Annotated in this window: 51 protein-coding genes (1 of these 51 running past the window's edge); 27 read left to right on the top strand and 24 right to left on the bottom strand. The window is 65.3% G+C overall.

The window, feature by feature from the left end:
• Window positions 1-204 precede the first annotated feature (204 nt).
• The 7 genes from IFR23_RS02855 (at window position 205) to cobA (ending at window position 10,043) form a co-directional block, all read left to right on the top strand.
• On the top strand, window positions 205-783 hold the full coding sequence (locus tag IFR23_RS02855; protein WP_192974653.1) for an ANTAR domain-containing response regulator: 579 nt from the start codon (window positions 205-207) through the stop codon (window positions 781-783).
• Window positions 783-1,997: a CmpA/NrtA family ABC transporter substrate-binding protein gene (locus IFR23_RS02860; protein WP_192974654.1), complete on the top strand. Its 1,215-nt coding sequence runs from the start codon at window positions 783-785 to the stop codon at window positions 1,995-1,997. The genes IFR23_RS02855 and IFR23_RS02860 overlap by 1 nt, the downstream gene beginning before the upstream one ends.
• Before the next feature lie 297 nt (window positions 1,998-2,294).
• Window positions 2,295-3,677, top strand: a complete 1,383-nt coding sequence (locus IFR23_RS02865; protein WP_192974655.1) for an MFS transporter — start codon at window positions 2,295-2,297, stop codon at window positions 3,675-3,677.
• 38 nt (window positions 3,678-3,715) lie between these two features.
• Complete coding sequence (gene nirB / locus IFR23_RS02870; RefSeq protein ID WP_192974656.1) at window positions 3,716-6,217, top strand: nitrite reductase large subunit NirB; 2,502 nt, start codon at window positions 3,716-3,718, stop codon at window positions 6,215-6,217.
• A complete protein-coding gene (gene nirD / locus IFR23_RS02875) occupies window positions 6,214-6,552 on the top strand; it encodes a nitrite reductase small subunit NirD (RefSeq protein ID WP_192974657.1) in 339 nt (112 codons plus the stop codon). The genes nirB and nirD overlap by 4 nt, the downstream gene beginning before the upstream one ends.
• A 115-nt stretch (window positions 6,553-6,667) precedes the next feature.
• Window positions 6,668-9,262, top strand: coding sequence for a nitrate reductase (locus IFR23_RS02880; protein ID WP_192974658.1), 2,595 nt, complete (start codon window positions 6,668-6,670; stop codon window positions 9,260-9,262).
• Window positions 9,252-10,043 carry a uroporphyrinogen-III C-methyltransferase gene (gene cobA, locus IFR23_RS02885; protein WP_192974659.1) on the top strand — a complete coding sequence of 264 codons (792 nt, stop codon included), beginning with the start codon at window positions 9,252-9,254 and terminating at the stop codon, window positions 10,041-10,043. Before IFR23_RS02880 ends, cobA begins: the two co-directional genes overlap by 11 nt.
• 113 nt (window positions 10,044-10,156) lie before the next feature.
• Here cobA and IFR23_RS02890 read toward each other — a convergent pair whose 3' ends face one another.
• From IFR23_RS02890 to IFR23_RS02905, 4 genes are all read right to left on the bottom strand, one after another.
• Window positions 10,157-11,803: an FAD-dependent oxidoreductase gene (locus IFR23_RS02890; RefSeq protein WP_192974660.1), complete on the bottom strand. Its 1,647-nt coding sequence runs from the start codon at window positions 11,801-11,803 to the stop codon at window positions 10,157-10,159.
• 11 nt (window positions 11,804-11,814) lie between these two features.
• Window positions 11,815-14,796, bottom strand: coding sequence for a TonB-dependent receptor (locus IFR23_RS02895; protein WP_192974661.1), 2,982 nt, complete (start codon window positions 14,794-14,796; stop codon window positions 11,815-11,817).
• 75 nt (window positions 14,797-14,871) lie between these two features.
• The gene (locus IFR23_RS02900) at window positions 14,872-15,816 is read right to left on the bottom strand and encodes a FecR domain-containing protein (protein ID WP_192974662.1); all 945 of its coding nucleotides are present in this window, start codon (window positions 15,814-15,816) and stop codon (window positions 14,872-14,874) included.
• A complete protein-coding gene (locus IFR23_RS02905) occupies window positions 15,800-16,354 on the bottom strand; it encodes an RNA polymerase sigma factor (RefSeq protein WP_342344859.1) in 555 nt (184 codons plus the stop codon). Before IFR23_RS02905 ends, IFR23_RS02900 begins: the two co-directional genes overlap by 17 nt.
• Window positions 16,355-16,911: 557 nt before the next feature.
• Here IFR23_RS02905 and IFR23_RS02910 point away from each other — a divergent pair.
• The 4 genes from IFR23_RS02910 to IFR23_RS02925 all read left to right on the top strand — a co-directional run bounded on the left by IFR23_RS02910 (window position 16,912) and on the right by IFR23_RS02925 (window position 19,182).
• Window positions 16,912-18,126, top strand: coding sequence for an MFS transporter (locus IFR23_RS02910; protein ID WP_192974663.1), 1,215 nt, complete (start codon window positions 16,912-16,914; stop codon window positions 18,124-18,126).
• Between the two features lie 225 nt (window positions 18,127-18,351).
• Entirely contained in the window at window positions 18,352-18,597 is a 246-nt protein-coding gene (locus IFR23_RS02915; protein ID WP_192974664.1) for a hypothetical protein, read from the top strand.
• A 118-nt stretch (window positions 18,598-18,715) separates the two neighbouring features.
• Window positions 18,716-18,892, top strand: a complete 177-nt coding sequence (locus tag IFR23_RS02920) for a hypothetical protein (protein WP_181321175.1) — start codon at window positions 18,716-18,718, stop codon at window positions 18,890-18,892.
• A 68-nt stretch (window positions 18,893-18,960) separates the two neighbouring features.
• Window positions 18,961-19,182 carry a hypothetical protein gene (locus tag IFR23_RS02925; RefSeq protein ID WP_192974665.1) on the top strand — a complete coding sequence of 74 codons (222 nt, stop codon included), beginning with the start codon at window positions 18,961-18,963 and terminating at the stop codon, window positions 19,180-19,182.
• A gap of 169 nt (window positions 19,183-19,351) precedes the next feature.
• Here the strand turns inward: IFR23_RS02925 and IFR23_RS02930 are convergent, their stop codons facing one another.
• The 3 genes from IFR23_RS02930 to IFR23_RS02940 form a co-directional block, all read right to left on the bottom strand.
• A complete protein-coding gene (locus IFR23_RS02930; RefSeq protein WP_192974666.1) occupies window positions 19,352-19,603 on the bottom strand; it encodes a hypothetical protein in 252 nt (83 codons plus the stop codon).
• An 879-nt stretch (window positions 19,604-20,482) separates the two neighbouring features.
• The gene (locus IFR23_RS02935) at window positions 20,483-20,836 is read right to left on the bottom strand and encodes a TonB-dependent receptor plug domain-containing protein (RefSeq protein WP_192974667.1); all 354 of its coding nucleotides are present in this window, start codon (window positions 20,834-20,836) and stop codon (window positions 20,483-20,485) included.
• Window positions 20,837-20,957: 121 nt separating this feature from the next.
• Window positions 20,958-23,009 (bottom strand): M13 family metallopeptidase, encoded by a 2,052-nt coding sequence (locus tag IFR23_RS02940; protein WP_192974668.1) that lies wholly within the window; start codon window positions 23,007-23,009, stop codon window positions 20,958-20,960.
• Window positions 23,010-23,400: 391 nt separating this feature from the next.
• Between IFR23_RS02940 and IFR23_RS02945 the strand changes: the two genes are divergently transcribed.
• Complete coding sequence (locus tag IFR23_RS02945) at window positions 23,401-25,923, top strand: TonB-dependent receptor domain-containing protein (protein WP_244655432.1); 2,523 nt, start codon at window positions 23,401-23,403, stop codon at window positions 25,921-25,923.
• A 71-nt stretch (window positions 25,924-25,994) separates the two neighbouring features.
• The gene (locus IFR23_RS02950) at window positions 25,995-26,408 is read left to right on the top strand and encodes an HIRAN domain-containing protein (protein ID WP_192974669.1); all 414 of its coding nucleotides are present in this window, start codon (window positions 25,995-25,997) and stop codon (window positions 26,406-26,408) included.
• Window positions 26,409-26,414: 6 nt separating this feature from the next.
• Here IFR23_RS02950 and IFR23_RS02955 read toward each other — a convergent pair whose 3' ends face one another.
• The gene (locus tag IFR23_RS02955; RefSeq protein WP_192974670.1) at window positions 26,415-27,173 is read right to left on the bottom strand and encodes a competence/damage-inducible protein A; all 759 of its coding nucleotides are present in this window, start codon (window positions 27,171-27,173) and stop codon (window positions 26,415-26,417) included.
• 51 nt (window positions 27,174-27,224) lie between these two features.
• Here IFR23_RS02955 and map point away from each other — a divergent pair, with 51 nt between their 5' ends.
• The 6 genes from map to bfr all read left to right on the top strand — a co-directional run bounded on the left by map (window position 27,225) and on the right by bfr (window position 33,994).
• On the top strand, window positions 27,225-28,052 hold the full coding sequence (gene map / locus IFR23_RS02960; RefSeq protein WP_192974671.1) for a type I methionyl aminopeptidase: 828 nt from the start codon (window positions 27,225-27,227) through the stop codon (window positions 28,050-28,052).
• Between the two features lie 235 nt (window positions 28,053-28,287).
• Window positions 28,288-28,563 (top strand): BrnA antitoxin family protein, encoded by a 276-nt coding sequence (locus IFR23_RS02965; protein ID WP_192974672.1) that lies wholly within the window; start codon window positions 28,288-28,290, stop codon window positions 28,561-28,563.
• A gap of 82 nt (window positions 28,564-28,645) precedes the next feature.
• Window positions 28,646-30,874: a phosphoribosylformylglycinamidine synthase subunit PurL gene (gene purL / locus IFR23_RS02970; RefSeq protein ID WP_192974673.1), complete on the top strand. Its 2,229-nt coding sequence runs from the start codon at window positions 28,646-28,648 to the stop codon at window positions 30,872-30,874.
• A gap of 998 nt (window positions 30,875-31,872) precedes the next feature.
• On the top strand, window positions 31,873-33,129 hold the full coding sequence (locus tag IFR23_RS02975; protein WP_192974674.1) for a DUF418 domain-containing protein: 1,257 nt from the start codon (window positions 31,873-31,875) through the stop codon (window positions 33,127-33,129).
• 75 nt (window positions 33,130-33,204) lie between these two features.
• A complete protein-coding gene (locus IFR23_RS20120; protein WP_082441433.1) occupies window positions 33,205-33,375 on the top strand; it encodes a (2Fe-2S)-binding protein in 171 nt (56 codons plus the stop codon).
• A 103-nt stretch (window positions 33,376-33,478) separates the two neighbouring features.
• Entirely contained in the window at window positions 33,479-33,994 is a 516-nt protein-coding gene (bfr, locus tag IFR23_RS02980; protein ID WP_093399561.1) for a bacterioferritin, read from the top strand.
• A gap of 85 nt (window positions 33,995-34,079) precedes the next feature.
• Here bfr and IFR23_RS02985 read toward each other — a convergent pair whose 3' ends face one another.
• The 10 genes from IFR23_RS02985 to secG all read right to left on the bottom strand — a co-directional run bounded on the left by IFR23_RS02985 (window position 34,080) and on the right by secG (window position 44,850).
• Window positions 34,080-34,520 carry an Hpt domain-containing protein gene (locus IFR23_RS02985; RefSeq protein WP_107962948.1) on the bottom strand — a complete coding sequence of 147 codons (441 nt, stop codon included), beginning with the start codon at window positions 34,518-34,520 and terminating at the stop codon, window positions 34,080-34,082.
• Between the two features lie 82 nt (window positions 34,521-34,602).
• On the bottom strand, window positions 34,603-34,866 hold the full coding sequence (locus tag IFR23_RS02990) for a sulfurtransferase TusA family protein (protein WP_244655433.1): 264 nt from the start codon (window positions 34,864-34,866) through the stop codon (window positions 34,603-34,605).
• Entirely contained in the window at window positions 34,829-36,220 is a 1,392-nt protein-coding gene (der, locus tag IFR23_RS02995) for a ribosome biogenesis GTPase Der (RefSeq protein WP_107962946.1), read from the bottom strand. The genes IFR23_RS02990 and der overlap by 38 nt, the downstream gene beginning before the upstream one ends.
• 194 nt (window positions 36,221-36,414) lie before the next feature.
• Window positions 36,415-37,737 carry an outer membrane protein assembly factor BamB family protein gene (locus IFR23_RS03000; protein WP_192974675.1) on the bottom strand — a complete coding sequence of 441 codons (1,323 nt, stop codon included), beginning with the start codon at window positions 37,735-37,737 and terminating at the stop codon, window positions 36,415-36,417.
• The gene (locus IFR23_RS03005; RefSeq protein WP_192974676.1) at window positions 37,734-38,474 is read right to left on the bottom strand and encodes a tetratricopeptide repeat protein; all 741 of its coding nucleotides are present in this window, start codon (window positions 38,472-38,474) and stop codon (window positions 37,734-37,736) included. The genes IFR23_RS03000 and IFR23_RS03005 overlap by 4 nt, the downstream gene beginning before the upstream one ends.
• A gap of 72 nt (window positions 38,475-38,546) precedes the next feature.
• A complete protein-coding gene (panB, locus tag IFR23_RS03010; RefSeq protein WP_192974677.1) occupies window positions 38,547-39,407 on the bottom strand; it encodes a 3-methyl-2-oxobutanoate hydroxymethyltransferase in 861 nt (286 codons plus the stop codon).
• Between the two features lie 48 nt (window positions 39,408-39,455).
• Entirely contained in the window at window positions 39,456-39,809 is a 354-nt protein-coding gene (locus tag IFR23_RS03015; protein ID WP_244655434.1) for a hypothetical protein, read from the bottom strand.
• A gap of 283 nt (window positions 39,810-40,092) precedes the next feature.
• Window positions 40,093-42,567 carry a TonB-dependent receptor gene (locus IFR23_RS03020; RefSeq protein WP_192974678.1) on the bottom strand — a complete coding sequence of 825 codons (2,475 nt, stop codon included), beginning with the start codon at window positions 42,565-42,567 and terminating at the stop codon, window positions 40,093-40,095.
• A 167-nt stretch (window positions 42,568-42,734) separates the two neighbouring features.
• Entirely contained in the window at window positions 42,735-44,369 is a 1,635-nt protein-coding gene (locus tag IFR23_RS03025; RefSeq protein WP_056062632.1) for a CTP synthase, read from the bottom strand.
• An 85-nt stretch (window positions 44,370-44,454) separates the two neighbouring features.
• The gene (gene secG / locus IFR23_RS03030) at window positions 44,455-44,850 is read right to left on the bottom strand and encodes a preprotein translocase subunit SecG (protein ID WP_056050855.1); all 396 of its coding nucleotides are present in this window, start codon (window positions 44,848-44,850) and stop codon (window positions 44,455-44,457) included.
• 246 nt (window positions 44,851-45,096) lie between these two features.
• Between secG and IFR23_RS03035 the strand changes: the two genes are divergently transcribed.
• The 8 genes from IFR23_RS03035 (at window position 45,097) to eda (ending at window position 52,616) form a co-directional block, all read left to right on the top strand.
• A complete protein-coding gene (locus IFR23_RS03035) occupies window positions 45,097-45,429 on the top strand; it encodes a MarR family transcriptional regulator (protein ID WP_192974996.1) in 333 nt (110 codons plus the stop codon).
• Complete coding sequence (locus tag IFR23_RS03040; RefSeq protein WP_197978273.1) at window positions 45,404-45,775, top strand: SH3 domain-containing protein; 372 nt, start codon at window positions 45,404-45,406, stop codon at window positions 45,773-45,775. The genes IFR23_RS03035 and IFR23_RS03040 overlap by 26 nt, the downstream gene beginning before the upstream one ends.
• Window positions 45,772-46,695 carry an N-acetyl-gamma-glutamyl-phosphate reductase gene (gene argC, locus IFR23_RS03045; RefSeq protein ID WP_192974679.1) on the top strand — a complete coding sequence of 308 codons (924 nt, stop codon included), beginning with the start codon at window positions 45,772-45,774 and terminating at the stop codon, window positions 46,693-46,695. Before IFR23_RS03040 ends, argC begins: the two co-directional genes overlap by 4 nt.
• Before the next feature lie 45 nt (window positions 46,696-46,740).
• Window positions 46,741-48,204: a glucose-6-phosphate dehydrogenase gene (gene zwf / locus IFR23_RS03050; RefSeq protein WP_192238864.1), complete on the top strand. Its 1,464-nt coding sequence runs from the start codon at window positions 46,741-46,743 to the stop codon at window positions 48,202-48,204.
• A gap of 171 nt (window positions 48,205-48,375) precedes the next feature.
• Entirely contained in the window at window positions 48,376-49,080 is a 705-nt protein-coding gene (pgl, locus tag IFR23_RS03055; RefSeq protein ID WP_056062623.1) for a 6-phosphogluconolactonase, read from the top strand.
• Window positions 49,081-49,082: 2 nt separating this feature from the next.
• Window positions 49,083-50,897 carry a phosphogluconate dehydratase gene (gene edd, locus IFR23_RS03060; RefSeq protein WP_192974998.1) on the top strand — a complete coding sequence of 605 codons (1,815 nt, stop codon included), beginning with the start codon at window positions 49,083-49,085 and terminating at the stop codon, window positions 50,895-50,897.
• 145 nt (window positions 50,898-51,042) lie between these two features.
• Window positions 51,043-52,011: a glucokinase gene (gene glk / locus IFR23_RS03065; RefSeq protein WP_192974680.1), complete on the top strand. Its 969-nt coding sequence runs from the start codon at window positions 51,043-51,045 to the stop codon at window positions 52,009-52,011.
• Window positions 52,008-52,616 carry a bifunctional 4-hydroxy-2-oxoglutarate aldolase/2-dehydro-3-deoxy-phosphogluconate aldolase gene (gene eda, locus IFR23_RS03070; protein WP_060526944.1) on the top strand — a complete coding sequence of 203 codons (609 nt, stop codon included), beginning with the start codon at window positions 52,008-52,010 and terminating at the stop codon, window positions 52,614-52,616. Before glk ends, eda begins: the two co-directional genes overlap by 4 nt.
• Window positions 52,617-52,779: 163 nt before the next feature.
• On the opposite strand, the gene mltG is transcribed toward eda, so the two are convergent.
• The 6 genes from mltG to fabD all read right to left on the bottom strand — a co-directional run.
• Window positions 52,780-53,748, bottom strand: coding sequence for an endolytic transglycosylase MltG (gene mltG, locus IFR23_RS03075; RefSeq protein WP_192974681.1), 969 nt, complete (start codon window positions 53,746-53,748; stop codon window positions 52,780-52,782).
• A gap of 109 nt (window positions 53,749-53,857) precedes the next feature.
• Entirely contained in the window at window positions 53,858-55,120 is a 1,263-nt protein-coding gene (fabF, locus tag IFR23_RS03080; protein ID WP_192974682.1) for a beta-ketoacyl-ACP synthase II, read from the bottom strand.
• 120 nt (window positions 55,121-55,240) lie between these two features.
• A complete protein-coding gene (locus IFR23_RS03085) occupies window positions 55,241-55,477 on the bottom strand; it encodes an acyl carrier protein (RefSeq protein WP_031393971.1) in 237 nt (78 codons plus the stop codon).
• A gap of 77 nt (window positions 55,478-55,554) precedes the next feature.
• Window positions 55,555-56,292 carry a 3-oxoacyl-[acyl-carrier-protein] reductase gene (fabG, locus tag IFR23_RS03090; RefSeq protein WP_192974683.1) on the bottom strand — a complete coding sequence of 246 codons (738 nt, stop codon included), beginning with the start codon at window positions 56,290-56,292 and terminating at the stop codon, window positions 55,555-55,557.
• 11 nt (window positions 56,293-56,303) lie between these two features.
• Window positions 56,304-56,723 (bottom strand): GxxExxY protein, encoded by a 420-nt coding sequence (locus IFR23_RS03095; protein WP_192974684.1) that lies wholly within the window; start codon window positions 56,721-56,723, stop codon window positions 56,304-56,306.
• A 27-nt stretch (window positions 56,724-56,750) separates the two neighbouring features.
• Window positions 56,751-57,671 carry the 3' portion of an ACP S-malonyltransferase gene (fabD, locus tag IFR23_RS03100; RefSeq protein WP_192974685.1) on the bottom strand. It continues 39 nt past the right edge of the window, so only the last 921 of its 960 coding nucleotides appear in the window; the start codon falls outside the window, past its right edge — the gene reads right to left on this strand; it ends in the stop codon at window positions 56,751-56,753.

Raw genomic sequence — 57,671 nt, forward strand, 5'->3', positions numbered from 1 at the left:
GCTGACGCTGCTTCATCCCCACACTCCTCCTCCTCAAAGAATGAAGTGTTGCGACCACCCGTTGAACCCACCGGCGAAGTCAGACACCGAGCTCCCGTGCACGGCCTGCCTCGAGGCGAGCGTCGCACCAGCTCTATTCGCCTTCTGCGCAACCTTGACCGATGTGGCCTCGCCATCAGGATCGGTGCAGCATAAGACCGCCCGATGCGGATCGCGATCATCGACACGAGCACGACCCGGGCGGCGATCATCTCGGACGGCCTGCGCGAGGCGGGGCTCGACGATATCGTCGTGATCGACGGCACGTTGGGTATGGTCGCCGCGCTCGAGAAGGCGGCGCCCGAAGTGGTGTTGATCAACCTCGAAAACCCCAGCCGCGACGTGCTTGAGGAGTTCTTCGCGGTGTCGCGCGCGCTTGCCCGGCCGATCGCGATGTTCGTCGACCAGAGCGATGCGGAATCCACCGCTGCCGCGGTCGATGCGGGCGTCTCGGCGTATATCGTCGACGGGCTGGCCAAGCAGCGGATCAAGCCGGTCATAGACCTCGCGATCCGCCGGTTCCAGGCGTTCGCACGATTGCAGGCCGAGTTGCATGAGGCGCGCAGTGCCTTGGCCGATCGCAATACGGTCGATCGTGCCAAGGCGATCCTGATGAAACGCCGCAGTATCGACGAGCCGACCGCGTACGGCCTGCTTCGCGCGCAGGCGATGCGATCCAACCGCAGGATCGCCGAGATCGCCGACGCGATCATCACCAGCGATGCGCTCATGGGAGAATTGTGATGGCGCTCGACCGGGTCCGCATCGGTTTCCTCCCACTGGTCGATGCCGCGCTGCCGATCCTCGCGCGCGAACGCGGGTTCGCCGAGGCCGAGGGACTGGAGATCGAACTCGTCCGCGACATGACCTGGGCGACGGTGCGCGATCGGCTGCTGTACGGGCATACCGACGCTGCGCACATGGTGGCGCCGCTGGCGATCGCGACGGCATTGGGGCGTGGGCGGCCAGCGGTGCCGATGGCGGTGCCGTTCGTGCTGGGGTTGAACGGCAACGCGATCACGTTGTCGCTGCCGCTCGCCGCGCAAGTGATGGACGGCGATGCGCTCGGCGATCCGGTGGTGCTGGGTGCGCGACTGAAGGCGGTCGCGACCGAGCGTGCTGCGGCGGGGCGGCGGCTGCGGTTCGGCGTAGTGCATCGCTATTCGAGCCATAACTACATGCTGCGCTACTGGCTCGCCGCGGTCGGCATCCGCCCGGATACCGACGTCGAGATCGTCACGACCAGCCCGACCTTCGCCGCCGATGCGCTTGGGGCGGGCGAAGTCGATGGCATCTGCGTCGGCGAGCCGTGGAATGGCGTTGCGGTCGATCGCGGCGTCGGGCGGATCGCGCTGGTAACGGCGCAGGTCTGGCAGCGTGGCGTCGAAAAGGTGCTGGCGATGCGCGCAGCGACGCTGGCTGAGCGTGGCGACGTCGTCCACCGGCTGATCCGTGCACTGCACGCTGCGGCCGCGCAGTTCGTCGATCCGGACACGCTTGAGGAGAATGCGGCGATCCTGTCTCGCCCGGAGTATCTCGATGCGCCGGTCGATGCGGTGGCGCGGGCGATCGGCGACCGGGTGCGGCTGGTGAAGGACGCGGTGCCGATCCACGTGCCCGACTTCATGTTCCAGTACCGCGAGGCGGCGAACTTCCCGTGGCGCAGCCAGGCGGCGTGGCTGTATTCGCAGATGGTACGCTGGGACGGCACGCCGTTCTCGGCCGAGGAGGCGGACGTCGCGCAAGGGGTGTTCCGTCCTGACGTGTATCGCACGGCGCTGGCGGGCTCGGGCGCGCCGTTGCCGAATGCGAGTTCGAAGCTGGAGGGGGCGATCGGCGCGGACAGCATCGGCGCGGGATCGACGCAGGGGCGGTTGATCCTGGGGCGCGATGCGTTCTTCGACCGGCGCGCGTTCGATCCGGATGATATCGAGGGGTATCTGGCCGGCTTGCCGTGAACTCTCCTTCTCCCCTCCCTTCCAGGGAGGGGTGTTTTAGCGGTCAATCACCCCGCCAAACCCGAATCTGCTGCACCCGCGAAATGACGCTTGCGCGATACGGCCACTTCGGTCATCTTCGCATCGTCCGGCAAGGGAGTCGGACACGAAATCATCGCGAGACCGGTTCCAACGACGGGACCTGACCGCGTAGGACGATCCACCGATCGTCCATAGGCAACGAAGCCGCTCCGACGCGTCCGCAAGGTCGCCGTCGGGGCGGCTTTTTCTTTGTCCGCCGCAGATGGAGGGCCGACCATGTTGTTCGCATCACCGGGTATCGACACCGCCGCTTCGAAGGCCACCAGGATCGACCTGTTCAGCGCCGCCACGCCGCAGATGCGCGCGTTCCACGTCACGTGGCTGGCGTTCTTCGTGTGCTTCTTCGCGTGGTTCGCCGCGGCGCCGTTGATGCCGCTGATCAAGGCCGAGTTCGGCTTGAGCAAGGATCAGATCGCCAACATCAACATCGCCGCGGTCGCGGTGACGATCCTGGTGCGGCTGGTCGTCGGGCCGCTCTGCGACCGGTTCGGCCCGCGCCGCACCTATACGTGGCTGCTGCTGATCGGTGCGATCCCGGTGTTCGGGCTGGCGTTCGCGCAGACGTACGAGACGTTCCTGTTCTTCCGCCTCGCGATCGGCGCGATCGGCGCGTCGTTCGTCATCACGCAATATCATACGAGCGTGATGTTCGCGCCCAACGTGGTCGGCACCGCCAACGCGACCGTCGGTGGCTGGGGCAATGCCGGCGGCGGCGCGGCGCAGAGCCTGATGCCGCTGGTCGTAGCGGCGCTCGTCGGGCTCGGCGTCGAGCACGCGTTCGGCTGGCGTACGGCGATGTTCGTGCCGGGGGTGGCGATGCTCGCGATGGCGTTGGTCTATGCGCGCTACACGCAGGACACGCCGCAGGGCGACATCGTCGACCTCCGCGCAGCGGGCATCGAACTCGACGGCGGCAAGGCTACGGGGATGGCGATCTTCCGCCGCGCCGCCGCCAATTACCGCACCTGGATGCTCGCCGCGACCTACGGCGCGTGTTTCGGGGTCGAGATCTTCATTCATAATATTGCCGCAAGTTATTACGTCGACCGGTTCGGGCTTTCGCTGACCAATGCGGGGCTGGCAGCAGGGATCTTCGGCGGGCTTGCGCTCTTTGCCCGTGCGCTCGGGGGAATCGCGAGCGACCGGATCGCGCTCAGCAAAGGCCTCGATGGCCGCGCGCTGCTGTTGTTCGCGCTGATGCTCGGCGAAGGCGTCGGGCTGGTGCTGTTCGGTCATGCCGGCAGCGTCACGCTCGCGATCCTGGCGATGACGATGTTCGGGCTGTTCACGCACATGGCGTGCGGCGCGACCTATGCGCTGGTGCCGTTCATCGACCGCAAGGCGCTGGGCGGTGTCGCCGGGCTGATCGGCGCAGGCGGCAACATCGGCGCGGTCGCGGCGGGGTTCCTCAACAAGGCGTCGGCCACCCCGCAGCAATGCCTTATCGTGCTCGGCTACGTGGTCGCGGGCACCGCGGTCTGCGCGCTCGCCGTCCGCTTCTCCGCCACGCACAAATCGGACGAGCGCGCGCTGCTCGACGCGGCACTCGACGCACGCCGCACCAGCGACCGCTCGGTCAACGGCGCGCTCCCCGCATGACCCTCCCTTCCCCGGCTCCAACCCGACTGGACGATCTGATGGAACACCAACCCCCCTTCCCCGAACCCCCTTTTTCCAAGCGGCGCGAGCACCTCGTCGTGATCGGCAACGGCATGGCCGGCTGCCGCGCGGTCGAGGAACTGATCGCGCGCGATCCGACCCGGTACCGCGTGACGATCTTCGGTGCCGAGCCGCACGTGAACTACAACCGCATCATGCTGTCGCCGGTGCTGGCGGGCGAGAAGACGTTCGAGCAGATCGTCATCAACGACCACGCCTGGTACGCGACAAACACCATAGAGCTGGTGACGAGCGACCCGGTGCAGGCGATCGACCGCGCCGCAAAGACCGTCACCGCACGATCGGGGCTGACGGTGTCGTACGACCGGCTGCTGATCGCGACCGGCTCCGATCCGTTCATTATCCCCGTCCCCGGCAAGGACCTGCCGGGCGTCATCTCGTTCCGCGACATGGCGGACGTCGATCACATGCTGGAGGCTGCGGGCAAGGGCGGCGCGGCGGTCGTCATCGGCGGCGGGCTGCTCGGGCTGGAGGCGGCACACGGCCTCACGTTGCGCGGGATGAAGGTCACGGTGATCCACCTGATGCCGACGTTGATGGAGCGGCAACTCGACGAGGCCGCCGGCTGGCTGCTCAAGTCGGCGCTGGAATCGCGCGGCCAGGTCATCCTCACCGAAGCGAACACCGCCGAGATCGTCGGCGATACCCACGTCGAGGCCGTGCTGCTGAAAGACGGCACGCTGATCCCCGCCAGCCTCGTCGTCATGGCGGTCGGCATCCGCCCCTCCGTCGCCCTCGCACGCGACGCCGGGCTGGAGATCGGCCGCGGGATCAAGGTCGACGACCACATGGTCACCAGCGACCCGTCGATCCTCGCGGTCGGCGAATGCGTCGAGCATGACGGCAACGTCTACGGCCTCGTCGCGCCGCTGTGGGGCATGTGCCGCGCGCTCGCCGACGGGCTGACCGACAGTCACAGCGGCTATCGCGGATCGGTGACCTCGACCAAGTTGAAGGTCGCCGGGCTCGACGTGTTCTCGGCGGGCGATTTCTCGGGCGGCGCCGGCGCGGAGGACATCGTCCTGCGCGATGCGTCGCGCGGCATCTACAAGCGCGTCGTGGTCAAGGACGACCGGATCGTCGGCGCGGTGCTGTACGGCGACACGACCGACGGCGGCTGGTATTTCGATCTGCTCAAGCGGGCGGAAGACATCGCGCCGATCCGCGACATGCTGATCTTCGGCCAGTCCTTCGCCTCGGGAGGAGGCACTGCGGACCCTAAGGCGGCCGTTGCGGCGCTCTCCGACGATGCGGAGATCTGCGGCTGCAACGGCGTCACCAAGGGCAAGGTCGTGGCGTGCATCGGCGCCGGCAACGCGACGCTCGACGCGGTCCGCGCGACCTGCAAGGCGTCGGCATCGTGCGGATCGTGCACCGGGCTGGTCGAGACGCTGCTCGCGGTCACCTTGGGCGACGAGTATTCGGGCGAACGTTCGGTCAAGACGATGTGCAAATGCACCAGCTTCGGCCACGACGACGTCCGCCGCGAGATCGTCGCGCAGGGCATGCGCTCGATTCCCGAAGTCATGCAGAAAATGAGCTGGTCGACTCCCGACGGGTGTTCGTCGTGCCGGCCCGCGCTCAATTACTATCTGCTCTGCGCATTGCCGGGCGACTACAAGGACGACCAGCAGAGCCGCTACGTCAACGAGCGCGTGCACGCCAACATCCAGAAGGACGGCACCTATTCGGTCGTGCCGCGGATGTGGGGCGGGCTCACCAACCCGCGCGAGCTGCGCGCGATCGCCGATGTCGTCGAGAAATACGATGCGCCGATGGTCAAGGTGACGGGCGGCCAGCGGCTCGACATCTTCGGGATCAAGAAGGAGGATCTGCCCGCGGTCTGGGCCGATCTGAACGCCGCGGGGATGGTCAGCGGGCATGCGTACGGCAAGTCGCTGCGGACCGTGAAGACCTGCGTCGGGTCGGACTGGTGCCGGTTCGGGACGCAGGATTCGACCGGGCTCGGCGTCAAGGTCGAGCGGATGACGTGGGGCTCGTGGATGCCGCACAAGTTCAAGATCGCGGTCAGCGGCTGCCCGCGCAACTGCGCCGAAGCAACGATCAAGGATTTCGGCGTGGTCTGCGTCGACAGCGGCTACGAGCTTTCGGTCGGTGGCAATGGCGGGATCAAGGTCCGCGCGACCGATTTTCTGTGCAAGGTCGCGACCGAGGAAGAGGCGATGCAGTACTGCGCCGCGTTCATCCAGTTGTACCGCGAGGAGGCGCGCTATCTGGAGCGGACCGCGCCGTGGATCGAGCGGATCGGCGTGGAATACATTCGCGAACGGATCGCCGACGATCCGGAGGGCCGCGATGCGCTGGCGGCACGGTTCCTGTTCTCGCAGCAGTTCACGCAGGACGATCCGTGGGCGGCACGCGCGGCGGGCGAGCATCGCGAACAGCATGCGCCGATGGCGCGCTTCACGCCTCTGGACGCATCGAGGGAAATGGCATGATCGGCGAATGGCTCGATATCGGCTGGGTCGACGAGATCCCGGTCCGCGGCAGCCGTACGGTGCAGGTCACCGGCGGCGACGACATCGCGGTCTTCCGCACCAGCGACGGCAAGGTGTTCGCGCTCGCCGATCGCTGTCCGCACAAGGGTGGGCGACTGTCACAGGGCATCGTGCACGGCGGCGCGGTGGCGTGCCCGCTGCACAACTGGCGGATCGCGCTCGATACAGGCGAGGCGCTGGGCGAGGACAAGGGGTGTACGCCGGTTATTCCGGTGAAGGTGTCGGGTGGGCGGGTGCTGCTATGCCGCACCTCGACCATGAAAGCCGCCGCGTGATCGCGCCACTGCTCCCTCTCCACCGCGGGGAGAGGGCGGGGGTGAGGGGTTCGGGCGCTTGCTGCGCTTCCCAACTGCCCCTCACCCAACCCTCTCCCCAAAGGGGAGAGGGCTAATGGCGCCCGTTCGCACGACGTGCGCGTATTGCGGTGTCGGCTGCGGTATTCTCGCGACGCCGACTGGCGAACGCAGCGTCACGATCAAGGGCGACCCCGACCACCCCGCCAATTCCGGCAAACTCTGCTCGAAGGGCACGCATCTCGGCGAGACGATCGGGCTCGAAGGCCGCCTGCTCACCCCGATAATCGGCCAGCGGCGCGCCTCCTGGGACAAGGCGCTCGACCTCGTCGCGAAACGCTTCCGCGACACGATCGCACAGCACGGCCCCAACAGCGTCGCCTTCTATGTCTCCGGACAACTGCTCACCGAGGACTATTACGTCGCCAACAAGCTGATGAAGGGCTTCATCGGCTCGGCCAACATCGACACCAATTCGCGGCTGTGCATGGCGAGCGCAGTCGCCGGGCACATGCGCGCGTTCGGCGAGGATATCGTCCCCGCGAGCTACGACGATCTCGACGCCGCCGACCTGATCGTGCTGGTCGGATCGAACACCGCCTGGTGCCATCCGATCGTCTATCAACGCATCCGCGCGCGCTGCGACGCCGGCGCCAAGCTCGTCGTGATCGACCCGCGCCGGACCGAAACCGCGGACGAGTCCGACCTGCATCTCGCGATCCGACCCGGCACCGACGTCGCGCTGATGAACGGCTTGCTCGCATGGTGCCGCGACGCGGGCGTAGTCGACTACGACTATCTCGCCGCACATGTAGCAACGCCCGATGCGTTCTGGGATCAGTTCGGCGAGGGCAGCGACCTGTGGTCGGTGGCGCGCATCTGCGACGTTCCGCCGCAGGACCTCCGGCGCTTCTTCGAACTGTTCGCCGCGACGCCGAAGACCGTCACTATGTTCAGCCAGGGCGTGAACCAGTCGCTGTCGGGCACCGATCAGGTCAACGCGATCACCAACCTCCACCTCGCAACCGGCCGCATCGGCAAGCCGGGTGCGGCACCGTTCTCGATCACCGGCCAGCCCAATGCGATGGGCGGTCGCGAGGTTGGCGGGCTCGCGTCGAGCCTCGCCGCGCACATGGATTTCGCGCCCGAGAACGTCGCGCGTGTCGGCCGGTTCTGGGCCGCGCCGAACATGGCGACCAAGCCCGGGCTGAAGGCGGTCGACCTGTTCCGCGAACTCGGCAACGGCCGGATCAAGGCGCTGTGGGTGATGGCGACCAACCCCGCGGTGTCGATGCCCGGTGCCGGCCGCGTGCGCGAGGCGCTGGCGGCATGCCCGTTCGTTGTGGTGTCCGACGTGATCGAGACGACCGACACTTCGGTCCACGCGCACGTCCGCCTGCCCGCCGCGGCATGGGGCGAGAAGGACGGCACCGTCACCAATTCGGACCGCACGATCAGCCGCCAGCGTGCGTTCATGGCCGCGCCGGGCGAGGCGAAACCCGACTGGTGGATCGTCTCCGAAGTCGGGCGGCGAATGGGCTGGAAGACGGCGTTTTCCTATGACCGCCCGGCCGAGATCTGGCGCGAACATTGCCGGTTGTCGGCGTATGAGAACGGCGGTGCGCGACTGTTCGCGCTGCCCGGCCATGCCGCGAAGGGCAATGCGGAATACGATGCGATGACGCCGTTCCGCTGGGGTGGCGCGCCCTTCGCGGACGGCCGGTTTTCGACTCCCGATGGCCGTGCCCGCCTCGTGCCAGTGGCGCAAAAGCCGGTTGCCGCCCCGCTTACGCAATGGCCGATGACGCTCAATACCGGGCGTTACCGCGACCAGTGGCATACGATGACGCGCACTGGCCTGTCGCCCAAGCTTGCGCGTCACCGCGAGGAGCCGCTGGTCGAGATTCACCCCGACGACGCGATACGGCTGGGGATCGTCGATGGCGGCTTGGCGCGCGTGATCACGCCGCAGGGCGATAGCCTCTTCCGCGCAACCGTCGTCGCGACGCAGCGGATCGGCGAACTGTTCGTGCCGATCCACTGGACCGACCGGACCGCGACCGGCGGCCGCGCCGGGCTGCTCCCTCGCCCGCTCGCCGACCCCGTCTCAGGCCAGCCGGGCTTCAAATCCACGCCGGTGCGGATCGAGCCCGTCGCGACCGAATGGCGCGGCTTCGTCGTGGTCCGCCGCGAACTGGCGCCGCGCCCCGATTGCCTGTGGGCGACGCGCGTCGCGGTACCGGGTGGAACGGCGTGGGACATGGCGGGCAACGGCGACGCCGCCGCACTCGACGCGCTGCTGCCGAAGGGCCAGCGGATCGAGGCGGTCGACGCCGCACGCGGCTCGCGCCGAATCGCGATATTGGAGGGCGGCAGGCTCGCCGCCGTCCTGTTCGTTACCCGGGACGGTACACTTCCGCCCCGCGACTGGCTCGTCGCGCAACTGAGCGAGACCGTAGCGGCGCCCACCCTGCTCGCGGGCCGCGCGCCGGGCGTTCAGGTCGACCGCGGGCCGATCGTCTGCGCGTGCTTCGACGTCGGGCTGAAGACCATTCTCGCCGCGATCGCCGACCAGCAGCTCGCCGACGTTCCTGCGATCGGGGCTGCGCTGAAAGCCGGCACCAATTGCGGATCGTGCCGCCCTGCCCTCGCCAAACTCCTCGTCACGCAAGGATCAACAAATGTCGCATGATTTCCCGCCCGGTTCGGTCTGGCTGGTCGGTGCCGGGCCGGGCGATCCCGACCTCCTCACGCGGAAAGCCGAGCGGCTGATCGTTGCCGCCGACATCGTGTTCTACGACGCGCTGGTCGGCGCAGGCATCCTTGCACTCATTCCTGCCGCAACCGAGACCGTAAGTGTCGGCAAGCGATCGGGGCGGCATTCGAAAGATCAGGTCTCGATCAACGTCCTGCTCGCCAGGGCGGCGCTCGCCGGCAAGCGCGTCGTCCGGCTCAAGGGCGGCGATCCGTCGATCTTCGGCCGCTCGACCGAAGAGCTCGACCACCTCGCCGCGCAAGGCATCACGGTGCGGATCTGCCCCGGCATCACCGCCGCCAGCGCCGCCGCAGCCTCGGGTGGCGCCTCGCTGACGCTGCGCGGTCTCGCGCGGAAGCTGACGTTCGTCACCGCGCACGCCCGCGCCGGCGAAGCGCTCGATCTCGACTGGACCGCGCTCGCCGCGCCCGATGCCACGCTCGCCGTCTACATGGGTCGCGCCGCCGCCGGTGAAGTCGCGCGCAACCTGATCGCGGCCGGGCGCGCGCCCGACACGCCGGTCATGGTCGCGGTCAACGTCTCGCTGCCCACCGAGCGCATCCTGCGCGGCCGGCTGTCTGCGCTCGCGTTCCTGGTCGAGACGATCAGCGATCACGATCCGGCGCTGCTGCTGATCGGCGAGGCGATTGCGGTATCGTCGATCACGGCTGCGGACACTGTGGCGCACACGCGGGACTTCGAGGCCGGGGTGGCATAACGCCCATACGGGTATCAACGCACTTCGCATGCGTCGAAGCTCGCACGGATCCGGGCACGGCTACGCGGCAATGTCGTTCCAACTGCATTCGCATAGCCGTGCCGCTATTGGCGTCAGTCGTTCAACGTCAGCACCTGCCCCTCGCCGTCCAGGCGGGCGCGCAGCGCGGGATAGGAGACGTCCTGCACCGCGATCTTGCCTCGGATGGCAAGGTCTGCGGCGGCGGCGGCGGACTGGCCCAAGATCATGAACACGGGCTCCATGCGGATCGTGCCATAGGCGATGTGCGAGGCGGAGAGCGCAACCGGTACGAGCAGGTTCGTCGCCTGCCCGCGCCTGGGCACGATCGCGTCGTAGCCGATCGGGTAGGCCTGCTTGACCGGCACCTCGATATTGCCCTCGTTGCGCGCGAAGCCGCGTGCATCGACGATGCGCTGCACGTTATGCGAATCCATCTGGTACGATCCCATTCCGATCGGTCGAGGCGTGGACTTGATGCCGCGCACGTGCGGTTCGGCCATCACGAAGTCCGACACCATCCGCCGCGCTTCGCGGACGTACATCTCGCGCGGCCAGCCGCCATTGGCGACGAACTCGTCCCTGCACAGTCCCCAACTGGACATCGTCGTGCGCGTGTCTTCGGGAACGCCCGGATCGTTCGCCATGAACCAGAGCAAGCCCTGCTGGTAGCGCGCGTGCTCCTGCGCGATCGCGGCGCGTTCGGCGTCATTGCCCTCGGGATAGCCGTAATTCATGCCGATATCGTCCATCGAGAACGCACCGAAATTGTTCACGTCGGCCTTGCCGTTCGGAATACGGTCGAACTTCCCGAAAAAATCGCGATACCCCGCATCCATGTAGCGTTTGAGAAGCGCATACTGGCCCGGATCATAGCCCGTCGGCTTCGGCAGAGTGATGCGATTGCCGGGCACGTCGGTCAGGCAGAGACGGTAGGTATACGCCTGGATCTTCGTATCCGCGCTGCCGTCGGGCGCGGTCTTCGCGGCGCTGATCCGCGGAAGCAGCCCGCTCTTCGGATCGCCCGCCACGCGGTAGGGATCGATATCGAGCATGAACTGATGGCTCTCCGCATTCTTCGCCTGCACGCCGTTAAGCGTCTCGCCGTACGTCGCATTCGCCTCCCGCCCGGTCGTGAACGAGACGCCGGCGCCGGCCATCAGGTCGCCTTCGTAGCTGGCGTCGATGAACACGTGCCCGGCGAAGCGCTGCCCACCGATCGTGCGAAACGCGACGATCCGTCCGTCGTGCAAGTCCACGCCGCCGGTCCGATCGAGCGGCTGGTTGCGAACCACGGTCACCCCTTCGCTGCGCACCCAGTCCTCCAGGATGCGTTCGGCGACCTTAGGTTCGAACTGCCACGTCGCCTCGTTATCGACGAAGTTCTCGCCGCGGGCCGGGCGCGGTGCCTGTACCCATGCGGCAGGATCGTCGTAATGATGCTTCACCCGACGGTAGAATTCGAGCGCCAGTCCGCCGATCGCGCGGTGGTTGCCGGTGTCCGACCAGCTCAGACCGTTGGTCGTCATCCCGCCGAGGTGACCGTCGCGGCAGACCAGGGTGACCGACCGCCCCAGCCGGCGTGCCTCGATCGCGGCGATCACCCCGCCCGCGGTGCAGCCGTAGATGACGATATCGACTGGTTTGGCAGCGACGGGCCCAGCGGACTGGACAGGAGTCGACTGGGCCGGAAGCGCCGTGCCGAGCAGGAGAGCGATCGATGCGAGGAAGCGGATACGCATGGGGCTCATCCTCAAAACGTTGCCGCGACGCCGAAGAACACACGGCGGTCCTCGCGCGCCGAGTAGAACAGGCGTTGTGGCGTCTGCAGATATTGCCGATCGACCTCGCGAGTCAGGTTGATCCCTTCGATCGTCAGCCTGACGGTCTTGGTCAAATTGACCTGCCCGGACATGTCGAGCTGCCCCCGTGCCGCGGCGTAGGGGCTGCCCCCCGAATTCGCGCCACCCTGGCCGATCAGATACTTGCTGCGCCGGATATAGGCGACCCGCAGCATGAACGTCTTGTCCTCGTAGAACCCGATCAGATTGTAGCTGTTCTTCGAAAGCCCGGGCAGTGGCAGCGCGGTCTTCGTCGCTTCGTCGATCAGCGGCGTCTTGCTGTCGACATAGGTATAATTGGCCTGGACACCGAGATTGTCGAACGGAGCCGGCAGAAACCGCAGCGACTGTTGAAACGCGACCTCGAACCCCTTGATCTTGCCCGAGGACCCGTTGATCGGCTGGGTGATCTGGAACAGTCCGTAAGGTTGCCCGGTGCTCGGCTCGATCTGGTCGGAGAGTCCGCCGATGAACTCGCTCTGCGTGACGTTGATCGTGAAGGAATCGACGTTCTTGTAGAAGCCGGCAACCGTCAGCGCGCTGGACGGCGCGAAATACCATTCGAGCGTCGCGTCATATTGCGTCGCCTCGAACGGACGCAACGTCGGATTGCCGCGCGATCCGGTACGCGAGACCAGCAAGGGCACGAAGCTGACCCCGACATCGTTCAGATTGGGCCGCGCCACGACCTTGGCCGCTGCCAACCGAAAAATCAGGTTGTTGCGCAGGTCGAGCGAGGCGTTGGCGCTCGGCAACCAATAGTCGAACCGCGATTTCGCCAGCGTCGGCTGCGTGTCCGAAAGGTACCCGGACGATATCCGTTCGAACGTGATGTAGCGCACGCCGGCATTGCCGGCGAGCGGCAAGCTACCGATCGTCCCGGCGACATTGGCGCGTGCGTAGAAGGCGAGCGTATCCTGTTCGACGTCCTTGATCGATACCCGCCCGAACGGAATGGCATCGGCGCGCGGCACCGGCAGTCCGAAGGCGTCGCGTGCGACGTTCTTGTCGACCGTGCCGCCCAGGATATCGCGCGGAAAATCTCCGCCCACCCCGGGGAAGAAGCTGCCCTGCCTGTCGTTATAGTCGAGCCCCGGGAGTTCATCGACGGTGATGATCCCGTCGCCATTGCGATCGTGTTTCCCGACCAGGCTCGCGGCGGAAGGCAGGCTTTGCGGGGTCTCCGAATAGAATTGGATCTTCTCGTAGCGACTGCCGAGCTGGATCGATTGCAACGGCCCCCATCTGGACAGGATCGTGAAATCGACGCGTCCGTCATACCCGGTGTTGTTGGTGACGTTGTCGCCGTCGAAGACCGACGCGAGCTGATATTGCGCGGGATCGTTGACGTCGAAGTTCGACGTCAATGCGAGGTTCGGGACCGCATTCCCCTTGCTGAAATCGATCGCGGCGCTGGCGACCCGTCCCGCGCGCGGCACGACGACATAGGTGAACGACGCCCCCGGCCCACCATCGGTGCCGCGTCCCTTGCTGTAGGACGCATCCGCGCTGACCTTGACGATGTCGCCATCATACTTCGACGACGCGCCGAGATTGGTCGATCGGAATTCGGTCGGCTCGTCGTAGACGAGCGGCCGGACGATGACGTTGTTGAACGTCCCGCTGACGATCGTGCCATCCTTGTCCGCGACCGCGCCGACATCGTTGTCGTTGAGCAGCACCTGATAGTTCGCGCTCTGCCGCTCGCGCTTCAGCCGTGAATAGGTGCCGTCGAGCACGATCTCCCATTTGTCGGCGGGACGATACTGGATCGAACTGTTGAGCGTCAGCCGCTGCTCCGCGCGGTCGAAGATCCGCGCCATGAAGCGGTTCGGCCGGAACAGGCCGGGATCGTTCACCCCGTCGCCATTGCCGTCGATATTGTTGGTTCGCGACCAGCCGCCGGAGTCGAACGAATAGCCGCGCGTGTGCGTGTTCGAATAGGCCGCACTCGCGAGCACCCCCAGCGTATCGCTGAAATTCTTCGAGACCAACGCCGACCCGCGATAGCCCAGATGGTCCGCCTGATCGGTATAGGCCCCCTGCAATCGACCGCTCACGACCAGATCGGCGAGATCGAGCGGGCGCTTGGTCTTGAGATTGACCGTCGCGCCCAGCGCGCCTTCCGGCATGTCGGCGGTCGGCGATTTCGAGACGACGATACTCGATATGATCTCCGGACTGATCGATTCGAGCGACGCGTTGCCGCCCGCGCCCGGCCCCAGCAGCGTACGACCGTTGATCTCCAGCCGGTTCTGCGAAATGCCGCGCACGGTGAAGGTCGATCCGTCGCCCTCGCGCCGCGTGATCTGCACGCCGCTGATCCGGCTCATCGATTCCGCGACGTTCTGGTCGGGCAGCTTGCCGATGTCCTGTGCGGTGATGACGTCGACGATATTGCTCGCCGCGCGCTTGACGTTGATCGACTCCTGCAACGAGGCGCGGATACCGGTGACGACGATGTCCTGCTCCGTGGCGGGAGAGACGACCGCGGGCTCCTGCTGCGGCAGTGCGGCGATCTCATTCACGGGCGCTGCGATCTGCTGCGCCACGACGGGCATGAGGGCGATCCGGGACGCGACAGGTTGGCGTCGCTTGAGCGTGATCGCCCCGCCGGTCTTGACCGGAACCAGATTTGTACCGGCGAGAAGCATCTTCAACGCGGCGGACACGTCCATCGCGCCCTGCACGCGATTGGTCGTGACTCCGGCGGCGACCGGCGTGGAAACGAGGATCTGGATTCCCGCCTGATGCGCGAACAGCAGGATGCCCGAGCTTGCGGGTTGCGCCGGGACGTCGAAGCGGCGCGTCTGCGCGCTTGCCTCGACGCTGGTGGCAGAACAACAAATTGCTGCGGCGCTTGCGCCGAACAGCCACGACCGTACGATTCTCATCCCGGCATCCCCCTAATATGGAGGCGCCTGTTTCCGGCGCTCTCCACCATAAGAGCCTGACACCGGCGGTTTCCGTCAGTGCGTCGGCAGTTTGGTCCGCTCGATCCGTATTTCGTCGGGCGAAACGGTCACCGCGACGCCCAGCGAGGCGGCCAGCGTCGCCGCGAAATCCTCCGGCTTGTCGATCTGGAAAAGCCCGATCAGCCGTTCGCGGGCAAGTGTCGGATCGACGACCACCAGTTGCTGGCGATTATACCGGTTGAACTGCTCGACCGCATGACCCAGCGTATCGTTCTCGAGCGATATTTCGCCGTTCCGCCACGCCAGCGCGCGCGTGATCTGCACCGGCGCGGTCCCCACTTCGGGCGATACGCCGCCGGCATGGAAACTGGCATATTGCCCCGCCTGCAGGATCGTCAGCGCGCCGCTCTCCCCGCTTGGCCAGACGGCGACGACGCCCTCCGTTACCGTCACCTGCACGCCGCTTTCGCTGCGATCGACCGAAAAGGCGGTGCCGACCGCCCGCACCTGCGCGATGCCGGCGTCGACGATAAAGGGACGCTTGCGATCCTTGGCGACCTGGAACCAGGCCTGTCCGCGATCGAGCACCACCCGGCGGCTGTCGCTCACGAATGCGACGCGCAGATCGCTGTCGGTGTTGATCGTCGCCACCGACCCATCGACCAGTGGCAGACGTCGGATCTCACCGCGTCCGGTCGCGACGTGCTCGCTCGTGACGCTCGACCAGCCGATCAGTCCGACCGCGGCCGCCGCGATCGCGCCGCCCATGCCGATCAACATCCGACGCCGAGCCGGCCGCGCTTCGAACGCATCGGCGATATCGTCCGGCGCAGGCGCCAGCGCAGTATCGAGCGCGCTCAGCGCGGCCATTGCCCGCAACAGCATCCCCGCATGACGGGGGTCGCTGGCCAGCCACGCCTCGAGCTCGTGCTGCCGGCCGGGGTCCAGCGGATGGCGCAGCGCCCATGCCGCTGCGGTCTGTTCAGCGCGATCGGACACGCGTCTCTCCGTTGGGCAGGAGGAAATCATTCTCCGCGGGCGGGTCTGTCAGCGTCTTCAGGATCGCGCGCAGGCTCCGGCTGGCCTCGTTCTCGACGATGGTCTCCGAGATGCCGAGCGTGTGGGCGATATGCTTCTGGCTGAGGCCGTCGACCCGGCGCATCACGAATATACGTTGCGCGCGCTCCGACAGCTTCGCCAGCGCGGCCCGAACGCGCGCGAGTTCGTGCCGGGCCGCCACCGCGCGCTCGGGCGACGGCAGATCGCTTTCGAGCGTTTCCGCCAGTGCATCCGACATCGATTCGATCCGGACGACGCGCGTCCGTTTACGTTGCGTGTTGAGCAGGTTGCGCGCCATCACGAAGACATAGGCGCGAGGCGAGGTGATGTGCGATACATCGGAAAGCTGCGCGAGCCGGCAGTAACATTCCTGCACGATGTCCTCCAAGTCCTCCGAAACGACCAGTCGACGGCGCAGCCAAACGCGAAGGTCGCGTTCATGCGGCAGGATCTCGCGTCCCACCCATTCGGCCAGCACCTCGCGTTTCGTCGCCCGTCTCCTCTCCCTATACCATGAGCTTCGACGACGCCGTTTCCGTCAAACTCCATGATCTCACGCCGGACCATGGTCCTCGAATACGGGGTAAGTCGAATCTGATTGTTGCACACCGCGCCCCGAAACCAGCGGATGCTCTGTCTCGATTGATCACTACCGGTCATGCCAACTCATGATCAATTGCCGGCTGATGCGTGAAAACAGCGGCACGCGACGGGGCGCGACTATCATGAAGACGCGATCCGCACTCTGCATCAATACGGTGTGAAGAAGGTCGAACGACCAGGCAATCGTGTCGATCCTTACACGACAAGCTGACGTCAAAACCGCATCCGGACGGTTCGACGACCGCGAACAATGCCGGTTGAATGATGAGCACGACTCATCATCGCATCAACTTCACGGTAAATTGTCCGGCTCGTCGAACTCCCCTATTTGCGACGTATCGGCCTCGACACGGGGCCGTCAGTACCCGGCGAAAACGCGGGCCGCCGATGATTATCCTTCGGCTACATTCCAGATCGAACAAGGACTGCCGCATGGCCACCCTCGTTGCTGCCCCGGCGACCACATCTGTCACCTCATCCGATGGCGCCCGCCCTGCGCATTGGGGTGCCGTCTACGCGATGGCGCTGTGCAGTTTCGTGCTGGTCGCCTCCGAATTCCTGCCCGTCAGCCTGCTCAGTCCGATCGCGGAGACGCTGCGCCTGACCGCGGGCCAGGCCGGACAGGCGATCGCCATTTCGGGCGTGTTCGCGGTGGTCACTAGTCTCGGCCTCTCCGTGGTGCTCGGGCGCATCGACCGGCGCCGCGTCGTGCTGGCGCTGATCGCGGTGCTGATCGTGTCGGGGGCGATGGTCGCGTTTGCCCCGAGCTACCTCGTGTTCATGACGGGGCGCGCGTTACTCGGCACCGCGATCGGCGGGTTCTGGTCGATGTCTGCGGCGATCGCGATCCGGCTTGTCCCCGCGGAGGCGGTGGGCAAGGCACTGGCGATCATGAGCGGTGGCACCGCGCTCGCGACTGCACTCGCCGCCCCGCTCGGCAGTTTCCTCGGCACCATGATCGGCTGGCGTGGCGCATTCTTCTGCGTGGTACCGGTCGCGGTCGCCGCACTCGTCTGGCAGGCGATCGTGCTGCCGAAGCTACCCGTCGCCGAGCGTCAATCGGCGCGCGCGATGCTCGGTTTGCTGCGGAACCGCGCGGTCCTGCTCGGGCTGTTCGCCGTCGCCATGCTGTTCGTCGGGCAGTTCGCCCTGTTCACTTATCTCCGGCCGTTCCTCGAACAGGTCACGCACGTCGGCGTCACGATGCTGTCGGTCATGCTGCTGATCGTCGGCGCATCCGGCTTCGTCGGCACGGTCGTGATCGGTCGGTTCGTCGTCAAGCGCCTCTTCCTCACACTTTGGCTGCTGCCCGCGGCGATGGCATTGGCCGCGGTTGGACTCGCGCTGGCGGGGGCATCGACAGTCGCGACCGCAGCGCTGCTCGCGGTGTGGGGCTTTGCCGGAACCGCGGCGCCGGTCGGCTGGTGGACGTGGCTCGCCCGAACCCTGCCCGACAATGCCGAAGCGGGCGGTGGCCTGATGGTAGCGGTGGTCCAGTTGGCGATTACGCTCGGCGCCACGGTCGGCGGCGCGGTGTACGACACCAACGGCGCAGCGCCCGAGTTTCTCAGTAGCGCCGCATTGCTGGCCATAGCCGCGATCGCAGCCCTCGCCGTCGCACGGCATGATCGCCCTGCGCAGGCTTGAAGGGACAAAGTTGGCAGTAGAGAACGAACGATCCACCGCACCCGCACCGATCGCTCTTCTCCCACCGCCGAGTGCGGGAACGCGCATGCTTTCCGGAACGAAGCGACCGAACGCAATTCATCGCGCGCTCCAGTGCAGCGAGCGCATCCGCGCCCGGCATAGTCTGGACGCTTCATCGCGGACACGCCAGCACGGTCGCCTACCGGGGGGCCGGAGACAGTGATTGTGTTGAAAACCATGTGGAACATGCCCGCCGCGTTGTTGCGGACGAGCACCTCGGACGACGGAACAGCGTGCGGCGACGAGCAACTCGCGTCGGGATCGCTCGAACAGATGATCGGAGCCTTCGACGCGCAAGAGGGCACCGATGTCGACGCGATCGTCATCAAATGCGCAGGCCGCGATCGACCGATTACGGCACAGGAAATTCGAGACCTGCGGCGGGACCGCGTCACGACGAAGGCGGCTTGAGCCGCGCCGTCAGATCGAGCCACGCTCGCATGAACGCGGGGGCACGTCCGTCTGGCGCAATCGCTGTTGAACACAATGCAGTTGCACCCCGCCGGGTGGACGACCACGTGGAGGATTGATGCTGCGACGCAGCAATGTTTCTCCCGAGGTTTCCATGTTTTCCCTGATCGCCCTCTACTTCGACTATCGCCGTCTGCAGGCCGCCCGCGCTCTGACGCTCGCTACCGGTGCTGCGCAACCGATCCAGCCGGCGAACGATCGTGGATCGAACCGAACCGTGGCAAGCGCCGCGTAACGCGACGTTGCCACTGGTGCGCTCGCCCCGCTGAGCTATGCAGGGTGGAAAGCGACATCGAGGTACACATGGCAGCAACGATCATCACCCCGACCGGCCCCCGCGCAATGGAAGCCGGCCTGGTTCTCGACGAGGACGGCGGCCGCTTCGTCGTGCTGACGTTCAAGGAACCCGCGGGCGAACCGACGCTGGTCACCTTCACGGTCCCGATCTTCCGCAACTATGTCGAGCACCTCGTGCGCACGGCAAAGGCGGCGGATGACGAAGCCAATTGGGGCATACCCGGCTGACAATGCAGACCGGCGGGGTATGCGCGCATTCCAACAGTCGAAACCGCGACTATCGGCCCGGCACAACTATCGGCGGGGCGCAATTATCGGCAACGCGATATGATGCGACGAGCGTCGAGCGGCAGGCCGCGCTCAAACAGTCGAGAACGACGACGCCGGCGACGCGAGATCAATTGCTGTCGGCGTCGTCGTCTTGATTGAAAAGCAGCACCGCAACACCGGCGACCCCCGCCAGGATACCGCCGGCAATATAGCCCCCTCCCGGCACCCCGCGTACCGGGCGAGCGGCGGTGTCCGAGGCGACCGTGTCCGGTGCGGTCGCAACGCGAGGTGGAACGGCGACCAGCCCGGGATCCGCCATCGCGGCGCCCGAAACGCTAGCAAAGGCGAACGCCACTGTGATCCCGATGGTTCTCTGCATTTCGCTCCCCTTTCGGTATGGTCGAAATGTTGCACAGCATACCCATAGAGTCCAGCGCACCGCGCAATAGATTATGGGACCCCGAACACCCTCCCGATTATATCGAGCATTTATACGAAGCTACGCCGACCTTGATGATAACCCTCAGTGCTGCAGTACACCGACGAGCTTCTCCATTAAGACAGAGAATACCCCACTTCGAAGCCGATGATCTTTTTCCGCTGCAGCGGATAGCTGAAAGTCTTTCAGGATTGCGAACAGGTCTCGACGCTCCTCCCGTCTGAACGCTTACGGGCGACCTTGCCCGGAATTGGCGCGGCGCCGTAGACCGCATATCCGACGGAAACGCAGGCGCCTTATCCTGACGCTGCGATGCTGACCGACAAGCGACCCGACAATCTCCTGCACGGTCGTGGTGTATTCGGAGATGTGCGGTCCGAGTTCGACGAACAACGGTAGATACGGATTGTTGCCCAGAATTGTCAGCACCCAACCAAAGATACCAGACGGTGCGATGATCGTTCTCACCGTGTTCTTTGAGAAGAACCATGCGTATAGACTTCAAGGTAGTTGAAAACATCGCAATTCGCCTATGCGATGACGTTGTATCGCTTGAACGAAGTTCGGCGACACCCCCAGGATTGACCTGAAGATCGCCGGTCGAGACCGAGATCGTCGTCGGCACCGTGGTGAACGAAGACTTCGAGGCAAGGCCGGTACCCGAATCGATTCCAACACCAAGACGTCGCGTGCACCCTGATACAGGGGATCAGCTTCCTGGTAGCCGACGCTCAGTACCGCGTTACCGCGACCGTAGTCGAAGTTGGCACCGATCGTGAGATCCGCAGGGAGGTAGTTCGAATGATCCTGCTCGCTTAGCTAATTGCTGGCCGAAGCCTCCATGCCCACGAAGTTCTTTCTGGCGGTGAAGTTAGCGATACCCGATACGGCATCGGCATTATAGGTGGTCGATGCACCGCCGGTCAGGATGTCGACGCGCTGGAGCAGCGCGACCGCGATGCTGTTCAGATCGACGGTGCCGCTGGCGGCCGCCGGGACGAGGTGATCGCCGTCGAGAAGGACGAGGTCATGCTGCGGACCGAGGTTGCGCAGGTTGATCGAGGCGAAGCCGCCATTGCCGTTGCTGGTGACCGACCCGATGCCCGCGACAGCAGGGGGGCACATCGAGATTTCGCGAATACGGACGCGGTGCAGATCGGGCCGCTCCGCCACCGAATGTCGAAACAGCCCGGACGCTACATGACTCCCCGTCCGTTCGTCCGGAACCGCTTCAAAAAAGCAGCTCCGGACGAACCATCGGGTTTCGATCAGGCGGCGCCAACCACGCCGCGCGTCACCAGATATGCACGCGCTGCGCTGGCGGCAGATACAGCGCCGCGCCGGGCTTCACGTTGAACGCGGTGTACCAGGCGTCGACGTTCCGGACGATGCCGTTGACGCGGTAGAATGGCGGCGAGTGCGGGTCGGTCAGCAACCGTGCCCGCGCCGCGCCCTCGCGCAGCTTCGCTTGCCACGCCTGTGCATAGGACAGGAAGAACCGCTGGTCGCCGGTCAGCCCGTCGATCACCGGTGCCTTGCCGTGCACCGCCTGGTATTTCTGGTACGCGGCATAGGCCGTCTCCACGCCGCCGAGATCGCCGATATTCTCGCCGAGCGTCAGCGCACCCTTCACGTGCACGCCGGGGATCGGCTCATACGCGTCGTACTGCTTCGAAAGCGCCGCCGTACGCTGCGTGAACGCGGCCCGAGCCTCCGGCGTCCACCAATTCTCGAACTTGCCGGACGCGCTGAACTGGCTGCCCTGATCGTCGAAGCCGTGGCCCATCTCGTGACCGATGATCGCGCCGATCGCGCCGTAGTTCACCGCGGCATCGGCCATCGGATCGAAATACGGCGGTTGCAGGATCGCCGCCGGGAAGGTGATCTGGTTGTTGAGCGGATCATAATAGGCGTTCACCGTCTGCGGCGTCATGCCCCAGAGCGTACGGTCGACCGGCTTGCCGAGCCGCGACAGTTCGAGCTGATGCTGGAACTCGCCCGACCGGATCGCATTGCCGAGCGGATCGCCGCGCACGACCTTCAACGATGCATAGTCGATATACTTGACCGGATGACCGATCCGCGGATCGAATGCGGCGAGTTTCGCCAGCGCCTGCGTCTTGGTCGCCGGATCCATCCAGCCGTTCGCGCCGATCCGCTCCTTGTACGCGGCGCGCAGATTGGCGATCAGTTCACCCATCTTCGCTTCGCTCTCGGGCGGGTAATGGCGCTTCACATAGACCTCGCCGACGGCCTCGCCCATCGTGCCGTTGACCATCGCGATGCCGCGCTTCCACCGAGCGCGCTGCTGCGGCTGGTCGGCGAGCGTCTTGCCGAAGAACTCGAAGCTCGCCTGGTCGAATGCCTTGGGCAGCACGTTCGCGCTGGACGATGCGAGGCGGAACTTCATCCAGTCCTGCCACGTCGATACGGGCGTGCCGGCGAACAGCTTGCCGAGTTCGGTCAGCGCGGTCGAATTGGTCATGTAGACGATCGGGAAATCGCCATAGCCCGCGGTCGACATCAGCAGCGGCCAATCGAAGTCCGGCGCGAGCGCCTTGCGACCGGCGGCGTCCATCGGTTTGAGCATAGCCTTCAGATCGCGCGACTGGACCGGCGACCATTGAACCTTAGCCATCGCGGTTTCGAGCGCGACGATCCGGTCCGCCTTCGCGGATGCATCCGCGATGCCCGACAGAGTCAGGATCTTCTCGACATACGCGCGGTACGCGGTGCGGAAAGTGTCGTACTTCGGACCCTGTTCCAGATAATAGTCGCGCCCGCCCATGCCGAGCGAGCCCTGCCCCGCGGCAACCGCATACCGCTTCGGATCTGCGGGATCGGGCAACTGGCCGACCTCGACCGGCGCGGCATAGCCGACCGTCGAGAACAGCACCTGAAGCTTCTGCTTGTCGGTCGCCGCGTCGATCTTTGCAAAATAAGGCTTCAGCGGTGCGGCACCGGCGCGCTCGATCGCCGCCTCGTCCATGAAGCTCGCATAGAGATCGCCGAACTGCTTGGCGCCGGGGCCAACCGCCGCCGGATCACGCGCCGCATCGTCGAGGATCGTGCGGACCTGCTGCTCGGCCTGGTCGGCCAGGATGACGCTGCCGCCGGCCGATGTGCGATCCGCGGCGATCTCGGTCCGCTTGTTCCAGCTTCCGTTGGCATACGTCCAGAAATCGTCGCCCGGCTTCACCGACATGTCGGCGGCGGTGAGATCGATCCCGAAACTGCCGTAGCGCGTGCCGGCCGGCGCGGGCGGGGCAGCCTGTGCGAACGCCGGCACCGATAGCGTCAGCGTGGCAACGCTCAGCAACAACCGCGAGATGGATGTGATCGCCATTAAAACTCCTTGAGGGCCGAAAGAGAGAAAGCGGGTTTGCCAAAAACAGGGCAGATCGATGCACGGTTCGCGCGTCGATGAGACGAGCAAGCGTTGCGATCGGCCAGTTGGAACAGGTCGGATACGAAATATCCAGAGCAAACTGCAAAGGCTCCCGAACGAGCGAAGACAGCCCTCTGGCCGGGAACGATACACCTCCCTTGTTTTCATGATCATATGTAAGCGTTTGTGCCTGTTGCCAGACTCGTACGAGCAAACCGACGTTGCCAAAAACCGCATCACGACGCCAAAATGCAACCGATTGCAGAAAATGTGTTGCAATCGGTTGCAGTAGAAATATGGAGGCCTTGCAGATCGCGTGGCACGCGACGATTCCAAAGGGAGAGGCATAATGCGGATCACGAATTTGCTCACGGGTACGGCGCTGATGCTGGTTGCTCAGGCAGGCGCGGCACAGACGGCCCCGGCCGTTCAGGCGTTGACCACGGACCAGGCGACCAGCCAGACTGCAGCGCAACCCAGCGACCAGTCGGCCACCACGGACAATAACGCCGACATCGTCGTGACCGGCGTCGCGCGCGGCACGAACCGGCTGGACACGTCGGTATCGGTCAGCTCGATCAGCGGCGACCTCACGACCAAGCTCGCACCGCGCAGCACCGCCGAAATCCTGCGCAACCTCCCCGGCATCCGGGTCGAGGCGTCGGGCGGCGAAGGCAATGCGAACATCTCGGTGCGCGGCCTGCCGGTCGCGTCGGGCGGTTCGAAGTTCCTCCAGCTTCAGGAAGACGGCCTGCCGATCCTCGAATTCGGCGATATCGTATTTGGCAACGCCGACATCTTCCTGCGGACCGACCTGTCGCTTTCGCGGATCGAATCGGTGCGCGGCGGTTCGGCATCGACCTTCTCGTCCAATTCGCCGGGCGGCATCATCAACTTCATCTCGAAGACCGGCGAGGAGGATGGCGGCGCCTTCCAGATCTCGAGCGGGATCGACTACCGCGAATTTCGCACCGATTTCGCCTATGGCGGCCATATCGATCCATCGACCCGCTATGAGCTCAGCGGGTTCTACCGGCTGGGCGACGGCCCGCGCAACGTCGGCTACGACGCGATGCGCGGCGGGCAGATCAAGGCGAACATCACCAAGGAATTCAACGGCGGCTATGTCCGTTTGTACGGCAAGTATCTCGACGACCGCGGTATCGCATACCTGCCCAACCCGGTCCGCGTGACCGGCACGAACAGCGATCCGACCTATACCAACCTGCCGAACTTCTCGATCAACGAGGATACGCTCCACAGCCGCTATATCCAGAACGTCCTGACGCTCGATGGCGACAACCAGCCTACCCGTCGCGACCTTTCCCAGGGCATGCACCCGGTCGTGAAGTCGGTCGGGTTAGAGGGTCAGGTTGAGATCGCCGACGGCTGGAACCTGACCGATCGGTTCCGGTATTCGGATATCTCGGGCGACTTCACGTCGCCCTTCCCTGCCAGCGTCGGCGATGCACAGACGACCGCCAATGGGCTGGCCGGCGCCGGTGCGCAGCTGTTCTACGGCAGCGGCCCGCTGGCGGGCCAGCGGATCACGACGCCGTCGACGCTGGGCGGCAACGGCCTGCTCGCCAGCGTCGTGCTGTTCGACGTCGACCTGAAAAGCCTGAACAACATCACCAACGATCTGCGTCTCAACGGCGATTTCGCACTCGGCGGCGGCAAGGTCAGCGTCACCGGCGGCTTCTATGCCTCGCGACAGGACGTGAAGACCGACTGGCTGTGGAACTCGTTCTTCCAGTCGGTGCAGGGCAATGGCGATTCGGTGCTCGTCGACGTCCGCACCGCCGCCGGCGTTCCGGTCACGCAGAACGGCTCGCCCGGCTATTCGGCGACGTTCTTCGGCAATTGCTGCCGCCGGTCGTACGACATGCAGTACGACACCTACGCCCCGTTCGCGCAGCTCGGCTACGAGATCGGCAAGTTCAACGTCGACGGCAGCGTCCGCTATGACTTCGGCCGCGCGCATGGCAGCATCTCGGGTGCGGAAGTGACGGGGGTCAGCGGGCTCGAAACGCTCGATCTCGACGGCAACGGCGTCATCAGCGCACCCGAACGCTCGGTCGCCTTCATCCCGGCGAACACGACCGCACGGATCAAGTACGACTATGGCTATCTGTCCTACTCGTTCGGCGCCAATTATCGCCTGTCGCAGACGATGGCGCTGTTCGCACGGTACAGCCGCGGTGGTCGCGCCAACGCCGATCGCCTGCTGTTCGGTCCGCTCGTCAACACCACCACTGGCGATCTGGTCGACGGCGCCAAGCCATACGATTTCGTCCGTCAGGCCGAAGGCGGCGTGAAGATCAACGTCGGTGCCGCCGCGTTCTACGCCACCGTCTTCCACGCCAAGACGCAGGAAACCAACTACCTCCTGTCGCAGCAGCAGTTCACCAGCCGCGACTACAAGGCGACCGGCGTCGAGCTGGAGGGCCGCGTGCGGCGCGGGATCTTCTCGCTGGCGGCGGGCGGCACCTATACCGATGCCAAGATCACGCGCGACGCGACCGATGCGACGATCGACGGCAACCGTCCCCAGCGGCAGGCGAAGTTCGTCTATCAGGCGACGCCGCAGATCGATCTGGGCCGCTTCACGATCGGTGCCAACGTGATCGGCACCACGTCGAGCTACACGCAGCCAGTCAACCAGCTGAAGATGCCCGGCTATACGCAGGTCAACGGCTTCCTGTCGGTGCGCCCGACCGACGGCGTGACGCTCAACGTGAACGCCAACAATCTGTTCAACGTGAAGGGCATCACCGAGGCGGAAGACGCCGCGATCCCCGCGAACGGCATCGTCCGCGCGCGTTCGATCAACGGTCGCACGATCTCGGCGTCCGCACGCTTCGACTTCTGAATCGACCACCGCCAGGCCGGCCCACGCGTTTCGAGACTTTCGATCCGCGTGGTGCCGGCCTAGTGTACGGCATGGACGAATTGACGCTCAGCGTGGTCGGCATCGACTTTCCGAACGCGGACAGGAGCAAGAGCAACCGACGCATGGAGCTGTTGCTCTGTCAGCCCGGCGAACCGGTCGACCTGCGGCGCGAACCCAAGAACCCACATGACGCCAACGCCGTAGCCGTCTTCAGCCTGCGCGGCGTGCAGATGGGGTACCTGTCGGCTGAACGCGCGCCGCTGATCGGGCGGCGCATGCAGCAGGAGGAGCATGTCGCGGTCTTCCAGGCGCTGACCGGCAGCATGGGCTATGTCCGTATCCGCTTCGGCGGCGGCGCGCCTACCCTGGCGGAACCGGGCGAGCCCACGCCGCACTCACGCTCCGCACCATACGATCCCGACGTCTTCTATCCCGATCCCGACGGACCCGAATGGGGCGCCTGAGCCGCGTCAGATACCCTGTGCGGTAACGACCCGACCGGTCGCTTCGAGATCGCGCGTCAGGTCGGCGAGGCACCGGTCGACCAACGCCTCGTCCGAACTCCGCACGACGAAATTCGCGCCGGTCCTACCGTCACGAAAGAACGGATAGCTCCCGATCGCGACGCCCTCATGCGTCTTCTCGGCATCGCGCAGGATATCCGCGACCTCGCTCTCCGCGACCCAGCACCCGATCGTCTTCGAGACCACCGGACGCCCACCCTCCAGCGTGCCGGTCAGCGCATCGAGCATGCCTGCGGTAATGTGCGGCACGCCCGCCATGATGAAGATGTTGCCGATCCGGATCCCGGGCGCGCCCGACACCTTGTTGTCGATCAGGTCCGCGCCGACCGGCACCCGCGCCATCCTCGCACGCGCTTCCGTAAGCCCGCCGCGCGTCGCGTAATAGGCCTCCAGCACCGCCATCGCGCGCGGATGATGCTCGACCGCGACGCCCAGCGCCTCCGCGATCGCGTCCACCGTGATGTCGTCGTGAGTCGGCCCGATCCCGCCGGTCGTGAACAGGTAATCGTTGCGTGCGCGCAGGATGTTGACCGCCTCGACGATCGCCTCGGTCTTGTCGGCGACCACGCGCACTTCGGAGAGGCGGATGCCCTGCACGTTGAGCCAGGCCGCGATCTGCGCGACGTTCTTGTCCTGCGTGCGGCCCGACAGGATCTCGTCGCCGATGATCGTCAGCGCGGCCGTCCAGATGCGTTCCTCTACCATGCTCCTCGCATAGCCTCGCAAAACCGCGCCCGCCACGCTATATCGCGCGGCATGACCGAATATGTAACCGTCACCTCGGACCAGCCCGACGCACGCACCGGCGCCATCAAGCTCCATGGCCCCGCCGCGTTCGCCGGCATGATGAAGGCAGGGCAGCTCGCCGCCGAAACGCTCGACATGATCGTCCCGCACATGGTGCCGGGCGTGACCACCGGCGAGATCGACCGGCTCATCTACGACTTCATCGTCGCCGGCGGCGGCGTGCCCGCGACGCTTGGCTATCGCGGTTACACGCACAGCGTCTGCATCTCGATCAACCATGTCGTCTGCCACGGCATCCCGAGCGAAAAGACGCTGAAATCGGGCGATATCGTCAACGTCGACGTCACGCCTTTGCTCGACGGCTGGCACGGCGACACGAGCCGCATGTACCTGATCGGCGACGTTCCGATCAAGGCGCGCCGCCTCGTCGAAGTCACCTACGAATGCCTGATGATCGGCATCGAGCACGCCAAGCCCGGCAACCGCATGGGCGACGTCGCCAACGCGATCCAGCGCCACGCGGAAAAGCACCGCTACGGCGTGGTCCGCGATTTCTGCGGCCACGGCGTCGGCCGGCTGTTCCACGACGCCCCCGAAGTCGTCCATGTCGGCAAGCCCGGCACCGGTCCCGAGCTTCGCCCCGGCATGATCTTCACGATCGAGCCAATGATCAACATCGGCCGCCCCGACGTGAAGCTGCTCGACGACGGATGGACGGCGGTCACGCGCGATCGCTCGCTGTCCGCGCAGTTCGAGCATTCGATCGGGATCACCGAGACGGGATGTGACATCTTCACGATAAGCCCCAAGGGCTACACGCAGCCGCCTTACGTTTGACGGTCGAGCATCGCAGCAGATCGCCGATCGGGGTTTTGAACGGAACCAGTACCAAGCCTTTCCGTCACCCCGGACTTGTTCCGGGGTCCACGGATCCGAAAGCTCAATTCCTTCGCTCGTGCGGAACGGTGGATGCCGGAACCAGTCCGGCATGACGGATGGAAAGTTCTCCCCACCCGGCTTAAACTGAACGTCGATCTGCCCTAACTCACTTCGTCGAAGGAGTTGCGCCGCCATGGCTGGTGATACCCCCGAGGTCGTATTCGACGATGACAATCCCGAATGGACCGAAGCCGATTTCGCGCGGGCACGGCCGATCGCAGACTTGCCGGAATTGGCAGCGGCCTTTCCGAACGGCAGCAAGTCGCGCGGCCGGCCAAAGGGCTCCGTAACCTCTGGCAAGTCCCTCGTCTCCCTACGCCTCGACAACGACGTGCTCGAAAGGTTTCGCGCGAGCGGACCCGGCTGGCAGTCGCGAATCAACGAAACGTTGCGCGCCGCCAAGCCATAAATCGGGGGAATTACGGTCCCAAACCACATTGTCGTGGTTCGAACAGGTGACGGACGCCCCCCACCCCGCTAAAGCCCGCCCCATGACCGAGATCACACCGCAGATCGTCGCCGACCACGGCCTGTCCCCCGAAGAATATGAGCGCGTCCTGCGCGCCATCGGCCGCAAGCCGAACATGGTCGAGCTCGGCATCTTCTCGGTCATGTGGTCCGAGCATTGCAGCTACAAATCCAGCAAAATCCATCTGATGAAGCTGCCCACCAAGGGGCCGCGCGTCATCTGCGGCCCGGGCGAGAACGCCGGCGTCGTCGATATCGGCGACAACCAGGCGGCGATCTTCAAGATGGAGAGCCACAACCACCCCTCCTACATCGAGCCGTACCAGGGTGCGGCGACCGGCGTCGGCGGCATTCTGCGCGACGTCTTCACGATGGGCGCGCGGCCGATCGCCAACCTCAACGCACTCCGCTTCGGCCGCCCCGATCATCCCAAGATGCGCCACCTGATCTCGGGCGTGGTCCACGGCATCGGCGGCTACGGCAATTGCGTCGGCGTCCCGACCGTCGGCGGCGAGGTGAACTTCCACAGCGCGTATGACGGCAACATCTTGGTCAACGCGATGACCGTCGGGATCGCCGACCAGGACAAGATCTTCTACTCTGCCGCCAGCGGCATCGGCAATCCGATCGTCTATGTCGGCAGCAAGACCGGCCGCGACGGCATCCACGGCGCGACGATGGCCTCGGCCGATTTCGGCGAGGATTCGGACGCCAAGCGCCCGACCGTCCAGGTCGGCGATCCCTTCACCGAGAAGCTGCTGATCGAGGCCTGCCTCGAACTCATGGCGACCGACGTGATCGTCGCGATCCAAGACATGGGCGCCGCGGGCCTCACCTCATCCGCGGTCGAGATGGCGTCGAAGGGCGGCGTCGGCATCGAGCTGACGATGGACGACGTGCCGCAGCGCGAGACCGGCATGACGCCGTACGAGATGATGCTCTCGGAATCGCAGGAGCGCATGCTGATGGTCCTGAAGCCCGGGCGCGAAGCCGAGGCCGAGGCGATCTTCAAGAAATGGGAGCTCGATTTCGCGGTGATCGGCCGAGTCACCGACACCGGCCGCATGGTGCTGACCTTCAAGGGCGAGACCGTCTGCGACATCCCGCTCGGGCCGCTCGCCGACGAAGCGCCGCTCTACGACCGCCCGCACGTCGCGACGCCCAAGCCCGCGCCGCTCGCCAACGCGCCGCACAGCAGCGACATCGCCGCCGACCTGCTCACGCTGATGGGCTCGCCGGACATCGCCTCGCGCCGCTGGATCTGGGAGCAGTACGACCACATGGTCGGCGCCGACACGGTGCAGCGCCCCGGTGGCGACGCCGCGGTCGTCCGCGTCCACGGCACGCAGAAGGCGCTGGCGATGACCACCGACTGCACGCCGCGTTACTGTTTCGCCGACCCCGTCGAGGGCGGCAAGCAGGCGGTCGCCGAAGCGTGGCGCAACCTGACCGCGGTCGGCGCGCTGCCGCTCGCCGTCACCAACTGCCTCAACTTCGCCAACCCGCAGCGCCCCGAGATCATGGGCCAGATCGTCGGCTGCCTCGAAGGCATGAGCGACGCCTGCATCGCGCTCGACTTCCCGATCGTGTCGGGCAACGTCTCGCTCTACAATGAATCGAAGGCGACCGGCGGTGGCTCGGCGATCCTGCCGACGCCGGCGATCGGCGCGATCGGCCTGCTGGCGGACTGGCAGAAGAATGCGACGATCGCGTTCAAGGGCTCGGGCGACATCATCCTCGCAGTCGGCACGCGCGGCGGCCATCTCGGCCAGTCGCTCTGGCTACGCGAATGCCACGGCCGCGAACAGCTCGACGCCGGCCCGCCGCCGCCGGTCGATCTCGCCGCCGAGCGCCGTGTCGGCGACCTGATCCGCGAAGCGATCGCGTTGGGTCAGCTGACCGCGGTGCACGACGTTTCCGACGGCGGCGTCGCGGTGACGCTCGCCGAGATGGCGCTCGCCGGCGGGATCGGTGCGATGATCGACCGGAAGCAGCCATTCGACTGCGCTCGCTCGTTCTTCGCGGAGGACCAGGGGGTCTATATCGTGACGGTCGACGACCATGCGCTGCTCGACTTCCTCGGTGCGGCGCATGCGGCGGACGTCGAAGCCGAGCCGCTCGGTCGCACCGGCGGCAAGCGCCTGATCTTCGAACGCCCCGACCGCGACGACGTTATCGCGTTGGATACGCTGCGGACGGCGCACGAGGGATTCTTCCCGAAGCTGATGGGGGTGGATGCGGCGCTGGCATGATGGGTTGGACGGCGGTGGGCAGCAGTTGCTAAATTGCTCCCGTCCCGCCCCGCCCCGCCCCGCCCCGCCCCGACGCAAAGCAAGTAGAGCAAAGTAAAGCAACCACCCCGGCGGAGGCCGGGGCCCATTTGGGATGGCCGCAGTAACGAGGCACTGTCTCCAGCCACTACCGTCCCCCAATTGGGCCCCGGCCTCCGCCGGGGTGGTTGTACTTCGGGGTAAGGCACCAACCTCAAACACAGAATATTTCCCCGCGAAGGCGAGGACCCAGTCTGGGCTCCCGCCTTTGCGGGAGAACAAGGAGCGGAGAGTTGTGGTCCGATCGAGCTCACGTCAGGTTTGGCCCCCCCCTCTCCGTCATCCCAGCGAAAGCTGGGATCTCCCTCGTCAGACCACAGCGCTAGCCAACGGGGATACCCCAGCGTTCGCTGGGGTGACGGGGGCGGATCGGCTTCGGGTGCGACAGCCGAGAAGGACAACAGGCGAGGTACGGCGGGGTATCGCGCAGGGACGACAGGTCAAGCAGATGACCTACCGGGTGGCCCACACACCAAGCCGCAAGGCATCTGACGCCGAGATGCCCCTCAAAGCGGCCTGTCCTACACCACCCCGATATGCCAGCGTCGAACCATGACCGAAGCATTCCAAACCTACAGCGCTATCAAGACGCGTCGACCCGGTCCAAGCGTCGATCGAGAACCACCCGTGTCGGGCCGGCCCAGCCGAGTCCGCCAATCTTGCAACGCTGCCGAGCGCGATCATGCCGTCTTCCAGCGTGTACGACGGCCTCACAGAAATGCTGCGCGAGCGTCTACACTTCCTATACTTCACTTTTCCCGCAGGCCCCCCGCCCCCTCCAAAATCACGACGTTCGACCTCATCGACGGCGTCGCGGTCATCAGCATGTTGGCCGTTGAAATCACCTCGTCTCAGGCGATGTCCCACTCCCACGAAATGCTGCGCGAGCGTCTGCACTTCCTATACTTCACTCTGCCCGCATGACCCCCGCCCCCACCAGAATCGCGACGCTCGACCTCATCCGAGGGGTCGCCGTCATGGGCATCCTCGCCTCAAACATCGCCGCGTTCGGCTTCCCCGAATTCGCCTACATGACCCCCGCCTCGATGGGCGCGCCGAGCACGCCCGACCTGATCGCCTGGACCACCACCTTCATCGTCATCGATGGCAAGATGCGCGGGTTGTTCTCGTTCCTGTTCGGCGCGTCGATGCTGCTGGTCATCGACCGGGCCGAGGCAAATGGCGAGGATCCCGCGACCGTCCACCTGCGCCGCATGGCGTGGCTGTTCGTGTTCGGCGTCGCGCATCTGTATCTGCTGTGGTGGGGCGACATCCTCGCGCACTACGCACTGGTCGGCGCGATCGCGTACATGTTCGCGCGGTTGCCGGTGCGCTGGCTGATCGGCGTCGGGCTCGCCTGCATCGCGCTCCAGACGGTCGAGCTGACGACCCTCGTCGCCTACACGTTCGACCTGCACGGCGCCGCGCACCGGCCGGGCGCAACGGCGCGAGTCATCATGAACTGGCAGCTGTTGGCGGATCAATTCGGCCAGCCCTCCCGCGCCTCCGTCACCCGCGAACTCGCCAGCGGTCGTGGCGGATGGCGCGATCTGGTCGCGTGGCGCTGGACGCACGCCGCTGGACCGATCACGTCCCTCACCGCCACCGGTCCAGAAACGCTAGGCTTCATGCTGTTCGGCATGGCGGGGCTGCGATCGGGGTTCCTGACGGGGGAATGGTCGCGGCGAGGCTACACCGTGATTGCGGTCGTCGGGACCGGACTCGGATGGATCGGCTACGCAGCCATCGCGGCGTTCGACATCGCCCACGGGTTCGACGCGCGCTATGTCGCGCTGTCGTGGCTCGCGCTCGCAACCCCGCTTCGGCCACTGACGATCATGGGGTACGCCGCGGCGATCATCCTGCTCGCACGGCCCGGCGGCTGGCTGACGACCCGAGTCGCGGCGGCAGGTCGAATGGCGTTCTCCAACTATCTCGGCACGACAATCCTCTGCACCATCCTGTTCTACGGGTACGGCTTCGGGCTGTACGGCACATTGTCCCGAGCCCAGCTCTATCTCGTGGTCGTACCAATCTGCCTGCTGATGCTCCTCTGGTCGAAGCCTTGGCTCGATCGATTCCGCTACGGGCCACTCGAATGGCTGTGGCGCAGCCTGTCGCGATTCGCGTGGCAGCCGATGCGCGGTTCGGCGTTCACGACGAACCGATCGGACTAGTTGCGAATAAGACGCAAAACAGCTTGCGAGTGGTTCGCATTATCCGTATCCCGTGCTTACAGCTAGGGAGTTCCCATGGTCGTCTGCGTTTGCAATGCCATACGAGAATCCGACGTTCGCAACTGCGCACGCGGCGGTTGCACTACACCGTGCCAGGCCTTCCGATCGATGGGTCGGAAACCCAAATGCGGCCAGTGCACATCGATAGCGCGAGCTATTATCGACGAGGAACGCGCCGCTGCATAAGCGTCGCAACAGCTAAGAAAGCCCGGAAAACCGCCATTTTTGGGGGTTGTGCTAATCTGTGTCAGGCCGCTACATGACCGTCAGAGGTGACGGAGATATGGCCATGCGCGGCGACCCACAAGTAATCGAATTCCTGAACGAGGCGCTCAAGAACGAGCTGACCGCGGTCAATCAATATTGGCTCCATTACCGGATGCTTGAGCATTGGGGCGTCTACAAGCTCGCCCAGTACGAGCGGATGGAATCGATCGACGAGATGAAGCACGCCGACTGGCTGTCGGAGCGCATCCTGTTCCTCGATGGCCTGCCGAACTTCCAGCTCCTCGGCCGCCTCCGCATCGGCGAGACCGTCGAGGAGGTCCTGAAGTCGGATCTGGCACTCGAAGTCGAGGCCACCGTCCAGCTCAAGGGCGCGATCGCGTACTGCGAAGAGGTCAAGGACTACATCAGCCGCGACCTGTTCGCCCGCATCCTCGCCAGCGAGGAAGAGCATGTCGACACGCTCGAGCGCCAGTTCGAAATGATCGCGCGGATGGGTATCCACAATTACATCCAGCTCAACTCGATCTCGGAGCATGATTCGCCCAAGGCCGGCGCGGCTCCGTATCTGAAGGGCTGATCTATCCCCCTGTCATCTCGCTGAAAGGCAGGGTGACAGGGGAACCAGCGTTGTTCGCTGCATTTCCGCCAGTCTGGCGACGAATTTATTCCTCGCCGAACCCGGTGGGGACGGCACGACGACCAAACCCGCCCCCCGCGACGGGCTTGCGCGCCACGATCGGATTGGCTTCACGCTCCAGCAGCGTCAGCGTCTCGACGAACAACGGCCGCAACCGTACGATATGCTCCAGCGCCTCGTCCGGGGTATCCTGCATCTCGACACAGTCGCGCGCGATGACCTCGATGGCTTCGGCCAGATCGGCGAGCGGCTCCGCCCCGAACTGCCGTGCTTCACCCTTCAGCGTATGCGCCGGGATCACCATCGCCGCCGCATTGAGCGCGCGCATCGCCGCCTCGATCGCAGCAACCGACTTCACGCCATCCTCGCGAAAATATCCCAGGATGCGGCCGAACCCTGCGCCCAGTTCGCTACGCGCCTGCAGGAACGCGGGCCAATTGATCAGGGTGCTTCCCTCGAACGACACAGTCGCCTTCTCCCGTTCGGCAACCGCGCCATGAAGGTCAGGGCTGCATTTATACAGCTAGAGTAAATACAATGTTGCGGTTCTACCGGCGGGTAATCCGGAAGGCAGGATAAATCGCATCCAAAACGATCTCTATTGTCGCATCGGCATCGGTCGCGACCACGGTCAATTCCGCCTGCGCCCGCGGATCGTCGGCAATTACCTCGACCGTCGTGGCGCCGTCGCGCAAGGCCCGCGCGAGCCGCACCGCGGGCCAGGGACAGCGCATGCCCCTGGCATCGATACGGACCACGCTTGGCATCACCGCCTTAGTTGCCGCCGCCGCCGCCCCTGCCGTTGTCGTCATACGGATTCTTTGGTGCGCGGAACATCAGGCGCACCGGGACCGCGCCGAAGCCCAGGTCCTTGCGCATCGAATTGACCAGATAGCGCTCGTAGCTCGCCGGTAACTGATCGACGCGCGTGCCGAAGATGACGAAGCTGGGCGGACGCGTCTTGACCTGCGTGACGTAGCGCATCTTGATCCGCTTGCCGCCGGGCGCTGGCGGCGGGGTCGCCTCGATCGCACGCTCGAACCAGCGGTTCAGTTCGCCGGTGCCGACGCGCTTCGACCAAGCGTCGCGCGTGTCGAAACACGCTTGGAGCAACTGGTCGATGCCCTTGCCGGTCGCGCCGGACACGGTCATCACGGTGACGCCCTTGACCTGACTGAGGCCGTCCTCGAGTGCCCGCTTGACGCCGTTGAACAGCGACGACGCACTCTCGGCGATGTCCCATTTGTTGAGCGCGATGACGAGCGCGCGGCCCTCCTGCAGCACCTTGTCGGCGATGCGGAGATCCTGCGCCTCCAATCCCAGCGTCGCGTCGAGCAACAGTACGACGACTTCGGCGAAGTCGACCGCATGGAGCGCGTCTTCGACCGACATCTTCTCGAGCTTGTCCTGCACCTTGGCACGCTTGCGCATCCCCGCAGTGTCGATCAGGCGCACTTTCCGCGCTTCGCCGCCGGTCGGATGCCAGTCGTAATCGACGCTGATCGAATCGCGGGTAATGCCGGCTTCGGGGCCGGTGATCATGCGGTCTTCGCCGAGGATGCGGTTGACGAGCGTCGACTTGCCTGCGTTCGGGCGGCCAACGATCGCGAGCTTCAGCGGGCCTTCATATTCATTGTCGGGCTGTTCCTCGGGCGGCTCTTCCTTGCCTTCGAGCAGCGGGAGCAGGCCTTCGAACAGGTCGCCCAGGCCTTCGCCGTGCTCGGCGGAGAGCTGAACCGGATCGCCGAAACCGAGCGCGAGCGATTCGAGGATGCCGTCTTCGCCGGCCCGGCCCTCGGCCTTATTGGCGACGAGGATGACGGGGACATCAGCGGTGCGGAGCCAGCGCGCGATCTCTTCGTCGAGCGGAACGATGCCGGCGCGCGCGTCGAACAGGAACAGCGCGACGTCGGCTTGTTCGACTGCGGCTTCGGTCTGCTGGCGCATGCGGCCGGGCAAGGTCTGCGCGTCGTGGTCTTCGTAGCCGGCGGTGTCGATGATGCGGAATTCGAGCCCGATCAGCGACGCATCGCCTTCACGGCGATCACGAGTGACGCCGGGCCGGTCGTCGACCAGCGCGAGCTTCTTGCCGACGAGGCGGTTGAAAAGAGTCGACTTGCCGACATTTGGGCGGCCGACGATCGCGACCACGGGGAGTTTGGACATGGCGTGCCCTTAGCGCGAGAACGCGCTGGCGTCACCTAGTCCCTCGCCCTCCGGGGAGAGGGAGGGAGGAGCCTTAGGCGACGGAAGGGCGAGGGGCAGTTGGCGCGAGCGATCCAGCCTCACTCCCCCTCACCCTTCCCACCGCAAGCGCGGCGGGCCCCTTACCTCTCCCCGACGGGGAGAGGGAGCTTCGATCACCGGTACGCGGTGACCTTGCCCTTCTGGTCGAGCGTGTAGAGCGTCGAGTTCGCCACGATCGGCGGCAGCGAGAACGGCGTCTTGGTCTCGATCGTCGAACTCACCGTACCGTCCGTCGGCGAGACGAAATTGATCTCGCCGCGCGAGTTCGTCAGGACGAGACGGTTACCGGCCAGGATCGGGCCGAACCAGGTGATCGCGTTGCTGCGCTTCTTATCGTTCTGGAAGCGCGGCAGCTGAGCGATCCAGCGGGCCTTGCCATTCGAACGCGACAAGCAGACGAGCTTGGCATCGTCGGTCACCACGAACAGCCACTCGCCCGCGATCCACGGCGTCGAGATGCCCGCGAAGTTCTGCTCCCAAAGACGCTGTCCGGTCGACAATTCGAGCGCGACCATGCGACCACCCTGCCCGACCGCATAAACGCGACCGCCGTCGATGACCGGAGCCGCATCGATATCCGACAGGCTCGACACCGACGTGGTGACCGAGGTGCGCGACAGTGCGTCCTGCCACAGGATGCGTCCGTTCTCGTAGCGATACGCGCTGAGTTCACCGCTTGAGAAGCCCGCGACCACGGTGCCCTGGCTCACGGCGGGGGCCGCGACCCCGAACACGCCCTGCGTTTCGAGCGTACCCGACTGGACCCACTGCACCTTGCCGTCGGCTTGGTTGAGCGAAAAGACCTGGTTGTCCTGCGTCAGGACATAGACCGCGCCGTTGGCGACGGTTGGCGAACCGCGGAGCGGTGCACCCGGCTTGGCGCGCCACAGGATCGCGCCGTCGGCGGCGTTCATCGCGACGACATCGCCGACGCCATCGGTGGCGTAGAGCTTACCGTCGTCATAGCTGACGCCGCCGCCAAACCGCGCAGCCTTGTTGAGCTTGCCCTCGGTGATACCCGCGGTCCACAACGGCGCGCCGGTGTCGGCGGTGAATGCGTGGATCGTCGCGGTGACGTCGGTCACGAACAGCTTGTTGTCGGCGACGACCGGCGCGGCGCCGAGCCGCTCGCGGTTCGACCCACCGTTGATCGAAGCCTGCCACGCGCGCTTGGGCTGTTCGCCTAGCGCAAGCTGGCCCATCGACTTGGCGGGGTTGCCGCCGGGCTGGGCCCAGGCGTCGTTGACCGCGGGGGCCGGCAGCAGGACCTGGACGTCGGCGATCGTCTTGTCCGTCTCGACCTCGTTTTCGGAAACGAGGATCGACACACGGTCACCGACGGTGGGCGTCTTCTTCACGCTGCCCTTGAATATCCCGCAACCGCTCAGCGCCATGAGCGCGGCGACGGCGACCGTCACCCGATATGTCTTCATCATTGCGCCTTGGTATCCTCGTTTGATGCAGCCGGGGTGATCACCCTGGCAGTAGCGCCCGTGCTGGCAACAGCGTCCACACCCAGTACGCCGGCCATCTGAACCGCGCGTTGACGGATCGTCTCGGGCACGCCGGTATCGCGCGCAATCTGGCCGAACAGCGTTCCCGCCTGCTGGCGCTGGTTCATCCGGAGATAGGAGATCGCGACCATCTCGCCCGCGCTGCCGAGCCACGGACCACCGGGTACTGCCAGCGGACGAAGCCGCTCGACAACGACTTGCGGCTTCAGCGTATCGAACTCGGCCGAGGTCTGGCGAACCAGCGCGAGATCGCGGAACGGCTTTGCCAGCGACGTATCCGCCGCAATGGCGCCGAGCTTGGCCGCGGCGCCCTTGAGGTCGTCCTTCTGGAGGAGGACGTCGGCCTGCGTGAACAGCGCGAGTGCGCGGTAGCCGTCGCGGTTCGACTTGGCGAGTTCGGCGAGAGGCTTCGCAGCGGCTGCGGCGTTATTCGCGCCGAGCGAGTCGTAGGCGGCCTGAAGCTGCTCGCCCTCGACACCAGCGGCCTCGCCATTGTGATGCTGCCAGTAGAGGAAACCGGCGAGTGCGGCGAGTGCCGCGACGATGGCGACCCCGACCCAGATGCCCCAGTTCGTCCAGAACCCGGCGAGCTGATCGCGTCGCAGTTCTTCGTCGACCTCACGCAGGAATGCTTGATCGGTTTTCGGCGGGAGGGCCAAGGAATGCTCCGGGAATAGTGAGGGGGTGGGCGGCGCGGACCTTAGCCGCGCCGGAACCGAAACGGAAGCGGATCAATCCTTGGGCGCGTAGACCTGCTCTGCGCCCGGAAACGCACGCGACCGGACGTCGTCGGCATAGGTCTGCGTCGCCGACGAGATCGTATCGGCGATGTCGGCGAACCGCTTCACGAACTTCGCGGTCCGGTCGAACATCCCCAGCATGTCTTCGGTCACCAGAACCTGACCGTCGCACTGCGCCGATGCACCGATGCCGATCGTCGGACAGGCGATCGAGTTGGTGATCTCGATTGCGATTGGCTCGACCACGCCTTCGATCACGAGCGAGAACGCGCCGGCCTCGGCGATGCTCTGCGCGTCGGCGACGATCTTGGCGGCTTCCTCGGGCGTACGACCGCGGGCGCCATAACCACCGAGAACATTGACCGCCTGTGGAGTCAGGCCGACATGACCCATCACCGGAATGCCGCGCTCGGTCAGGAACTTGACGGTCGGCGCCATCGCGGTGCCGCCTTCCAGTTTCACTGCCGCTGCACCGGTCTGCTTGAGCAGGAACGCCGCGCTTTCGAACGCCTTTTCGGGCGACGCTTCGTAGCTGCCGAACGGCATGTCGATCACGACCACCGCATGATAGCTGCCGCGCACCACCGCCGCGCCGTGCGCCGCCATCATCTCCAGCGTGACGGGTACGGTCGATGGCAGGCCGTAGATCACCTGCCCCAGGCTATCGCCGACCAGCAGCATGTCGCAGTGTGGATCGAGCAACTGCGCCGTTCGCACGGTGTAGGCGGTGAGCATGACGAGCGGCGTCTTGCCCTTCTGGCGGCGGATCGCCGGGATCGTCAGGCGCTTGAGCGGCGCGGGCGTCGGGTTGGCGCGACTCGTCGCGGTGTCGAGGGTATAGGTCGTGGACATGGCGGCGCTAGTAGCGTGCGGCGTTGCGCTCGCCCAGTGTCGTGCGTGTCATACTGCCCACCCCTTCGACCGGGCATGGCCGACGAGCCAGAGCGTGAAGGCCGCGACCGCGATGATGACGAAGGGCAAGCCGAGCGTCTCGCTCGCGCCCTTGTGCGCGACGATGTCGGTCGAGGCGAACAGCCAGCCGAACTGCGCGATCGTCGCCGCTAGCGACGCGATCAGGAACGAACGCGCGTTGGCGCGCCGCATGAACAGCAGCACGGCGCCGACGAGGCCGGTCAGCACGGCGATGGCGAACAACGGATCATACCAGTTGGGCAATGCTGCATAGAGCGCCCGGTCATAGGCGCTCGCCTGCCCCATCGCGTCGGCGCCGAGCCTGAGTTGTTGTAGGCACATGAAGCATCCGACAAGTCCCCATAGAACGAGGACTCCGGTCGTCATCCTGAACCACAACGGCCCCTGTCGTACGAAGAACATGCCGCCTCCCCTGAAACTTCAGGCAATAGCGTGCGCTCGCGGCGACGTTCCGGCAATAGACAGCGGCAACATGGGGAGCCGAGCGCCGATCCACTCGGATACGCGCCGGACCGGAAAGAGATCGGGAGCTTCCGACTTCGATCTCCATCCGGCTTCGGCTCGTGGACCATGCGCTTTTCACATGAACGTGAGCTTAGCGCATTCAGAACGAAAACTTGATCGTGCCGCCCCACGTCTGCGGGTCACCCAATTGCGCGGAGATCAGTCCGGTGTTGCCGGGCGTCACAGCGAGCGATTCGAAATAATCCTGGTCGAAGGCGTTACGTACCCAGCCGAAGATATCGAACGTCTGGGTACGAAATCCTGCCCGGAAATTCTGGATCGAATAGCCGTCGATGTCGGTGTAGATCGACCGCGAGGCGTTGGACGAGAATTTGGAGCGATAGTTCGCGTCGTAACCGGCATAGGCCTGCCCATCGCGACCGAAGACCTTGGCAGGTAGATTATATTCGCCGCCCCACGAGAACGCCCATTTCGATACGCCGGGCAGCCAGCTGTCGGAGACGTCGCAATTGGCCGGGCTGTTCTGGCCCGCAACACCGGCCGGGCCGACCGGCGTGCCCGTACCACCGCCCGCCAGTTCGGGCGGGCAAGGTGCATTGGTGAACTTCACGAACTTGGCGTCGGTGAAGGCGCCACTGACATAAGCGCTGAACCGGTCGCTCGGGCGGACCGAGAAGTCGCCCTCGATGCCCCGCGTGCGAACCTTGTCGGCGTTGGCAAGATAGCCGCGCAGGACGTTGCTGCCGCTGACATTGCTGATGACGCTCGCCTGGAAGTCCTTGATCTCGGTCCAGAACGCCGAGAGATTGAGCGTGGCGCGACGATCCCAGAACTGCGTCTTCAGACCGAGTTCGAAGTGGTCGACCTTCTCTGGCTTGATCACCGCGACGTCGAGCTGCGGCAGCCCGTTCGCCTGGCTCGGCACGCCGTTCAGGTTGACGCCGCCGGTCTTGAACGACTTCGCATAGGTTGCGTAGGCGTTGATATCGCGGGCGACCTCGTACGCGAGGTTGAGATCGTAGGAGAGGTTCCAGGCGCTGTAGGGCACTTCGAAGAACTGCGAGGCCTGTACGCCGCGCTGCGCTGCGGTCCAGGGATCCCTGTAGGATGCACTGGTCGGATCGTTGCTGACGATCTGCCGCGTACCGTTCGACGCGGTGCCGACGACGACCGAATCGTAATAACCGCTCTTCTTGTCGTAATTCACGCGGATACCGGGCGAGACGGTGAAGCGATCGGTAAGCTTCCAGTTCACCTTGCCGAATGCGGCTAGGCTCGTGTTGTCGAGCCGGATGTCGTTGGTCGCGACGACGCCGTTGAGCACCGCCGGATTGTTCGACAGCGCGTTGCTCGGCGCGAGCAGCCAGGCACTGGCGGCGGTGCCTGTTTCCTGCACACCGCTGGTGCGGATCTTCTGGTGGAACGCGAACCCGCCGAGCACGAAATTGAGGCGGTTGCCCTCGTAATTATAGCGTAATTCCTGCGTGTACTGGTCCTGCTTGGTCGGGTTGTTGACCTTCGTGTAGATCGGCAGACCGGTGAAATCGCGGTCGTTCTTCGGCCCCCAGTCCCAATAGCGCCATGCGGTGACCGAGGTCAGCGTGCCGGGCCCGAGGTCCCATTCGACGCGCGCCGATGCACCGCCATGTTCGTTGCGCGCAGCGATATCGGCATCGAGATCGGTCACCCGGTCGAACGGATCGGTGCTGGGTACGCGGTAACCGGGGAACCGCGCGATCAATGCGGCATATTGGCGGTCGAGCGCGCGCTGCGTGGTCCCCACCCGCGCGTAAGTTTGTACGCAGCAGATCGGGTTTTGGAGATTGTAGTCGCCGGAGAGTGTGATGTTCAGCGTGTCCGTCGGCTTCCAGAGCAGCGATCCGCGGACGCCCAGATTATCCTGCGAGTTGACGTGCTGGTTCGTGACGACGTTGTAGATCGTGCCGCGGCGGTCGGTGTTCGACACGCTGATGCGTGCGGCCAGATTGCTGGTGATAGGGCCGGAGACGGACGCCTTGCCCTGCTTGAAGCCGTAATTGCCGAGCGAAATCTCCGCCTTGCCTTCGAAATCAAAGCTGGGCGGACGCGTACTGATGTTGATCGCGCCGGCGGTCGTGTTCTTGCCGTACAGCGTGCCTTGCGGCCCACGCAGCGTCTCGATCCGCTCGACATCGACGAAGTCGAGCGTCGCCGATGCGATGCGGTTGTAATAGACCTGGTCGATATAAATGCCGACGCCCTGCTCGAACCCGTCGTTGGTCAGGCCGAACGGCGCGCCGATGCCGCGGATGTTGATGAAGGTATTGCGCGGGTTGGTCGAATAGAATTGTAGCGTCGGCTGGAGCTGGGTCAGCCGGTTGATGTTGTAGATGCCCTGTGCCTCGAGCGTCTTGCCGCTGGTCACCGAGATCGCGACCGGTACCTGCTGCACGTTCTCCGCACGGCGCCGCGCGGTGACGAGGATGTCGCCGCTGTTCTGATCAACGTCGGGTTCGACTTTCGGGTCGGCCTTTGAATCGCCTGCGGTCGGCTTCGCCAAGGGAGCCGTTGGGTCCGATATCGCCGTCGGCGTAACGGCATGACCGGCGAGCAGCAGCGCGAGCGTAAGCGACATTCTTGAATCCCCCAGAACTTCGAGCGCAAACTCTACTAATCCGGGGGATGTTCAATGCGAGCATGTCTTGGGTGGCCGAAAGCGCGGCTTCGTGGCGCTCCCGCGGGAGAACAAGGAGGCAGGTCTCAGCTGTAGAATGCCCTCTCCCATCGGGAGAGGGGCTTAGGTCACACCAGGCGGCTCTGCTTGACCGCGGCTTCGATGAAGCTCGCGAACAGCGGATGCGGGTCGAACGGCTTGGACTTCAGTTCGGGGTGGAACTGGACGCCGACGAACCAGGGGTGGTCGGGGCGTTCGACGATCTCGGGGAGCGTGCCGTCGGGGGACATGCCCGAGAAGACGAGGCCGCCCTGCTCCAGCGCTTCCTTGTAGCCGGTGTTCACCTCGTAGCGATGACGGTGACGCTCCGAAATCTCGGTGCCGCCGTAGATCGACGCCACCACGCTGTTGCCGTCGAGCTTCGCGTCATATGCGCCGAGCCGCATCGTGCCGCCCATGTCGCCCTCGGCCGCACGCGTTTCGAGGCCTTCGCGGCCCATCCATTCGGTGATCATGCCGACCACCGGCTCGTCGGTCGGGCCGAACTCGGTCGACGACGCATTGGGGATGCCGGCGAGATCCCGCGCGCCCTCGACGCAGGCCATCTGCATGCCGAAGCAGATCCCGAAATACGGGATTTTCCGCTCGCGGGCGAACTTGACCGAAGCGATCTTGCCCTCCGCGCCGCGCTCGCCGAACGCGCCGGGGACGAGGATCGCGTCGCAAGGCTCGAGCTGTCCCGCGATGTCGCTTTCGGCGTTCTCAAAGAGTTCGGCGTCGATCCAGCGGACGTTGACCTTCACGCGATTCGCGATGCCGCCGTGGACCAAAGCCTCGTTGAGCGACTTGTAGGCATCCTGAAGGCCGACATATTTACCGACCACGCCGATCGTGACCTCGCCCTGAGGATTGGTCAGGCGGTCCATGATCTCGGTCCAGCGCGACAGGTCGGGCGCCTCGGCGGGTTCGATGCCGAACGCGCGAAGTACTTCGATGTCGAGGCCTTCGCCGTGATACTGGAGCGGCACCGCGTAGATGCTCTTCGCGTCGAGCGCCGGGATGACCGCGCTGGCGGGGACGTTGCAGAACAGCGCGATCTTGGCGCGCTCCGACGGCGGTAGCGGATGTTCGCAGCGGCAGACGAGCACGTCGGGCTGCACGCCGAGTGCGGCGAGTTCGCGGACCGAATGCTGCGTCGGCTTGGTCTTAAGCTCGCCGGCGGCGGCGATATACGGCACCAAAGTCACGTGGATGCTGATCGCGTTGCCACGGCCTTCCTCGTTCTTGAGCTGGCGAATCGCCTCGATGAACGGCAGCGATTCGATATCGCCGACGGTGCCGCCGATCTCGCAGAGGACGAAATCGATATCGTCGGTCTCGGCCCGCGCGAATGCCTTGATCGCGTCGGTGACGTGCGGGATGACCTGTACGGTCGCGCCGAGATAATCGCCGCGACGCTCGCGCGTGATGATCTGCTGATAAATGCGACCCGAGGTCACGTTGTCCGACTGGCGCGAGGGAACGCCGGTGAAGCGCTCATAATGGCCGAGGTCGAGATCGGTCTCGGCACCGTCGTCGGTGACGTAGACCTCGCCGTGCTGATACGGCGACATCGTGCCGGGATCGACGTTCAGATACGGATCGAACTTCCGAATCCTGACGGTATACCCGCGCGCCTGAAGGAGAGCGGCAAGCGATGCCGCCATGAGACCTTTACCGAGCGACGAAACCACGCCCCCGGTGATGAAAATGTACCGAGCCATGGGAAGAGTCTCGTAGCGTGTGTTGGGGACGAACGACAAGAGCCCCGCGGATCACGCAGGGGCCTTTTATCGGCGAATGGAGTGTTTAGTTGGCTAGCGGGACCGCGCCGTTGTCGGCGGGCTTGGTCGTGCCGGCGGGTACGCCAGCGTTTTCTGCGCCACCGGCGAACGGTGCCGCGTCGCCCTTGGGCTGCGCGGTCGGAACGGCGGTTGCCGCCGCCGGGGTGCGCGCGAGCGACGTGTCGATCGTGGTGGTGCGGTGATTCGCCGCGAGGACCGCGAGCAGGATCGAGAACAGCACGAACATCGTCGCGAGGACGCCGGTCGCGCGGGTCAGGAAATCGGCCGCGCCGCGCGCCGACATCAGGCCCGACGGACTGCCGCCCATGCCCAGACCGCCGCCTTCCGAGCGCTGCATGAGGATCACCGTGACGAGGGCGGCCGCGATGATCGCGTGGATGACGAGCAGAAAGGCGAACATTGCGCGGAAAACCCCGGAACTTTTGCGAAGGCGCGCACATAGGCGACGTCGCGGTTTCGATCAACCGGGCGATCGACCGCAGCACAGCCTCCGCATATCGCAAGGCAATCGCAAAACTACGGAAACATGACGTCCGGGCGGCGTTGTGAACCCGTAATGACGCTCATCACTGGGTATCGTGCACATAAATTCAGATGGCGGATCAACGCTGTGGCATCAATAGCAGCCAATACCTTATCGACCTGGATGACCGCTCTGGTGGATTATGTCCGCTCGGGTGAACCCGATCTGACCAATCGTCAGATGGCGCTTCTTCTGCTCGTTTATCTCAAACCGGGGCCGCATACGGTGCGCGGCCTGGCCCGTGCGCTGAACGTATCGAAGCCGGTCGTCACGCGCGCCTTGAACAGATTGGGTGCCCTCGGCTATCTGCGCCGGCAACGCGACGATAGCGACAAGCGCAACATCTTCGTCGCGCGCACGACCGAAGGGGCAGATTTTCTTGAAGAGTTCGGGCAATTCATCGGCGACGGCCCCGCCCCAGGCAGCTCCAATGGGCGCACAGCCGCTCACGCTTGAGCCATTCGACGACCAGGCCCGCACGAGCTTTTCGCTAACGGGCCGCTCGGTCGCCCTCGACCCGCGTACCCACGCGGTTCGCCGCGATATCGCCGATATTCGCCTCGCCGAATACGTATTCGCTCCACACTATGCTGTACCGATGATACGGCCCGTCGCGCGCACAGCTTTGTTGCGCAGCGGACGAGACGAAGCGAGCGATACGATGGTTGACCTCAACCCTGGCGACAGTTTCGAAGTGCTGGAGATTGCTGGCGTTTCCGCCTGGGGCGTTGCCCGTCCTAGCGGGCTGGTCGGCTATGTTGAGGCCGCTGCGCTCGACCTTTCGACGACGGACGCGGCATGACCACGGTCTTCATCGACGGCGCCGTCGGCACCACCGGCCTTGACATCCGCGAACGGCTTGCCGGGCGGACTGACATCACGCTGGCGCTGCTCCCTGAGAATCGTCGCAAGGATCCGGCGGCACGGCGCGAGGCGCTCAACGATGCCGATTTCGTCATCCTCTGCCTGCCGGACGAAGCGTCGCGCGAAGCCGTCACGCTGATCGACAATGCGCGTACCCGCGTCATCGACGCATCGAGCGCACACCGCGTCGCCGCCGGCTGGACCTACGGCTTCCCCGAGTTGCCGGGTCAGGCCGAGAAGATCGCGACCGCGATGCGCGTGTCGAACCCCGGCTGCTATCCCACCGGTTTCCTCGCGCTCGTCGCGCCTCTGGTCGCGGCCGGTCTTATCCCCGCCGACCTTCCGCTGAGCGTCAACGCGACCTCTGGTTACTCGGGCGGTGGCAAGGCAATGATCGCAGCGTTCGAGAACGGCGAGCCTGCGACAGCCTTCCGCGCCTACGCGCTAGGCCTTGCGCACAAGCATATCGCCGAGATGACGCAGCACGCTAGCCTCATGCACGCCCCGATCTTCGCGCCTGCGGTGGCGAATACGTATCGCGGCATGCTCGTCGAAGTGCCGTTGCACCTCCACGCCCTGCCCGGCCGCCCGACGCTCGCGGCGATCGAAGAGGTGCTGCGCGCTGCGTTCGATGGCTCGAAGCTCGTCTCGGTTGCTCCCGGCGATATCGGCTCGGTCGATATCGAGGATAACGCAGGCACCGATCGGCTGACGCTGCGGGTCTGCGGCAACGATGCGGTCGGTCATGCTCGGCTGGTCGCGACGCTCGACAATCTGGGCAAGGGCGCCGGCGGTGCCGCGGTCCAGAACCTCAACATCATGGCCGGGGTCGATCCCGTAGCCGGCCTCGTTTTCTAGGACCGGCGTTTTCCGCCCGGTCCATCGCCAAATCCAGGAGCTTTCATGCACCGTAATCCCGTAGCCAAGCTGCTCCTGTTCGGCGCGACCGGCGATTTAGCGCAGCGCATGTTGCTGCCCTCGCTCTATGGCCTGCACGCCGACGGGTTGCTGCCCGAGGAACTGACGATCACCGGCGCCGCGCGTCACGAGCATGACGACGAGGATTACCGCAAGTTCGCGAAGAAGGCGCTCGACGAGTTCCTGCCCGAGGATCGCAAGGACGAAGCTGCGATCGGGACGTTCCTCGACCGGATCTTCTATCAGCCGACCGACCTGTCCGATCCGGCGAGTTTCCAGCCGCTGGCGGACAAGATCGGCGATATCTCCGGCGGGCTGGCGATCTATCTATCGACCGCGCCCTCGCTGTTCGAAGCGGCCATCGAAGGGCTGCACAAAGTCGGGCTTGCTGGCGAGACCGTGCGCGTCGGGCTCGAGAAGCCGCTAGGCTACGATCTGGAAACGAGCCGCGAGATCAACGATGCGGTGGCGAAGGCTTTCCCTGAGGAGCGGACCTACCGGATCGATCATTATCTCGGCAAGGAAACCGTCCAGAACATCCTCGCGCTGCGCTTCGGCAACTCGTTCTTCGAGCCGGTCTGGAACGCGCAGGGGATCGACAACGTCCAGATCACGATCTCCGAGACGGTCGGTCTCGAAGAGCGCGCAGGCTATTACGAGACGGCGGGTGCGTTGCGCGACATGGTCGCCAACCACATGCTCCAGCTGCTTGCGCTGATCGCCATGGAGCCGCCTGCGCGCTTCGAGGGCACCGACGTCCGCGACGAGAAGTCGAAGGTTTTCCGATCGTTGCGACTGATCAAGCCCGAGGAAGTGCCGCACGTCACGGTGACCGGCCAATATGGCGACGGCGCGGTAAAGGGGAAGATCGTCAAGAGCTACTCCGACGAACTGGGCAAGCCATCGACCACCGAGACGTTCGTCGCGATCAAGGCGCATGTCGATAACTGGCGCTGGCAGGGCGTGCCGTTCTATCTGCGCACCGGCAAGCGGATGGCCACGCGCCAGAGCGAGATCGCGATCCAGTTCAAGGCGGTGCCGCACTCGATGTTCGCGGGTCGTGGCGGGCTGTTGCAGCCTAACATGCTGATCATCCGCCTCCAGCCGGAGGAGTATGTCCAGCTGCTGGTGATGGCGAAGGAGCCGGGGCTCGATCGCGAGGGCGTCCGCCTGCGCGAAGTGCCGTTGAACCTGAGCCTGGATGCCGAGTTCGCGGGTTCGCGTCGGCGGATCGCCTATGAGCGGCTGCTGCTCGACCTGATCGAGGGCGACCAGACACTGTTTGTGCGGCGTGACGAGGTCGAGGCGCAATGGACCTGGATCGACGCGATCCGCGAGGGCTGGAAGGCCAACGCGATGAAGCCCAAGAGCTATGCCTCGGGTAGCTGGGGTCCATCCGCCGCGATCGCGCTGACCGAGCGCGACGGCGTGACCTGGCAGGACGACTGAGTTTGTTTCTTCCCGTTCGTCCCGAGTAGCCTTCGAGCGAAGTCGAGAAGGCGTATCGAGGGATCGGCCCGATTGTGGCATTGTACCTCGATACGGGCTCTCGGCTTCGCTCGATCCCTACTCGGCACGAACGGCATTTTTGACAGCAATTTTCTGAGTGAGTTCAAGTTTATGACCGAAATCGAATGGTGGGAATATGACGACGCGGGCGAGCTCGCCAACGCGGTCGCAGGTGACATCCAGTTCGTCATCGAGAGCGCACTAGACGCGCGCGGCTCGGCGGTGATCGCGCTGGCGGGCGGCAAGACGCCGTTCGCTGCGTATGAGAAGCTGGCCCAGGCGAAGCTCGACTGGAAGAAGGTCACGATCATCCCCGGCGACGAGCGGATCGTGAAGCTTGGCGATCCGCTGTCGAACGTGACGGCGCTGGCAAAGATCTTTCTCCCCAAGGGCGCGCGCGTGAAGCCGATCGTCCCAGAGGCGATGTCGGACTACAAGGCTGCCGGTCGTTCGGCGGATGCGCTGATGCAGGACCTGCACTGGCCGCTCGACTTCTGCCTGCTCGGCATGGGCGGCGACGGGCATACCGCGTCGATCTTCCCCGGCCCCGATTACGACGAGGCGCTGAGCGGTCCGAAGGAACGCCGCGCGCTCGGCGTGATGCCCGATCCGCTGCCGCCCGAAGCACCGCTGGCGCGCGTGACGCTGTCGGCTGCCGCCATCGCTTCGTCGAAGGCGCTGATGATCATGATCACCGGCGACGCGAAGAAGAAGGTGCTCGAGCAGGCGATCGAACAGGGGCCGTCGTCGTCCTATCCGATCGGCCGCGTGCTGGCCGAAGTCGAGCTGCCGGTCGACGTGCACTGGGCACCGTGACGATGCTCAACGCCGTCGTCTCCGCGGTCACCGACCGGATCATCGAGCGCTCGCGCGACAGCCGCGCCACCTACCTCGCGCTGATCGAGCGCGAGGCGGCGGCGCAGGTCCGGCGCCCCGGCCTCGGCTGCGCGAACCTGGCGCACGCCTATGCCGGGACCGAGGAGGACCGCGACGCGATGAAGGCCGATGCCGGCATGAACATCGGCATCGTCACCGCGTATAACGACATGCTGTCGGCCCACGCCGTCTACTATCGCTACCCCGAGCTGATGAAAATCTGGGCGCGTGAGGCGGGGGCGACCGCGCAGGTCGCGGGCGGCGTACCGGCGATGTGCGACGGCGTGACGCAGGGCTATCCGGGCATGGAGCTGTCGCTGTTCAGCCGCGACACGATCGCGCTGAGCACTGCGATTGCGTTGTCGCACGGAACGTTCGAGGGTGCCGCGCTGCTCGGCATTTGCGACAAGATCGTGCCGGGGCTGCTGATGGGCGCGTTGCGCTTCGGGCATCTGCCGATGGTGCTGATCCCCGGCGGGCCAATGCCGACGGGCTTGCCCAACAAGGCGAAGGCCGCGGTTCGCGAGAAATTCGCCGAGGGGCTGGTCGGGCGTGAGGAACTGCTCGAAGCCGAGATCGGCGCCTATCATTCGAAGGGCACGTGCACCTTCTACGGCACGGCCAACACCAACCAGATGATGATGGAGGTCATGGGCCTCCACATGCCGGGCGCGGCGTTCGTCAATCCGGGTACCAAGCTGCGGCAGGAGCTGACGCGGGCGGCGGTGCACCGGTTGGCGAAGATCGGCGCGCGCGGCGATTCGTATCGGCCGCTCGGGCATTGCGTCGACGAGAAGGCGATCGTGAACGCCGCGGTCGGTCTGCTCGCGACCGGGGGCTCGACCAATCACCTGCTCCATGTTCCGGCGATCGCTCGCGCGGCGGGGATCATCATCGACTGGGAGGATTTCGACCGCCTCTCCTGCGCGGTCCCGCTGATCGCACGCGTCTATCCCAACGGCTCGGCGGACGTGAACGCGTTCGAGGCTGCCGGCGGCATGCCCTATGTGATCCGGGAACTGCTCGGCGAAGGGCTGTTGCACGGCGACATCATGACGATCGGTGGCGAAGATCTGTCGGCCTATGCGAAGACCGCGGTCGTCGAGGGCGACACGCTCGGCTGGCGCGATACGCCCGACAGCGGCGACGAGACGATCCTCCGTCCTGCGACCGCGCCGTTCTCTCCGGATGGGGGCATGCGGATCCTCGCGGGCAATATCGGGCGGGCGTGCATCAAGGTGTCCGCGGTCGAGCGCGAGCGGTGGATCGTCGAGGCACCCGCAATGGTGTTCGACGACCAGCTCGACGTGATCGAGGCATTCAAGCGCGGCGAACTGGAGAAGGACGTCGTCGTCGTCGTCCGGTTCCAGGGGCCGCGCGCGAACGGCATGCCGGAGTTGCACAAGCTGACGCCGCCGCTGGGAGTGTTGCAGAACCGTGGGTTCAAGGTGGCGCTAGTTACCGACGGCCGCATGTCGGGCGCGAGCGGCAAGGTGCCGTGCGCGATCCATTGCTCGCCCGAGGCGCTGCTCGATGGTGCGATCGGGTTGATCCGCGATGGCGACATGATCCGGGTGGATGCGGTCAACGGTACGCTGGAGGCGCTGGTCGACGCGGCTGTGTGGACGACGCGCGAAATGGTCGCGGTGCCGCCGCCGGTCAGTGGCATGGGTCGCGAGTTGTTCGGCATGTTCCGCGGTCTTGCCGACGAGGCTGAGAAGGGTGCGTCGGCAATGCTGGCGGGCGCTGGGCTGTAAGTAGGACTCCGTTCGTCCCGAGTAGGGATCGAGCGAGGTCGAGAGCCCGTATCGAAGGACACCCCCGCGGCATGTCCGTCGATACGCCATCTCAACAAGCTCGACGGCTACTCGGGACGAACGGAAGTATGTTGGAGAGACACGAATGGAAATCGTAGCGGCAGATATCGGCGGAACGCACGCCCGCTTCGCGATCGCCGAAGTCGAGAACGGACGCGTCGTGTCGCTCGGCGAGCCAGCGACGCTGAAGACCGCGGACCACGCTTCGCTCCAGACCGCGTATCAGGCGTTCGAGGCTGGCCTTGGCCGGCTCCTGCCTCGCGCGCTGGCGATCGCGGTCGCGTCGCCGGTCGCGAACGACGTCATCCGGCTCACCAACAACCCGTGGATCATCCGCAAGTCGCTGATCACCGAGCGGCTGAAGGCGGACCAGTGGGTGGTCGTCAACGATTTCGGCGCGGTCGGCCATGCCGTCGCGCAGGTGCCGAGCAGCGATTTCATCCATCTCTGCGGACCCGATACGCCGCTGCCGTCCGAGGGCATCACGACGATCTGTGGCCCCGGCACCGGGCTCGGCGTCGCACAGTTGCTGCGGCGCAAGGACGGCTATCAGGTCCTTGAGACCGAGGGCGGTCACATGGACTTCGCCCCGCTCGACGGGATCGAGGATGCGTTGCTCAAGCGGCTGCGCAAGACCTTCACGCGCGTTTCGGCCGAACGGGTCGTCGCCGGGCCTGGCATCGTCGCGATCTACGAGACACTTGCCGCGCTGGAGGGCCGCGCGGTTCCCAGCCATGACGACAAGACGATCTGGACCGAGGCGATCGACGGAACCGATTCGATCGCGCTCGCCGCGCTCGACCGGTTCTGTCTCGCACTCGGCGCGGTCGCGGGCGATCTCGCGCTGGCGCAGGGCGCGAAGGCGGTCGTGATCGCCGGCGGGCTCGGCTTCCGGATCAAGGATCGCCTGATTCGTTCGGGCTTCGACCAGCGCTTCGTCGCCAAGGGTCGCTTCCAGGGCATGATGGCGGCGATGCCCGTCAAGCTCATCACCCATCCCCAGCCCGGCCTGTTCGGCGCCGCGGCCGCCTTCGCACAGGAACACACCCAATGACCGTGACTATCGCAGACATCATGCAAACCAGCGCTGTCATCCCGGTGCTGGTGATCGAGGACGCCGCCCTCGCCCGTCCGCTCGCCGAGGCACTGGTCGCGGGCGGCCTGCGCGTGCTCGAAGTGACGTTGCGCACCGGCGCCGCGCTCGAAGCCATCGCCGAGATGAAGAAGGTGCCGGGCGCGATCGTCGGCGCCGGTACCGTCGTCAACACGCAGCAGTTCGCGCAGGTCCGCGATGCGGGGGCGGAGTTCATCGTCTCGCCGGGCCTGACCGAACGCCTCGCCACGCCGATCATCGAGAGCGGTATTCCGTTCCTTCCGGGCATAGCCAACGCGGCGGATATCATGACCGGGCTCGACCTGGGGCTTACGCACTTCAAGTTCTTCCCTGCCGAGGCGAATGGCGGGTTGAAGGCGCTCAAGGCTCTGGCCGCGCCGTTCTATCAGTGCAGCTTCTGCCCGACCGGCGGGATCACCGAGGCGAGCGCGCCCGAGTGGCTGGCGTTCAAGCCGGTGCTGTGTGTTGGCGGAAGCTGGGTAACCGGCGGGACGATGGCCGAGATCGAGATCAAGGCGCGCGCCGCTAACGCGCTGCGGGGGTAATTCCTCCCCGGCACGGGGAGGGGGACCGCGACGCGCAGCGGCGGGGTGGAGGGGGAGCGCCACGAGGGTCCCGCCCCGCGGGATCCCGCCCCACTGCTGGTGCGCTCGCGGCGAGCCCCCTCCACCATCCTGCGGATGGTCCCCCTCCCCGTTCCGGGGAGGATTACATCTCGCCGCGGGATTTGCGGATGGCGTACCATTGCTTCACATTGGCGTTGTGCTCGGCCAGCGTGTTCGCAAAGACGTGGCCGCCGGTACCGTCTGCTACGAAGTAGAGCGCCTGGGTCTGCGCCGGGTCGAGCACCGCGTCGATCGAGGCGCGGCCGGGATTGGCGATCGGGCCGACCGGCAGGCCGGCTTCGGCATAGGTGTTGTAGCCGTTCTTCGCGTGCAGTTCCGACCGCAGAATACGGCGGCCTAGCGGGCGACCCTTGGTGATCGGGTAGATCACGGTGGGGTCGGCCTGGAGCGGCATGCCGTTGCGCAGGCGATTGCCGTAGACCGCGGCGACGGTACGGCGTTCGGACGGCTTGCCGGTTTCCTTCTCGACGATCGAAGCAAGGATGATCGCTTGTTCGGGCGTCGTCACCGCGATCCCCGGCCGGCGCGCGGCCCAGGCCTGAGCGAGATACGTCTTCATCGCCGACTGCATCCGCGCGACGACCGATGCGCGGGTGTCGCCGGCCTGGAAGGCGTAGCTGTCAGGGAGGATCGAGCCTTCTGCTGGGACCGGCACGGTGCCGGTCAGGCCGTCCGCCTTCGCCAGCGCGTCGTAGACGAGGACCGAGGGATAGCCCTCCGGGACGACGACGAGGCGCTGGACGACCTTGCCGCCCTGCATCAGCTTCAGGATGTCGGACTGGCTGGTGTGCGGCGCGATGCGGTATTCACCGGCCTTGATCGGGTCGCCCGAGCCGAACACGCGGGCGTACAGGCGGAAGCGTCGGGCCGAGGGGATCGCGCCGGCCTTTTCGAGTTCGGTGGCAGCGCCGGCCAGCGTGCTGCCTTCGCCGATCTGTACGGTCAGCGTGCGCGGTGCTGGGCCAGCGCCGCCCCAGCCCTGGACGACCAGGAACAGCGCGACGACTGCCGCCAGGCCTAAGACGAGTCCGAAACAGCCGACCTTGCGCATCACTACCTCTTGTTCTCCCGCGAAGGCGGGAGCCCAGTCTGGGCCCCCGCCTTGGGCCCCATCAAAGTACTACTTTGATGGGTGACCCTTCGCGGGGGAACAAACTACTTTACTTGACCTTGGTCATCACCAACGACGCATTCGTGCCGCCGAAGCCGAACGAGTTGTTCAGCACCGCGCGGACTTCACGCTTCTTGGCCACGTGCGGGACGAGATCGACCCCCACGCAGCTGTCGCTCGGATTGTCGAGGTTCAGCGTCGGCGGGACGATCTGGTCGCGCAGCGCGAGGATGCAGAAGATGCTCTCGACCGCGCCAGCGCCACCGAGCAGATGCCCGATCGCGGACTTGGTCGACGACATCGACAGACCCGAGATCGCATCGCCGAACAGGCGGCGGACCGCGCCGAGTTCGAGCTCGTCGCCCAGCGGCGTCGAAGTCCCGTGCGCGTTGATGTAGTCGATGTCCTCGAGCTTGAGGCCCGACTTCTTGATCGCCATCTGCATCGATCGGAACGCGCCGTCGCCCTCGGGATGCGGTGCGGTCACGTGATACGCGTCGCCCGACAGACCGTAGCCGATCACCTCGGCATACATCTTCGCGCCACGTGCCTTGGCGTGTTCGTACTCCTCGAGCACTAGCACACCCGCGCCCTCGCCCATCACGAAGCCGTCGCGATCCTTGTCGTAGGGACGCGAGGCCTTTTCGGGCGAATCGTTGAAGTTGGTCGACAGCGCACGTGCCTGTGCGAACCCGGCGATGCCGAGCGGGCAGACGGTGCCCTCCGCGCCGCCCGCGAGCATCACGTCGGCGTCATCCATCGCGATCATCCGCGCGGCGTCGCCGATCGCATGCGCGCCGGTCGAGCAGGCGGTGACGACCGCGTGATTCGGACCGCGCAGGCCATATTTGATCGAGACCTGGCCCGAGATCAGGTTGATCAGCCGGCCATGGACGAAGTGTGGCGACACGCGACGCGGGCCCTTCGTATGGAGCACGATCGCCTCGCTCTCGATACCCGGCAGACCGCCGATACCCGAGCCGATCGAGACGCCGGCGCGCCAGCTTTCCTCGAGCGTCATGTCGAGCAGACCGGCATCCTCGAGCGCCTGGCCCGCGGCGTCGATGCCGTAGATGATGAACGGATCGACCTGGCGCTGGACCTTGTGGTCGACGCGCTTGCCGGGGTCGAAGCCATATTCGTGGTCGGCCGGCTTCACCTCGCAGGCGATGCGGCACACCTGATCCGACGCGTCGAAGCGCGTGATCGGGCCCGCGCCCGACTTGCCGGCGAGGATATTCGCCCAGGCCGTTTCAACATCCGCCCCCAGGGGGGTGACCAGGCCTAGCCCGGTTACGACGACACGCCGCATGGCTTCAAACTCCGTCTGCTCTCAAAACGAAACGGCTCCCCGCCCTCTTTGCCCAAGGACGGGGAGCCGCTCAAATCACACCCTTCAGGGCAGGTCCAAAGTTTGAACCCTAGACCCTGATCAGGCCTTGTGCTCGTCGATGTAGGTGATCGCGTCCTTGACGGTCGCAATCTTCTCGGCGGCATCATCGGGGATCTCGACACCGAACTCCTCCTCGAACGCCATGACGAGTTCGACGATGTCGAGGCTGTCTGCGCCCAGGTCGTCGATGAAGCTCGCGTCCTCGGTCACCTTGTCGGCTTCGACGCCGAGATGCTCGACGACGATTTTCTTCACGCGGTCAGCGGTCTCGCTCATGGTAGTTCCCTCTTCAAATCTGGGGGTTTTCGGTATTTCCTGAACGCACCTAGAACGCGGTAGTTCAGCGCGCAAGTTCAGATCATCGCCATCCCGCCGTTCACGTGCACGGTTTGTCCCGTGACGTAGCCGGCTTCACGGCTAGCCAGGTACACGATCGCCGCGCCGATGTCTGCGCCTTCGCCAAGGCGACCGGCCGGAATCTTCACGGTGAGCGCGGTCTTCTGCGCGTCAGGCAGTGCGTCGGTCATCGGCGAAGTGATAAAACCGGGCGCGACGCAATTGACGGTGATGCCGCGGCTGGCGAGCTCCTGCGCCATCGATTTCGACATGCCGATAAGGCCGGCCTTCGATGCGGCGTAGTTGGCCTGGCCGGGATTGCCGGTGACGCCGACGATCGAGGTGACCGAGATCATCCGGCCGAATCTTGCCTTCATCATCGGCTTGGCGGCGGCGCGCATGAGGCGGAACGCGGCTTCGAGATTGACGCGGATGACGCTGTCCCACTCGTCGTCCTTCATCCGCATCGCGAGATTGTCGCGGGTGACGCCGGCGTTGTTGACGAGAATGTCTAGCTTGCCGAGCTTTTCCACCGCCTGTGGGACGAGCGCGTCGACGGCAGCGGCGTCGGAGAGGTTGCAGGGAAGCGCGACGTGGTCGCCGCCAAGGCTAGTGCGGAAGGCTTCGAGCTTGTCGGCGTTGGAGCCGGATACGGCTAGGCGCGCGCCCTGGGCGGCCAGCGCCTTGGCGATCTCGGACCCGATCCCGCCGGATGCCCCGGTGACGAGGGCGGTCATGCCTGTGAGGTCGAACATTTTGGTCTCCATCAGATTTTGTTCACGCGAAGGCGCGATGGCGCGAAGGGGGTGTAGCCGTTGACGATCCGACGGAGCCCCTCCTTCAGCGTCTCGCCTCCGAAGTTGATCAGCAGCCCCAAGGGCTGTTTGGTTAGTCGCAGATAGGTGAGCAGTTGCTTTGCATGAGCGGCATTCAGCCGCTCGACCGATTTGATTTCGACGAGTAGCTGGTTGCCAACGATGAGGTCGATCCGGAACGCCGCTTCGAAATGTAGCCCTTCGAAATCGATCGAGACAGAGCGTTGCCGCTCGACCTCATATCCCAGACTGGCGAGCTTGCTCGCCAACACAGTCTCGTAGACGCTTTCGAGCAATCCAGGCCCAAGCTCCCGGTGAAGGCGAAGCGACACATCAATGACGTCGGAAGCGGCTGCCTCGAGATCCATCATCTTCGCGCCTTTGCGCCTTCGCGTGAATCACATCTTCTTCACGAATTCCTCGATGTCGTCCATGGTGATGACGCTCGTCGTTTCGGCGTCGGGGGTGATGCGCTTGACCATGGGGCTGAGGACTTTGCCTCCGAATTCGACGAAGTGGTCAACGCCCGCCGCATGCATCGCCAACACCGATTCGCGCCAGCGGACCATGCCGGTGACTTGCTGCACCAGCAGGTGACGGATCGCGCCGGGGTCGGCGACGGCGGTGGCGTCGACGTTGGCGAAGACGGGAACGAGCGGCGCGCGGAGGTCGGCGTCGAGGAGCGCGGCTTCCATTGCTTCGGCGGCGGGCTGCATCAGGGGGCAGTGGAAGGGGGCGGAGACGGGCAACAGTACCGCGCGCTTGGCGCCGAGGTCCTTGGCCAGTGCGATCGCCTTTTCGATGGCGAGGCGGTGGCCGGAGATGACGACCTGCGACGGGTCGTTGTCGTTGGCGACGGTGCAGATCAGTTCGGGGCCGCCTTCCGCCAGGATCGCGTCGACTGCGGCGCCCGCGATCACCTGCGCCTTTTCGAGGTCGGTGCCGAGCAACGCGGCCATCGCGCCCTCGCCTACTGGTACCGCCGCCTGCATCGCGCGGCCGCGGAGTTTCAGGAGGCGGGCGGTGGTCGACAGGTCAAGCGCACCGGCGGCACACAGCGCGGTATATTCGCCGAGGCTGTGGCCGGCGACGTAATCAGCCTTGTCGGCGAGGCGGATGCCGCCTTCCTTTTCGGCGACGCGCAAGGTGGCGATCGCGTTCGCCATGATCGCGGGCTGCGCGTTCTCGGTGAGGAGAAGGTCGTCCGCGGGCCCTTCGCTCATCAGCCGGAACAGGTGCTGGCCGAGCGCCTCGTCGACTTCGGCGAAGACTTCGCGGGCGGTGGCACTGGCGCCGGCGAGGGCCTTGCCCATGCCGAC

This window comes from Sphingomonas sp. CFBP 13603, from assembly GCF_014892665.1.
Classification (GTDB): Bacteria; Pseudomonadota; Alphaproteobacteria; order Sphingomonadales; family Sphingomonadaceae; genus Sphingomonas.

Coding starts and splice junctions, on each gene's coding strand:
- IFR23_RS02975 (WP_192974674.1), top strand. CDS start 31,873: ATGACCCCCGCCCCCACCAGAATCGCGACGCTCGACCTCATCCGAGGG.
- pgl (WP_056062623.1), top strand. CDS start 48,376: ATGACCGAAATCGAATGGTGGGAATATGACGACGCGGGCGAGCTCGCC.
- IFR23_RS20120 (WP_082441433.1), top strand. CDS start 33,205: ATGGTCGTCTGCGTTTGCAATGCCATACGAGAATCCGACGTTCGCAAC.
- nirD (WP_192974657.1), top strand. CDS start 6,214: ATGATCGGCGAATGGCTCGATATCGGCTGGGTCGACGAGATCCCGGTC.
- IFR23_RS03025 (WP_056062632.1), bottom strand. CDS start 44,369: ATGGCTCGGTACATTTTCATCACCGGGGGCGTGGTTTCGTCGCTCGGT.
- glk (WP_192974680.1), top strand. CDS start 51,043: ATGGAAATCGTAGCGGCAGATATCGGCGGAACGCACGCCCGCTTCGCG.
- IFR23_RS03095 (WP_192974684.1), bottom strand. CDS start 56,723: ATGATGGATCTCGAGGCAGCCGCTTCCGACGTCATTGATGTGTCGCTT.
- IFR23_RS02940 (WP_192974668.1), bottom strand. CDS start 23,009: ATGGCGATCACATCCATCTCGCGGTTGTTGCTGAGCGTTGCCACGCTG.
- IFR23_RS03000 (WP_192974675.1), bottom strand. CDS start 37,737: ATGATGAAGACATATCGGGTGACGGTCGCCGTCGCCGCGCTCATGGCG.
- IFR23_RS02930 (WP_192974666.1), bottom strand. CDS start 19,603: ATGCAGAGAACCATCGGGATCACAGTGGCGTTCGCCTTTGCTAGCGTT.
- panB (WP_192974677.1), bottom strand. CDS start 39,407: ATGTCCACGACCTATACCCTCGACACCGCGACGAGTCGCGCCAACCCG.
- bfr (WP_093399561.1), top strand. CDS start 33,479: ATGCGCGGCGACCCACAAGTAATCGAATTCCTGAACGAGGCGCTCAAG.
- zwf (WP_192238864.1), top strand. CDS start 46,741: ATGCACCGTAATCCCGTAGCCAAGCTGCTCCTGTTCGGCGCGACCGGC.
- IFR23_RS03020 (WP_192974678.1), bottom strand. CDS start 42,567: ATGTCGCTTACGCTCGCGCTGCTGCTCGCCGGTCATGCCGTTACGCCG.
- IFR23_RS02990 (WP_244655433.1), bottom strand. CDS start 34,866: ATGACGACAACGGCAGGGGCGGCGGCGGCGGCAACTAAGGCGGTGATG.
- fabF (WP_192974682.1), bottom strand. CDS start 55,120: ATGCGGCGTGTCGTCGTAACCGGGCTAGGCCTGGTCACCCCCCTGGGG.
- IFR23_RS02895 (WP_192974661.1), bottom strand. CDS start 14,796: ATGAGAATCGTACGGTCGTGGCTGTTCGGCGCAAGCGCCGCAGCAATT.
- IFR23_RS02855 (WP_192974653.1), top strand. CDS start 205: ATGCGGATCGCGATCATCGACACGAGCACGACCCGGGCGGCGATCATC.
- nirB (WP_192974656.1), top strand. CDS start 3,716: ATGGAACACCAACCCCCCTTCCCCGAACCCCCTTTTTCCAAGCGGCGC.
- IFR23_RS02880 (WP_192974658.1), top strand. CDS start 6,668: ATGGCGCCCGTTCGCACGACGTGCGCGTATTGCGGTGTCGGCTGCGGT.
- secG (WP_056050855.1), bottom strand. CDS start 44,850: ATGTTCGCCTTTCTGCTCGTCATCCACGCGATCATCGCGGCCGCCCTC.
- eda (WP_060526944.1), top strand. CDS start 52,008: ATGACCGTGACTATCGCAGACATCATGCAAACCAGCGCTGTCATCCCG.
- IFR23_RS02945 (WP_244655432.1), top strand. CDS start 23,401: ATGCGGATCACGAATTTGCTCACGGGTACGGCGCTGATGCTGGTTGCT.
- fabG (WP_192974683.1), bottom strand. CDS start 56,292: ATGTTCGACCTCACAGGCATGACCGCCCTCGTCACCGGGGCATCCGGC.
- IFR23_RS03015 (WP_244655434.1), bottom strand. CDS start 39,809: ATGTGCCTACAACAACTCAGGCTCGGCGCCGACGCGATGGGGCAGGCG.
- IFR23_RS02955 (WP_192974670.1), bottom strand. CDS start 27,173: ATGGTAGAGGAACGCATCTGGACGGCCGCGCTGACGATCATCGGCGAC.
- IFR23_RS02910 (WP_192974663.1), top strand. CDS start 16,912: ATGGCCACCCTCGTTGCTGCCCCGGCGACCACATCTGTCACCTCATCC.
- IFR23_RS03040 (WP_197978273.1), top strand. CDS start 45,404: ATGGGCGCACAGCCGCTCACGCTTGAGCCATTCGACGACCAGGCCCGC.
- IFR23_RS02865 (WP_192974655.1), top strand. CDS start 2,295: ATGTTGTTCGCATCACCGGGTATCGACACCGCCGCTTCGAAGGCCACC.
- cobA (WP_192974659.1), top strand. CDS start 9,252: ATGTCGCATGATTTCCCGCCCGGTTCGGTCTGGCTGGTCGGTGCCGGG.
- IFR23_RS02965 (WP_192974672.1), top strand. CDS start 28,288: ATGGCTGGTGATACCCCCGAGGTCGTATTCGACGATGACAATCCCGAA.
- mltG (WP_192974681.1), bottom strand. CDS start 53,748: ATGCGCAAGGTCGGCTGTTTCGGACTCGTCTTAGGCCTGGCGGCAGTC.
- purL (WP_192974673.1), top strand. CDS start 28,646: ATGACCGAGATCACACCGCAGATCGTCGCCGACCACGGCCTGTCCCCC.
- IFR23_RS02925 (WP_192974665.1), top strand. CDS start 18,961: ATGGCAGCAACGATCATCACCCCGACCGGCCCCCGCGCAATGGAAGCC.
- map (WP_192974671.1), top strand. CDS start 27,225: ATGACCGAATATGTAACCGTCACCTCGGACCAGCCCGACGCACGCACC.
- der (WP_107962946.1), bottom strand. CDS start 36,220: ATGTCCAAACTCCCCGTGGTCGCGATCGTCGGCCGCCCAAATGTCGGC.
- argC (WP_192974679.1), top strand. CDS start 45,772: ATGACCACGGTCTTCATCGACGGCGCCGTCGGCACCACCGGCCTTGAC.
- IFR23_RS02860 (WP_192974654.1), top strand. CDS start 783: ATGGCGCTCGACCGGGTCCGCATCGGTTTCCTCCCACTGGTCGATGCC.
- IFR23_RS02950 (WP_192974669.1), top strand. CDS start 25,995: ATGGACGAATTGACGCTCAGCGTGGTCGGCATCGACTTTCCGAACGCG.
- IFR23_RS03035 (WP_192974996.1), top strand. CDS start 45,097: ATGACCGCTCTGGTGGATTATGTCCGCTCGGGTGAACCCGATCTGACC.
- IFR23_RS02920 (WP_181321175.1), top strand. CDS start 18,716: ATGCTGCGACGCAGCAATGTTTCTCCCGAGGTTTCCATGTTTTCCCTG.
- edd (WP_192974998.1), top strand. CDS start 49,083: ATGCTCAACGCCGTCGTCTCCGCGGTCACCGACCGGATCATCGAGCGC.
- IFR23_RS03085 (WP_031393971.1), bottom strand. CDS start 55,477: ATGAGCGAGACCGCTGACCGCGTGAAGAAAATCGTCGTCGAGCATCTC.
- IFR23_RS02890 (WP_192974660.1), bottom strand. CDS start 11,803: ATGCGTATCCGCTTCCTCGCATCGATCGCTCTCCTGCTCGGCACGGCG.